The following is a 57,671-nucleotide window of genomic DNA, read 5'->3' on the forward strand; positions in this document are numbered from 1 at the left end:
GATTGTTGAAGTATTGGAAAATGACGCCACCATTGGCCGCTGGGGTTCCCGTTGCGGCAAGTGGGAGATTGCAGATTTATAACAAAAAGCAAAGATGGCTACGCAGAAATGCATAGCCGTTTTTCTTTGATTCATTTATTTCGGTATGGTAAACCTGAAGGTTGTTCCCTGGCCGGGCTTGCTGGACAGGGTCACAGTGCCGCCGTGCAGTTCCACCAGTTGTTTGACAATGGCCAGTCCAAGCCCGGTACCGCTGACGGAGCGGGAACGTGATTTGTCTACCTTGTAAAATTTGTCCCAAATAAATTTCTGTTCGCTTTCCGGGATACCGGGGCCGTTATCCCGGACTTCGGCAATCATTTCGTGCTTGCCTTCCATTAATTTTACGAATACTTCTCCCCCACCGGGCGAAAAACACAGGGCATTTTCAATCAGGTTAATCAGTATCTGCCCCAAACGGTCCGGGTCTGCCTCCACTGGCACTGCCTGCTCCGGTGTCTCGAGTCTGAGTTGGATTTGCTTTTCTTCGGCCAACCCTTGCATTCTTTGTACCACACCGGTGAAAATGCCTGCTGCATCTACCCTTTCTTTATAAAAGTTTACCTCACCTGTCTCGATCTTTCGTAAATCCAACAGCTCATTGGCCAGGCGTCTCAACCGCAGGGTTTCTTCCAAAATGTTGTTGAGATACTCCCTTTGTTTTGCCGGGTCTTCTATCACCCGGTCCAGCAAAGCCTCGGCATTCCCCTGGATGATGGTGAGAGGGGTTCTTAACTCGTGTGATACGCTGGCCACAAAGTCCCTCCTGGTCTCATCAACCTGGCGCAGCAGGTTGATCTTTTCTTCCAGCTCACGGGAAAGAGTGTTTAAAGAGTCCGCCAGCAAACCAATCTCGTCATCACCGGAGATGCGGACCCTCTTGCTGTAATCTCCCCGGGCCATGGACCTGGCTACATCCTGCATTTGGAGCAGCGGTCTGGACAGGGAACGGGACAACAACCAGCTAAAGAGCGCAGCCAGCAGCAGGCCAAACAGCAGGCTGTATAAACTTACTCCCTGCAGGCGCGCAGGTTGGCATCAATGGGCTGCAGGGGTGTACTGACGGCCACCGCACCGATCACTGAACGGTCTTTTTCGATGGGGACCGCCACGGTAATGACCTCCGTTTTAAACATGGGATGAAGGCCCCGGTAAACAACCGACCGGCCGGCCAGCACCTCATCCATATCCACCTGGGAGAACTGCTCCCACATGCCATGCCCGAATCCCTGGGGTCCCATTCCCATGCCGTGCATCATGCCTCGGGACCAACCGCCGCCCCGGGTGCTGTAAATGATTTGGCCCTCGGTATTCAAAAGAAAAACCGTGGCCTGCAAACTGCCGGCCAGCCCGTCCAACTGCGAGTAAACCGCTTCCGTACTGCTGTCTTCCGCAATGGCGCCGGCGGCACCCCCGGCGCCATCCAGCAGCCTGTCCACCTGCTGCCGGTAATAGGTTTTCTGCAGCAGCCACAGCTGGGTCAGGGTCGCGATGCCCAGGGTCAAGAGCACCAGCAGCGCCGTGGCAAACCAGAGTTTTTTAACAATACTGCCCCGCATCATTTGGGTACCTCGAATTTATAGCCCACTCCCCAGACAGTGGCAATGGTTTGTTTGAGTCCTGCTGCCGATAGTTTATCCCGCAGGCGGTTGATATGCGTATCCACGGTACGTAAATCCCCGTAAAAATCATAACCCCAGACATTTTCCAACAGGTTCTCCCGGGAAAAGGCCCTGCCCGGCGATCTCGCCATATAAAGGAGCAAATCAAACTCCTTGGGTGTTAAGGAAATTTCCTTCTCACTGACTTCCACTGTCCGGGAATCGGGATTGATCCTCAGGTTGGGAAAAGCCAGCATGTCCGGTGCCTTTTGGAGAGGTTCCCTTTCCGGCGCCACACGTCTTAGCACCGCTTTCACCCGGGCCACCAGTTCCCTCGGCTGAAGGGTTTAACAATGTAATCGTCCGCCCCCACCTCCAGCCCCAGGACCCTGTCGATTTCCTCTCCCTTAGCTGTTAACATAATAATAGGGATGCGAGAAAATTTGCGAATTTCCTTGCAGACAGTAAACCCGTCGGTGCCGGGCAGCATAAGGTCCAATATAAGTAAATCGTATTGATTGTCCTTAACCTTTGTCACAACCTGACTGCCGCTGTCATGCTCGTCCACCTCAAACCCTTCTTTGACTAAATAAACCTTCACCAAGTCCCTGATTTTCTCCTCATCATCAACCAGCAATACCTTCGGCAAGTCAACCACCTACCTATTGTTGTTTATAGCAGGTCAAAAAGCAAAACCCGGCGTTTGAGAAGTGAGAAGTGAGAAGAGTAATAAAGGATTTATAAAAAATTCTCTCACCTCTAACCTCTCACCTCTCAAATACCGGGCTGCGCCTCAACTATTCTTAGGAATTCTGTTGGACACCGGCTGTGATGACGGCTTTGGCAACCCGTGCAGGTTTCGTTACCATATATACGCCGCCTAATATCAACATCGCACCGATGGGATGAAAGGTTTGTAATCGCTCACCCAGCAGCAGGATGGACAGGCATGCCCCGGACAGGGGAACGATATTTTGGAAAATGGAGGCCTTTCCTGCCCCTACCCTCTTGATTCCTTCAAACCAGAAAACAAATCCCAGGGCGGAGGCCATGACAGCCAGATATCCCAAACCCACCACAGAAGTTTGTGTCACGTTGGCAAAGGGCTCCTCCGCCAGCTGTGGGATGGCTGCCAGGGTCAGCATGGCCGCCCCGATCCCCATGGCATAGGTGGTGGAAACCACCGGGGATAACCTCTTCATAATGATTTTTCCGCCAACGGAGTAAAAACTCCAGGTCAGCGCGCTGCAGGTCAACATAATATCCCCGGGGTTAATATCCCAGGCCAGCAGCGCAGACGGCACCCCCTTGGTCACGATCACCACCACGCCGCCCAGGGATACCAGGAAACCCATAGCCTGCCTGAAATTCAAACATTCTTTCAGGACCAGAGCGGATAAAATAGCCGTTAATACAGGTCCGCAGGCTACCAGCAAGGAGCCATCCATCGCTGCCGATATCCTAAGACCATTAAAAAACAGGATATTATAAAGAAAAATACCAGAGAAACCAAGAAAGATCAAGACAGGCCAATCCTGCAGCGAAACCCTGGCTTTCCCCCTCTCCTTCCAGAGCATAAAGGGAATCAAGCATAAAAAGGCCAACCAAAAACGGGCCACCGCGGCCACCAGAGGATGCAATTCCGTAACCACCATCTTGGCTGCCACAAAGGCCCCTCCCCAGGCAACGGTAGCCAGGGTCAACATAAAATAACTGATGATATTTCCCCTACCGGTCAAGAATCATTCACCTGCCAAAATTTTGTTATCAAAAGATTATAGTACTATAATAACACAAAGATATTGAATGGAATTAAGAAAAATTAAAACATCACCTTAAGCACTGGCTCGCTGGTATGACAAATATTTTTGTCATTATTTAAACAAAACTCAAAAACAGACTTATTTAAAGGAATTTTTTAGGTTATTGTAATTAATTAGTAATTGTGGCATAGTAGGATATAATTAATAATGGTGTGATATTATACATTTATCTCGTGTAGTGATAAAAATATACAGGAGGCGATATGATGAAAACAATCATGGTACACAGTATTCACCGGGGTGAAGGAAAAACGAAAGTAGCCAAGGAATTGGCAGGTTATACGCAATTGCAGGGAAATAAAGTTCTTCTGGCCGACCTGGATTTCATTACCGACCCACACAGCCGGGCTCTGGGCCTGCCCAGTTCCCCCAACCTGGAAGACCTGCTGAAGGACATTGATGCGGAAGCGGAAAAAAATCCTTATTTCGCCATTAACTTCAGTGAAGATAAACTGAGAAGCTATTTACTGACCCACAACACCGGCCTGAAAGTACTGTCCAGTGAAAACGCCAAAGAACTGGCCGAGAATGAAGAAATTGCCCATAAGATAAGGACTGTGGTACGAAACCTCAAGCAGCTGCCCTATGATATGCTGGTGATCGATACAGACAGCAGCAACCGGGATTATAACCAGGTCATCTTAGAAGAAGCTGACCATGTGCTGATTGTTATGGATAACTTCAGATACAACGTAAAGGACCTGATCCTCTACTTGCATAAATTACAAAATATGGGTTACTCCACAGAAAACTTTAAAATTGTCTTAAACAAGGTGCCGGACCCCATTCAGGTTACCATTGATGAAATCGAGAAGGATTCCGGCCTGCCGGTCATCGGCATTGTGCCGGTTCTGGATAAAACCTACCACCCCTCCCCGGAAACTGAAAATATTTACCTGAATGTGGCGGACCCCAAAAACGTTGATTTTATCAATGCCATTAAGCAGATCGTGGCCGTTTTATAGTTTCCGAGCAAAATCAGGGTACACCTCCCGGTGCACCCTGATTTTTGCGATCGTTAAGTCCTGTCCTATTACCAGCCGAAGAGACTGCTGACTTTACTGAAAAATCGTACCAGAGGCCGGTTCAGTTTTGCTTCCAACTCGTGTTTTTCAGCCTGCACCCGGCTCAGTTCCTGCTGGGTTAAACGGAGGGATTTCTGCAGGTCTTCTCCACCCTCCAGAGCCTCCTTCAGATCGTTGCTGAGCGTATTGATGTCCCTCTGCAGCTTGCGCTCTTCAATACTGGCCAGCTCTTGATATTTTTCAATTTTTTGTTTTAGCTCTACGATTTCAGTCTGCAGTTCTGCCACCCTGGTGCTGTAGCGTTCCTTCAACTCAGCCAGCCGGGCCTTATTTTCCCGGTCCCGTTCCTTGTATTGTTGGAGCTTGGAAAACAAGCCTTCCAAACCGGTTTGATTTTTTTCGGCCAATTCTTTTAACCTTGCGCTTTCGTTTTCCATCTCCTTGCATTTGCGAACCCATAATCTGCACTGGTAGAGAATGCTGTTGGCCTTATTCTCTGTTCTCTCCAGTTCGTGCCTGTACCGTAAGATTTCCTTTTTGCGGAGGTTTAGCAGCAGGTCCTTTTCGGACAGCTGCGTTGCCAGGTGATTGTACTGTTCAACCACCGAGCCCTTTGGGCCAGTGCCGCGGCGGCTTCCCTCTGGGCTGAACCCAATTCATTTAACTGCAGCACCATTTTCTCATTCTTTTGCAGCAGTTTGGACCGGTCATTTTGCCACTGTTTCTTTTGTTTGTTTAAAATATTTAAATACCGCTTTACCAGATCATCGTACAATGCATGGCCCTGTTGATTATAAGTCCAAACATTGCCGCTTCTTTCGAAATAGGGAAATTTGTTTAACACTTGCTGCACGGTTGCCCTGGTGGTTTGCCGCCATTCATTGACACATTCGAAAACCTGCTGGGTGGACAGCCCCCCTTGATGCATCTTGAGCGCTTTGATGACCAGATGCTTTAAAGAATACTGTTCTGCATCAACATTCCATTCGGTCAACCCCCAACTACCGTTATCCAATTGGACAAACCGCCCGTCCGGCATTAAAGCAGCCTCTTCGGCCAATTTCCGCACTCTCTTCTTTCTGGCCACAGGATTGGTTACCACCTGGCGCAGCCCGATAGGCTGCTGGCGTTTGATTAACATTTGATAAAAGTGATCGTTTTCGGGATAACCCTGTAATTTTAAACGCCACTTGCCGTTTTCATCGCTATAAAAGCAGGCGTGTTGTTTTAAGCACAGTTTGATTTTTTCAATCACCTTAGCAGTTGAATAATCCTGCAGCATCTTCTTCTGTACATAGGGGGCGATTTCTTCAACGGATAATCCATCAAAGAAGAAAAGTGTCTTTTTTAAAACATCTGTTAGGGAATTAAGTTTTGTGGTCACTGAACCCCATCACCTTCCTGTACTATAATTAAACGGCAAAAATAGAATTATATGCCTTTTCATACTTACTTATTCCCTTTCTCGTCGCAGTTCCCTGCCGCTTAATTGTAAAATTTTTCCTACAAGTTTCGGTGACTCTTTACAAAGGAGACTCAAAATCAGCACCATTCCTGAGATTTCTGTCGTTACACTTGGGAAAACAAAAAGTCCTGTCAGAAAAACGTAAATTGTTTAGTATAAGAACCTCCCTAAAAAAAGGTTGCTAAATGCTTGTAAATTTAGGTACAAGTAACATATAATAAATTAAAAGGTCGTTTTTTAAACCTTAACGGTCGGTAATCCTGTCTAAGTTGTAAGTAAGGGGGGATCACGATGAGTATTGCCTTCAGCCCTGATACCAAAAGACCAAACAACAATAAGGTGATTAAAATGGAAAACGGTGTGCTCAGAACATCCAGAGGCATTATTCATATGGAGGTCCCTGTAGCAGCGATTACATCTCTCGCTTAACCATGGACCCCGGTCTGAAAAATTTCCGCCCCCCCGCCAGGCAGCAGGAAGCATTAATGCTCATTTCCGACCTGCCGGAAGGCAAAGTCTTCATTGCCAGGTTTCAGGACAAAATCATCGGTTATGTAACTTTTCATGCCCCTGATGAGTACAGCCGGTGGAGCAAGCACCCTTACGTCCTTGAGTTAGGCGCCGTGGAAGTAAGCCCGGAATGGAGAAACGATAAAATTGCCCATTATTTACTTATGGCGGCCTTTTCCCACAACTTTGTGGAAGACCATATCGTTGTTACCATTGTATTTTGCTGGCATTGGGATTTGAAAAACAGCGGCCTCACCATGATGAACTACCAAAAGATGATGACCCGACTGTTTTCTGCTGTAGGGTTGATGAAAATGGCTACCGACGATCCGGACATCACGGAACATCCCGCCAATGTGTTGATGGTTAGGTTTGGCAAAAATGTGCCAAAGGAAGCCATCCAGCGATTTGAAAAACTGACCTTCCTAAACCGGGGCCGATGATTTGAGAAGTGAGATGTGAGAGGATAGAGGTGAGAAATCTTACGTCTATAGGCTATTTCTTTGATAAAGTAGTTGGGTGTATCATTTATTAATTTCAAAAAATTTAAGTCCACGGAGGTATGCCCCGTGGACTTTTTGCTTATAAACTGTAGTTGGGTGATTCCTTGGTAATATGCACGCCGTGCGGGTGGCTTTCCTTTAGGCCTGCCGGGGTAATGCGGATAAACCTGGCATTGGTTTTAAGCTCCTCAATGCTCCGGCTGCCGGTATAACCCATACCGGCCTTTAAACCGCCCACCAGTTGGAAGATGGAATCAGATAGGGCACCCTTAAAAGGAACACGGCCTTCCACACCCTCGGGCACCATTTTCTTGGCCTGCTCCTGGAAGTAGCGGTCGCCGCTTCCCTCTTTCATGGCGCCCAGAGAACCCATGCCGCGATAGACCTTGTAGCTGCGGCCCTGGTAAATTTCTTTTTCCCCGGGGCTTTCTTCGGTGCCCGCCAGGATGCTGCCCAGCATAACTACGCTGGCGCCGGCGGCGATGGCTTTCACAATGTCTCCGGAATACTTAATGCCGCCGTCCGCAATCACCGGGACGCCATATTTGGCCGCTTCCTGGGCGCAATCATAAACCGCGGTAATTTGCGGTACCCCGACACCTGCCACCACCCTGGTGGTACAGATAGAACCGGGACCGATTCCCACCTTAACGGCATCCGCCCCGGCAGCAATCAAATCTCTGGTGGCTTCGGCAGTGGCTACATTGCCGGCGATAATGTTTAAATCCGGGTAGGCAGACCGGATGTTTTTAACGGTTTGCACGACCATGTGGGAATGACCGTGGGCGGTATCCACCACGATGATATCCACCTTGGCATTGACCAGTGCCTGCACCCTTTCCATGGTATCGGAAGCCACGCCCACCGCTGCGGCAACCCTCAGGCGTCCCCGCTCATCCTTGGCGGCGTTGGGGTATTCCTTGGCCTTTTTAATGTCTTTGATTGTGATTAAACCTCGCAGGTTATAGTGCTCGTCCACGATGGGGAGCTTTTCCACCTTGTGCCTCATAAGAATTTGTTTGGCTTCTTCCAGGGTGGTGCCCACCGGCGCGGTGATCAGGTTGTCTTTGGTCATGACATCGCTGCAAGGACGGTCATCGCTGGTCTCAAAGCGGAGGTCCCGGTTAGTCAGAATGCCTACCAGTTTGCCGTCCACCGTAATAGGCACCCCTGAAATGTGATATCTCTCCATCAATTCGTGGGCCTCCCGAACAGGACTTTCGGGGGAAAGAAAAATGGGATCGGTAATAATCCCGTGTTCCGACCGTTTTACCCGGTCAACCTCCATGGCCTGGCGTGCAATGGACATGTTTTTGTGAATGACCCCGATGCCGCCCTCCCGGGCGATGGCAATGGCCATGCGTGATTCAGTCACGGTGTCCATCCCGGCACTCATGATGGGGACATTTAGTTTAACTCGTTTGGTAAGGTAGGTAGAGGTGTCAACTTCCCTCGGCAATACTTCGGAAGCTGCAGGAATCAGCAATACATCATCAAATGTCAGTCCGGATTTGGCAAATTTCTCTGGATACAACTCTAACTCTCCCTTCTTTATGATAAAAGCTGGTCAAAAATTATATTCGTTTATTATATCACAGGTAGTTTAACGATACTAGGAAATTGTCATTATAAAGACCTTAAACCCTACCATTTTATCCTGAGCAGTCTGCCCGGTAGAAAAGACCTGAGGATAAAGCTCTTTAATTTGAGCCTTAAAACGCGGCGGACAGGTTCAAATAAGATGGCCAATCCAACAAAGTCTGTCAATAACCCGGGCGTCAAAAGCAGCAGACCGCTGGCCAGTACCAGCAGACCGTCCAATAAAGAAGTGGTGGGTACCTGCCCCAGGGATATTTCCTGCTTGATCTTGCCCACCACCGCAAACCCCTGGGTCCTGACCAGGAAAATGCCCAGTAATCCCAGAACAATCAAGATTCCCAGGGTGGTCCAAAAACCAAACCGCCTTCCCGTTTCAACCAGGATCAGCATTTCGATGATGGGAACAGCCAGGAGTAAGATCAAAAATCTTCGCAACAAAGATAAAAACCTCCCGTACTTAAACAACTGATTAAGCAGTACCCTCGGAAAAAGAGACCCCTTTCCGCGAGGGCAACGGGAAGTGAGTCTGAGTTTTATGCAAATAAGAAATTAGTCTTGTCCCATAATGGAGCCAATGCCACGGGTCCAAAAATGTTCTTTTAAATAGCCGATACATTTGGGCTTTACACCGAATTCCTCTGCCATTTCTTCGTCAGACCTGTTATTCTTTATACCGTCAATCAGAGCATTAAAGTTTACACCCACTTCATTGGCCTTGGTTTCCAAACTGGGCTCCGTACTCCAGGGAACTCTGGATCTGAGATACTCTTCCATAAAATCTTTCCCTCCCCGCTGACTTGTTAAACCTAGTTTTTCTCGGCGGGGAGTCGATTATCCATGAAAAACAAAAACCACCCTGGGGGGGGCTATAAATGATATCCTATTTTTTCCTCTATTTGATCTGATCAATTACAGTCCGGTAAAAATGCTGCCAGGGGGGCGAGAGGTGACCGAGGTTCTCTGGTTCTCGGGACAAAAGTTCTGTTTCAACCGCCTGGTTGCCGGGATTGTCACCTTTGACCCGCGCTCTTTTTTGATGTAGCCTCTTCTTTTTCTTTTTATCCTCTTTTTTCTTCGACATCTGCCGTTACCTCTTTATACTCCTTTATGCCCCTATCCATTCCTTACGCAGGGCAAAAATTTCTCTTATTTCCTTCGTGGAAAGTTCCGTAATCCATGTTTCTCCGCCACAGACAATCTGCTGGTTCAAATCCTGCTTTTGCTCAATCATTTCGTCAATCCTTTCTTCCAGGGTACCCGGGCTAATAAATTTATGAACCTGTACCATCCGTCGCTGTCCAATCCGGTGGGAACGGTCGGTGGCCTGGTTTTCTACCGCCGGGTTCCACCAGCGGTCAAAGTGAAAGACATGATTGGCAGCGGTCAGGTTTAGCCCCAGCCCTCCCGCCTTCAAGGACAGAATAAAAATGTTGCAGGCTTCTTTGCCAACCAGAGACCGGTCCTGAAAACGAGCGATCATTTCGTCTCGTTGTACCCTGGGTGTCCCGCCATGGAGAAAGAAAACCCTCTCACGCAATTCTTTCTCAATAATTTGCTGAAGCATTTGCCCCATTCCCAAAAACTGAGTAAATATCAGACAGCGGTCTCCTTCCTTCCGGAGTTCCTCCACCATTTCCAAAAGGCGTTGAACCTTGTTAGAACGTTCCCTCGGTTTTACAGGAAGAGTTTGAATTCAGGAATTCCCAGGTTTCGTCCTCGGTTAATGCAGTACGCAGTCTGTCCGGTATGCCTGTACTTCTTCCCTTTTGATCCGCCAACCAGGGGATGAGTTTGATCCATTTTTTCGTGTCCTGGTGTATCCTCCCCAAATGAGGTATCCATTCAGGGGGCATTTTTTCGCCAGCCTGAAAATCAGTCCCTTCTTCAAGTTGCGCCGGCCCCCAAACGACCAGGCGGCTCGGGTCCTGCTGATCCTGAAGCAGTATGTTCAGCTGCCAGGGCGTATTTTCAGACGGCTCTATAATTTGCAGGCAGGTCCGGAAAGGGGTCAGATCCCTTTTCCAGCCAATGGCCTCCAGCCACTCCTCTTCATCGGAGATAACAGGGGGCAGGTTTGCTCCGGATTGCAGCAGGGGATATTGGCCTGCAAGTTCGTCCCAGCACTTGCGGACCTGTTGATTTTGTTCTATCAGCTCATTTATAATCCCGTCTGTCCAGTCCGACAGATAGGGCAGGTTTGCTCCGGTCTCTAAATCCGACGGCCAATCCAGTCTCCACCCCCGCCGGTCCGCCTGCCACCCGGCAAAGTCCGGTCGCCACCGGCCCTCTGCCAGAATCTCCTTAATAACCGGCGCATATTCCCGGAGTCGGATGATTTCTTCGCTCCACTGCCAGTCCACAGCCCTTATATGAGGGGGCTCAGCAAAAAAGTCCAATGCCTGACGGGGTGACAGATAAATGCCTGTCCAATTCTTATGCTGTATGGTTTCGATAAAGGAACCGTAAAAGGAAGGCCGGTGCCAGGCAAAGAGACAAAATTTTAAATCCGTTACGCCAAACTGGTAGACTTGTCCCTTTATTTGCTGCTCTCCCCAAACGAAGAATCCTCCCCGGGGCGGCCAGGTAGTTAATAAACTCGTCCCATTCCCGGCCCAGTTTTAATTTCTTATAAAGGGATCGTAATTTCTTAAGCAGTTTTACCGCTTCTTGGTAGGACTTGCGGTTTTTGCTTTCAATGAGCCTGGCGGCCCACTGGTGATACAGGGGCAGTAAGGCCGCGGGGTCCTTGTTTTCCAGCAGACGGGAATCAGCCGGCGATATATCGGCAGAATCACTGGCATATAAAATATTCAATTCCACCCAGTCTCTGTACAGCTTTAATTGTAGGAGCAGGTCGGCATAAAACCGGCGGCTTCTGGGTAGCCAGGTCTTGAGAACCCGTAAGGCCTCTTCCTGAACGCCGCTTTCTCCGGCTGCATCGTTCCAGTACTCACAGAGGATTTCAAATTCATGTCTGTCCGTGTGCTCAGCCCGAGGTAATAACCATCTCAACCATTCCAAAAGCCGCTGCCAATCTCCGACTCGCCGGAAGGAAGACAGATATTCAAACAAATCTCTTACCCTCAAGTTATCTAATTCTTGCAGAATAGACCGGGCTGCCGCGTCCTCGTTCTCCAACACCTTAAAGAAAACAAGGCCAAGTCCCGCCTTGTACCGATCCGGTGAAGGCGTAAGCAGCTTCCTTTTTAAGAAGGCCGTTTCCCTTTCCACCAGGGCAGGATGATACAGGATCGTCCCCCACAATACCCCGTGGATAAACCTCCAATCAAAAAGAGTCTGAGATGGTTGAAAATAGTGTTCTTGGACGGTCTCCAGGATCTTTTGTAAAAAAGGCCGCAAAACCTCTTTTTGTTCAATGGTAATTTTCGGTATATGATTTAATAACTCTTGCTCACAACGTTCGCAATAGGCCGGTTGGGAAGCAGTAAGAGAAAACCACTGGTGAGTCCGGTTGATCTTTTCCAAACGGTCCATGAGAAACAAAACGCTATGCAACCGGAATATTTCCCGTAGAGTAACAGGCCATCCGGAACTATGGGAAAACATCTTTTCCTGAAATTTTTCATATATGCCGGAAAAAACCAGATAATACTGTAACCCGTCCAGAAACTTATAACGAGAATGCTCATGTAGATTGATCATCTGCCCGTATACCAGTTCAAAATAGTGATGCCAGGCTTCCACCGAATCTTTCGGAAGCGGTTTTTTGACAGTGGTTTTGTCAAGTAATTCGACCGTCTTCTTTGCTGCTTGCTGCTTACGGTGTTCCTTGGCCTCTGCTAAAAAGGTGTCCGGCCATCGGTGACTGGAGTACAGGTAAAAAAAGACAGCAGCCAGGTGACTGCAGAAATCCTTTGCTCCGCAGGTGCAATAACTTTCCAGAAAATCATTCACGTCAATGGTGGCGGTATAGTATTGGTAGTCCCGAACCTGCGCTTGCACACTGTCACCATTGATCTGAACTGCTTTTAGCCTGCATTTCTTAAACTGCTCCAATCCCTCTTCAAGGGTAAATAAATCCACATATTCTTTAATGTTCTCAACCAGGTTTAAGAATTTTTCTTTTGAAAGTTTAGCAAACATTTCCTGTACCTCAATTGATTAATTCTATTTGGTTATGACACCTTACCCGGCAGAAAACAATGTTGTTTCTGTATCTCCTTCGGGACCGGTCAACTTTCATCAGGCAAATGGCAGGTGTCATTAAACAGTTCCAAAATGGCTTTGTCCGAACCGTGGTATTTCAGAATGGTTAATGAGACGTTATCCAAACGTAATTTCCAAAAAAAATTCAAATCCAACCCCAGGGCAATGCCCACGATAATTCGGATGACCCCGCCGTGGGCCGCCACCACAACCGTTTCCCCGGCATGGCGGTTGAGGATATCGGTGATGGCCCTGGTGCAGCGGTCCACCACCTGCTGCAGCCGTTCTCCGGCGGGAATCTGGGTGGTTAACGGGGTGGTCCACCACTGGGTGCTGAGTTCGCCGTAGGCTTCGGCAATTTCCTTAAAGGTAAGACCTTCCCACTGGCCGAAATTGATTTCCCGCAATTCCGGCAGGTAGTAGACGGTTCCCTGGTGGGGTTCCGCCAGAATTTCGGCGGTTTCCCTGGCCCGGGACAAATCGCTGCTGTAGAAGGCATCTATTTTCAGGCTGCTGAGGCGTGCCGCCAGGGTTCTGGCCTGTTCTCTGCCGCGCTCAGTCAGCGGAATGTCCGAGTGGCCCTGAAATTTTCCACCGGCGTTCCAGGCTGTTTCGCCATGACGCACCAGGTAGATCCCGGTCTTCACCGTCATCAATCCTTTCTCTGTTAAATGGTAGATGCTCGGGATTTTAATTCAATGGGCAGCCCCGCTGCCACAAAGTAAACCTCATCGGCATATTGAGCCATCAGCTGATTGGCTGCACCGGCCACATCCCGGAAGGCACGGCCCAACGGGTTATCCGGCACCAATCCCAGGCCCACTTCATTGCTTACCACAATGACACTGGACGGTCTGCCTTGACAGGTAATAGCCAGTTGACCAACAAGATTTAACATATATTTCTCCTTGTCCGGCCAGGGGGTGCCGGAACCGGGTACAGCATCGTTCAATAATAAATTGGTTAACCAAAGAGTAAGGCAATCCAGCAGCAGGACATCGTACCGGTTTGCTGACTCCTCCACTGCTTCAATGACATGCAGTGTTTCCTCTCTGGTATCCCAGATGGCCGGACGCCTTTCCCGGTGAACCTGCACCCGCCGGGCCATTTCCTCATCATAAACTGCCGCAGTGGCCAGGTAAAGGATTTTATTCCCCCGCTGATGGGCCAAGCTCTCTGCAAACTGACTTTTGCCGCTGCGGCTGCCGCCTAAAACCAGGACCAGTTTTCCATGATTCATTTGAGCTGTCCTTCCTTGTCGTTGCATATCGCATCAAATTCCATTATGATGGGTTTGGTAGGTATAATAATTCCTTTACTTGATTTCTTCCAGTACCGGGAAAACTCCTGCCATTCATGATGTATTTTGTTGCAATATACCGGAGGATAAAAAGGTGGTTCTAAACAGAGTCCTGCAGTTTTGGCACGCTCTCTTCAGCAAAGTGGGGCCAGGTGAAATAAGCTTTGTCAAAACGCATTTAAATCCTGAAGAACAGTCCCTGTTTTTTAGCATGGACCGGCCAACCCAAACCCACTGTGTAAGGGTGGCCCGGACCTGCTTAAAGTTATTGCCTGAGTATCCCCAGGTAAACAGAAGACTGCTCATGAAAGCCGCCCTATTGCATGACGTGGGCAAACCCGCCAATCTTATTAAAACCATGGACAAGGTTTTCATCGTAGTCATGACAACGCTGGCACCAAGGCTGTATGACAGGATGCTGCGGCAAAAACTTTTCTACGGACATTTTTTTCAGGCCGCCGCCGCACACGCCAATCACCCGCAGGCCGGGGCCGCCATTGCCAGGCGGGTCAACCTGTCCCCGGATGTGGTCTGTCTCATCGAGAACCATCACCGGCCGCAACAGGCCGGGGATCCTCCGGAACTGCAGATTCTCAGGCAAGCGGATGCTTTGCATTAATTGAAGTGAAATAAAAACACCGCCTGAGGCGGTTTTACATTACATTTCCGTCAGAATGTCCTCCAGCCGGTTCTGTAACTCGACAATTCTGCGGTTTTGTTTCAATAAGCTCTGGGCATATCGGTAATTGTCTTTGTGAAGCTTGCGGTTTTCCTTCTCCAATCGGGTGACAAAGGTGGATTTATCCTTTTCGATTTTCTCTATCAAGTTCATTAACACCCGACGGCTAAGCCGAAGCTGCTCTATTTTTTCTTCCAGTTCCTGAATCCGCTTCTGCAGATACTGAAGATCCGCATTGCCGTTCAAAACAACACCACCCCTTAAATCCCGCTTACAGTAGTATATGCTAGGGGGTGATGTTGTAGACATTCAACTAGCTGAACTGGAACAAAGAAGCAACCCTTTCGATGGCCTCCCGCAAATCTTCCTCTTTCTGCACCATGGCGATGCGCACGTAACCTTCTCCCTGGGCCCCAAAGGCTACCCCGGGCACCATCAGGATGCCGGTTTTATCTAAGAACTCCAGGCAGAAATCCATGGAGGAACGGTACCCTCCGGGCAGCGGCGCCCAGATAAACATGGAGGCCTGCGGTTTCGGCATTTGCCAGCCAGTTTGCCCAGGCCCTCCACCAGAATGTCCCGCCGTCTCTGGTAGGTGGCAGCGGTTTGCCGGACGCATTCCTGGTCACCGGTTAAGGCGGCGATGCCTGCCTCCTGTACGGCGGAAAAAACACCATAATCAATGTTGGACTTAATACGCCCCAGGGCATGCAAAATATTTGCATTGCCCACCGCAAAACCGATGCGGCAGCCGGCCATGTTATAGGTCTTTGATAAGGAATAAAACTCAATGCCCACCTCTTTGGCTCCGGGTACTTCCAGGAAACTCATGGGTTTAAAACCATCGTAGGCCAGTTCGGCGTAGGCCACATCATGGCAGACCACAATATCATAGGTTTTGGCAAAATCCACAACCTCTTTATAGAAATCCGCATTGGCAGAAGCGGCCACCGGGTTGTTGGGATAGTTGATGGTCATCATCCTGGCCCGTTTGGCCACTGCCGGCGGGATAACGGTGAAATCCGGCAGAAAACGGTTCTTCTCCAGCAGCGGCATGGGATATAGCTCACCCTCGGCCAGCAAAATAGAGGCTGCGTAAATGGGATAACCCGGGTCCGGCACCAGAGCGATATCACCGGGGTTGATGTAAGCCAGGGCAACATGCGCCAGACCGTCCTGAGACCCCATGAGGGTTAAAACTTCCGTGGCCGGGTCCAAGACCACGTTAAACCTCTGTTTGTACCAGTGGGTCAGCGCCCGGTGCAGTTCCAGTTTCCCACTGAGGGGATAGGTGTAGTTGCAGGGGTTTTCCACACCCTTGCGCAGCGCTTCAATGATATGAGGGGCCGGGGGCAGGTCGGGACTTCCCACACTCAAATCAATGACCTTTACGCCTTTGACTTCCTTTTTGGCCTTAGCCTTTGCCATTTCCGTAAATATACCGGTGCCAACGCTTCCATCCGGCGTGCCAGTTTCATCTTTCTTTAACTCCGCTCCTGTATTTTGCATTATGCACAGACGGAAACTAATTTTTTCCGGCTGCAGTCTTTAACAATTGGACTGATTTATAGGGTGCCACAGCACCTCCAAGGATATTGCAGATGTCGTGGCCGGCTCCATGATAATCTGAACCCCCGGTGGGGATTAAATTATATTTTTTAGCCAGGTGATAATAGTGGTCCACCATCAGCGGGGTGTGATTGCGATGCCATACTTCAATTCCCTTTAGCCCGGCCTGGATGAGATCCGGCAGGAAGGGGTCCAGTTTAACCAACCGGGATGTGCCAGGACAGGAACTCCGTCGGCCTTCAGGATTAACTGAACGGCTTCCACCGGTGTAAGTTTTTCCCTGGGCACAAAAGCCGCTTTGCCAGCCCCGATGTAATTGGCAAAGGCCTCCTGCAGGGTTGAAACATATCCCTTTTCCAACAGGGCCCGTGCTACGTGGGGCCGCCCCACTGAACCCCCGGCTGCCAGTTCCAACACCCTGTCTAAGTCAATATTGATATCAAGGTTTCTTAATTTTGCAACCATTTTTTGGGTTCTTTCCAACCGTTCGCCCTGAAATTCCTCCAGTTTGGTCACAAATTCGTCGTTGTGGGGGTCGATCAAGTAACCCAGCACATGGACTTCATAGCCCTGAAAGTAAGTATTGACTTCCACGCCCGATAAAACTTCCAGCCTGAACCCGTTAGCCGCCTGCTGTGCTTCCGTGACCCCGGACAGGGTATCATGGTCGGAAATCGCAATAGCTCTAAGCCCCAACTTCAAGGCCTTCTTGACCACTTCCCGGGGAGTGTCCGAACCGTCCGAAGCAGTGGTGTGGATATGCAAATCTGTGTACAAAAGAAATCACCGCTTTTTTCTTTCCAGTATTCCCAGATCGGAATGGCGACCATTCTATATTGTTTCTCGTTAACAAGCAAATTTCCTCCCCGGCAGCGCAAAGACTAACCGCAAACTTCCTTAAACAGGCGCAGCCAGTTGTCCCCTAAAATCTTCTCAATCTCTCCGGTTTTGTAGCCCCGTTTGGACAAAGCGCAGGCAATATTGGGGACTGCCACGCTGGCGTCATGCAGGTCTTCGGTGGTGAGATCAATGCCGTCAAAATCCGAACCAAGGCCGATGCAGGAAATCCCGGCAATTTTATAGATATGGTCAATATGGTCCAGCAGCCTGTGGATGGACGGTTGATTGACATCGATAAACTGGGGCACATAAGTGACGCCGATCACCCCGCCGCTTTCCGCAACGGCCTTAATTTGTTTGTCGGTTAAATTGCGGGGATGGTCACAAATCTGCCTGCAATTGGAGTGGGTTGCCGTGACGGGAGTCTTAACCTCGGTTATCACATCCCAAAAACCGGGTTCGGCCAGGTGGGACACGTCAATCATCATGCCAAGGGCAGCCATCCGCTGCACCACCTGCCGCCCCAGGTGCGTCAAACCGTTGGCCGCAGGCCCATTCCTACCCCATCGGCCAGTTCGTTTCTGCCGTTCCAGGTCAGGGTTAACCCCCTTACCCCTAGGTTATAAAAAAGATCCAGCTGTTCAATCCTGCCGTTAAGCGCTTCCCCGCCTTCTATGGTAAGGACCGCAGAGGTCTTTTTCTTCTGCAGTGTATTTTCTATATCTCTATAACAACGGACATGTTCGATTTCAGGTTGATTAATTTTTATCTCCTCGTTAAACAAATCGATGATTTCGTTGACATAGCCGGCCGGGTCACTACTGCATTCAGGTCCTACAAAGACCGCAAAAAATTGAACATCGATGCCACCCTTGCGCAAACGGGGCAGATCCAAATGTCCATGGGGTGATTGCATACCCAGTGTTCTTTTTTGCTGGGACAACACGGTTAACGTATCACAGTGTCCGTCTACCACGGGCAACCGACATCCCTCCTTTCCACAAGCTAAAAATCCACAGGAAGCAAGAAACCTGTTTGCAACGTTAGCAAACAGGTTGTACCGAACTGACTAATTAATTTATCTGGGTTCTACAATCAGCTTAATCGCTGTTCTTTCATCACCGTCTATGATTACGTCAGTAAAGGCAGGGATGCAAATCAAATCAACTCCACTGGGGGCCACAAAACCTCTGGCAATTGCTATAGCTTTTACTGCCTGGTTTAATGCACCTGCACCAATGGCCTGCATTTCGGCACAACCGCGCTCCCTTAGCACACCAGCCAGTGCCCCGGCTACAGAATTTGGATTGGACTTTGCTGAAACTTTTAAGACTTCCATGCTGAAACCCTCCTTAGTTAGTTTGGATGATTGCTCTAATCCCTGTATTGATTTTATTCTGCAGAATCCTAAAAATTCCTGCTATTGTAAGAAATTTATAAATTTTGTGCGAGGGCGTTCTAAAATCTATTCTAAATCAAATATACGTTCAATTTTAATGGCTGTTCCACTGGCGGGGTCCACATCAATGACCACCGCGTTTAATTGATAAGGACTTTCCGCAGCCTCGAACCGCCGGGGCATCTGCGTCATAAATTTCTCAATCACCAGGTGGGTGGTGACACCAATCACCGAATCCCTTGGCCCGGTCATCCCGATATCGGTGATATAGGCACTGCCATTGGGTAAAATGCGCTCATCCGCTGTCTGGACATGGGTATGTGTGCCACAAATGGCCGTTACCCGCCCGTCCAGGTACCAGCCCATAGCAACCTTCTCGGAAGTGGCTTCGGCATGAAAATCCACAAAAATGATCCGGGTTTTGTCTTTTATTTTTTCAAGAATATGATCAACGGTCCTGAAGGGGCAATCCAATTCCTGCATATAAATCCTGCCCGAGACATTGACAACCGCGACCGAGTGCCCCAGTTTGGTTTCAAAAATATGGAAACCTGCTCCCGGTGTACCAGGGGGATAATTGGCCGGTCGCAGGAGCCGCTTTTCTTTATCAATATAAGTTATAATTTCTTTTTTATTCCAAACATGATTTCCCATGGTAAAGACATCGATGCCGGCGGCATAGAGCTGCTTGGCAATTTCTTTGGTAATGCCATGCCCGCTGGCGGCGTTTTCCCCGTTGGCAATAACGAAGTCAATGTCGCGTTCGTTACGAATATAACTCAGGTTGTCCAGCACGGCCCTTCTGCCCGGTCGGCCCACAATGTCTCCGATCATTAAGACACGCAATTTTTTAGAAAGCCCCCTTACTTATTGAAAACCAGGACTCGGCCTTCTTCTCTGAAGGCGTACAACCTTTTATTTTCGGATTTTGTTTTAACACTTTCCAGCATATGTTCAATCAGTTCTTCTTGAACCACCAGATCCTCGTCCACCAGTTGGTCGCTTTCTTCTGTGATCAGACTCTTATGGATGGACTGCCGGAATAACTCAACCATAAGGGCAATTTCCTCTTGTACTAGTGTGTCCACATCCCTCTGAATTTCAATCATGGTAAGGTTGTCGGATATTTTGTAGTCAAGGTTGACAACCTGCGGGTATTTGCATTCCAGGGTATTGTAGACCTCAATACTGCTTAAAATGTTATGCTTCAGCTCATCAATCTCCGTATCCGATAAAACACCGGCGTACATAAAGGTAAATTTTAATACATGATTCTCGGGATCAAAATTAATCTTTGCCACTTCAGGATACCTGATCAAAATTGAGATCAACAAGCTAATACTGTTGGTCAGGTCTTCCTTCCCCTTGTAACAGAAATCCAAAAAATTTCACCACCCGTTTAAACTATCCAAATAAGTAATAATTCTTTGATTAACTATTCATTCCTGCCGCCGAATCCCCTGTTGGCAAAAAAACTTCGTTCCATTTCTGGATGTATTTGTAATACACAAAAACGGCCCAAACGGGCCGTTTTTTGTTAGGTCCTATTTAGCATATTCAACATGCCTGGTTTCCCGAATAATCACCACTTTAATCTGTCCGGGATAATCCAGCTCGTTTTCAATCTTTTTGGCAACGTCTCTCACCAGGCGGACAGCTGCTAAATCATCCACCTTGTCCGGTTTAACCATAATGCGGATTTCCCTGCCGGCCTGGATGGCAAAGGATTTTTCAACCCCTTCAAAGGCGCTGGCAATCTCTTCAAGTTTTTGCAGCCGCTTGATATAAGACTCCAGGGTTTCCCTTCTGGCCCCGGGACGGGCAGCGGAAATGGCATCTGCCGCTTGGACCAGCACAGCTTCGATGGTTCTTGGTTCTTCGTCCCCGTGGTGGGCGGCGATGGCGTGGATGACGTCCGGGCTTTCCTTGTACTTCTGGCACAGGCTGACGCCGATGGCCACGTGGGGACCCTCCACCTCATGGTCAACCGCTTTGCCGATATCGTGCAACAAACCGGCACGTTTGGCCAGCTTCACATCAATCCCCAGTTCGGCGGCCATGAGACCTGCCAGGTGGCAGACCTCGATGGAGTGTTTCAATACGTTCTGACCGTAGCTGGTGCGGAACTTGAGTCTTCCCAGCAGTTTTACCAGCTCGGGATGCAGGCCGTGTACACCTGTTTCAAAGGTGGCTTGCTCTCCTGCTTCGCGAATTTGAACCTCCACGTCCTTCTGAGCCTTTTCCACCATCTCTTCAATTCTGGCAGGGTGGATACGCCCATCGGAGATCAATCTCTCCAGCGCCAGGCGTGCCACTTCCCGGCGAATGGGATCAAACCCCGACAGGATGACAGCCTCAGGTGTATCATCGATGATTAAGTCGATACCGGTTAAGGTCTCAAAGGCCCTGATGTTACGACCTTCCCTACCGATAATGCGACCCTTCATTTCGTCGTTGGGCAAAGGAATAACAGCAACCGTGGCTTCCGCCACATGGTCCGCCGCACACCTTTGAATCGCTGAGGAAATAATATCCCGGGCCCGTTTTTCGGACTCCTCTTTGGCTCTGTTTTCGTAGTCTTTAATCATCACAGCCATATCATGTTGAAGATCTTTTTCAATATCATTCAACAAAATCTGGCGCGCTTCTTCTGAAGAAAGCCAGAAACTCTCTCAAGTTCTGCCAATTGACGATGTAAAGCACCGGTGAGTTCGGCTTTGGTGTTCTCAATCTCAACCTCTTTCCGGCAGAGGGATTCCTCTTTCTTTTCCATGGAATCCATTTTGCGGTCCAAGGTTTCTTCTTTTTGCAGAAGTCTTCTCTCCAAACGCTGTAGTTCATTTCTGCGGTCCCGGATTTCCTTTTCCATTTCGTTCCGCAGCTTAAGAACTTCCTCTTTGGCCATTACGATGGCCTCACGTTTTTTGCCTTCGGCATCCTTTTCAGCCTCATCCAAAATCTTCTTCGCCTGGAATTCAGCGGAGGCAATTTTCCCTTCGGCAATGTTCTTTCGAATAAAAAACCCTGCTGCCAGACCAACCAGGGCAGTAACGAGTATCACCAGAATTAATTGAATTGGTTCCACAGTTTTCACCTCCTGTCTCTGTCATCGAATTAAATTCATTTTAGACAAATAAAAAAACCGAGTAAAACTCGGTAGAAAAAGAACCGGATATCTGGTTTGTCCATATCGCAGGTAAATAAATTACCGTTAAAGATATTGGGACACAGCGAAAAAGCCAAAAATCCCTAATAGGATAAGGGGAATGCCTTAAGGATATTGGATTTTATCTATATAAAAACCTGTTGCCAGATATCAAATTCTATTTTCTCCCAAAGATAATTGTACATCTTTTTATAGTCACTGTCAAGGTTCTCACCCCCCTGGCAACCCGGAGGCAACCCCTTAAACCACCTGGCAGCAAACCCTAAACAACATCATCATCAGCGAGTTCATCCACGGTGCCGCTGCCGGACCCTAACTCAATGTTGCCCAGGGCCAGTTTTTCACGCACCTTGCGTTCGATTTCCTGGGCCAATTCCGGTCTTTCCTTGAACAATTCCTTGACATTTTCCCGGCCCTGGCCCAACCTTTCACCGCCATAGGAATACCAGGCGCCGCTTTTGTTGATGATTTTCAATTCGGTGGCCACATCCAACACACTGCCTTCCCTGGAAATACCGGTACCGTACATAATATCAAACTCTGCCTGCTTAAAGGGAGGAGCCACTTTGTTTTTGACAATTTTCACCTTGGTGCGGCTGCCGATGATATCGGTGCCCTGTTTGATATTTTCGTGTTTGCGCACCTCCATCCGGACAGAGGCGTAGAATTTCAAAGCTCGTCCACCGGTGGTAACTTCCGGTGAACCGTAAACAATGCCCACCTTCTCACGAATTTGGTTGATAAAGATCACCGTGGTTTTGGATTTGCTCACGATACCGGTCAGTTTTCTCAGGGCCTGGGACATTAATCTGGCCTGCAGGCCACATGGGCGTCACCCATTTCCCCTTCAATTTCGGCCCTGGGCACCAGAGCGGCCACCGAGTCCACCACCACCACATCAATGGCGCCGCTGCGCACCAGCGCTTCACAAATCTCCAGGGCCTGTTCACCGGTATCCGGTTGAGAAACCAGCAGGTTTTCGGTGTCTACGCCCAGACGACGGGCATACACCGGGTCCAGGGCGTGTTCCGCATCAATAAAGGCGGCCATACCGTTTTGCCTCTGGGCTTCGGCAATGACATGGAGAGCTACGGTGGTTTTACCGGAAGATTCAGGGCCATAGATCTCCACCACCCGTCCCCGGGGCAGACCGCCCACCCCCAGGGCAATGTCCAGGGACAAAGCGCCGGTGGAAATGGCTTCAACGTTCAGTTTGGTGGAGTCTCCCAGCTTCATGATGGAACCCTTGCCAAACTGCCTTTCAATGTTGGCCAGGGCCAGTTCAAGGGCTTTCAGTTTATCGGACATAAAAATCTCCTTTCACACAATCTAAACATATGTTCGGTTGTTTCCATTATAAGGTATCTTAAATTAAATAGTCAATAAAAAAGAGACTCGAAATTCGGCTTTCGAAGCTTAATTGCTCGTTCTTCAGGGGAACGGACCCCCTGTTATTGCGAACCTCGAACTCCGAACCTCGAGCCTCGAGAAACTACCGTCTGGCCCTGGCAGGTTCCACAAACAACCGCCTGCCTTTAAACTGCTGCCTGTGCAGGCAGCTCATAACGCAGTTGGCCCAGTCTTCCGGCACCTCTACAAAGCTGAAGTTTTCATAAATGTTAATGCTGCCGATTTTACCGCCCGGGATGCCGGACTCATCAGAAATCAGCTTGATGATTTCCGCCGGGGTAGTCTTGTCCTTTCGTCCCAGGGTAAGGAACAGCCTGACCATGCCCGGTCTGGCCCCGGTATTGCCAAAATTGACGGTATCAAGGTCCGCTTCATCCTCGGCGGGCTCCAGATCCAGAGAGAGTTTGAGGGCGGCGGCCGCAATATCCATCGGGTCATATTCATCAATCAGACTGTCCACCACAGAGCGATAGTAGCCCAGCTTGCCTTCCTCCATAATGCGCAGCAGCCTGTCCTTGATGCCTTCTTTCTGACGCTCCGCCACATCCGCTATACTGGGGAGCCGTTCCCTTTTGATTTTGGTTTTGGTAATATTCTCAATCAGCCGGAGCTGGCGGTATTCCCGGGGGCTGATAATGGTAATGGCCACGCCAGACCTGCCGGCCCTGCCGGTACGGCCAATCCGGTGTACATAAAATTCCGGGTCCTGGGGAATATCGTAGTTAATGACGTGGGATACACCCTCAATGTCCAGTCCCCTGGCTGCCACGTCGGTGGCCACCAGTAGTTCCACTTCCCCTGACCGGAACTGCCTCATCACGTTATTCCTCTGCTGCTGGCTGAGATCCCCGTGCAGGGCGGCAGCGGTATATCCCCTGGCCTGCAGACCGGCCACCAGTTCGTCTACGCCGCGCTTGGTGCGGCAAAAAACAATGCCCTGGGTGATGTCCGTAATATCCAGCAGCCTGCACAGGGCCTCCAACTTGTGCTTTTCCGGCGCCTCGTAATAAACCTGTTCGATTTGGGGTACGGTAAGATTGGTTTTACTGACCGTAACGTATTTGGGATCCTTCATATACTGGTGGGCCAGCCGGATAATTTCTCCCGGCATGGTGGCGGAGAAAAGCAGTGTCTGCCGTTCCGCCGGGGTGTGCCGTAGGATTTCCTCAATGTCCTCGATGAAACCCATATCCAGCATTTCGTCCGCTTCATCCAGCACCACCATACGGACCTGGTCCATTTTTAATGTCTGGCGTCTGAGATGGTCCAGCAGGCGGCCGGGAGTCCCCACCACCACCTGCACACCGTAGCGCAGCGACCTGATCTGTCGTTCGATGGATTGCCCCCCGTAAATGGGCAGCACCTTAATACGGGAAAAACGGCCGATTTTACTGATCTCTTCAGCCACCTGAATGGCCAGTTCCCTGGTTGGGGTAACGATAACCGCCTGAATTTCCTTTATTCTAAAATCCAATCTTTCAATCAACGGTATGCTGAAGGCGGCCGTTTTACCGGTGCCTGTTTGAGCTTGACCGATAATATCATGACCGGCTAATACCTGGGGCACCGCAAGTTGCTGAATGGGGGTCGGTTCTTCAAACCCCATCTCGATCAGCCCGTCGACAATCCTTTTGCTAATTTCCAGTTCCCCGAATAATTTTGTTTCTTTTCTGTGGTTCATTCATTTCCTTCTTTCTAGATTATTTCCCTTGCAAAAAGTGTTTGGCCATCTTTAAAGCGGCATTGACCGTGCCGTTACGAATGGCTTTCCTCTCCCCGGGAAAACGGTACTCCCGGAAGCAAACCCCCGTGGGCGAGGACAATGCAATATAAACCAGCCCCACCGGTTTTCCCTCGGAGGAAGTGGGACCCGCCACCCCCGTGACGGACAGACCAATGCTGCTGCCCAGTTCCCTGCGAACCCCTTCTGCCATGGCAATGGCGGTTTGACGGCTCACCGCCCCGAATTGTTCCAAAATCTCCGGGGGAACGCCCAGGATTTTTTCTTTGACCCTGCTATTGTAGGCAATAACGCCTCCCACCAGGTAACGGGAAGCACCGGGAATATCGGACAACCGCGCCTCAATTAAACCACCGGTGCAGGATTCAGCCACCCCGATGGTTAGCCCGGCATCAATCAGGAGCTGCCCCACCACCTGTTCGATTTTTTCATCGTCTTCGGCAAAAATATATTGGAATAACCTGCGCCGAACCAGATCAGACAAATTCCGGACCAGGCTGGAGGCCTCTTCCAGGGTCGACCCCTGTCCGGTAATCCGGATCTCCACCAATCCGGGCTGCACCAAAAAGGCAATTTCAGGATTGCCCATACCGCATAAATCGTAGATCAGTTCCTGAACGGAGCTTTCTCCGATACCGGTCAGTTTAAAGGTCTTGGAAGTACACAGGGTCCCCCTGTGGGGCAAACTGTTCAAATAGGACACCACGGAGTTTTCAAACATGGTTTCCAGTTCCCAGGGCGGTCCGGGTAAAATGATGATGGCTTTTTTATCGACCTCGACGATGGCACCCGGGGCGGTTCCCCTGGTGTTGGGCAAAATCCTGGCGCTCCGGGAAATAGGCCTGTTTGGTATTGTTGGCCGGCATTTCCATGCCTCTTTTGGCAAAGTAATCCTTAATGGCCTGGAGGGATGCCTCATCCAGCTTCATATCCAGTTCCAGTACTTCCGCTACCGTTTCTTTGGTCAGGTCATCAATGGTCGGCCCCAGACCCCCGGTAATAAAGATAAGGTCAGACCGCTCCAAGGCCTGGAGCAGCACCAGACCCATGCGGCCCCAGTAGTCTCCCACCGTTGTGTGTTGTATAACTTCGATTCCCATCTCCGTCAGGCGTCTGCCTAAATACTGGGCATGGGAATTTAATACTTCACCCACCAACAATTCTGTACCGGTAAAAATGATTTCTGCCTGCACACGCATCACCTTTTTCTTGCTTTATCCTTTAGTTATTCGCCGGTACTACCAATTTCCCTTCACAAATATTGAGAAAAGCATGCTATACACCAATTCCTGGCTGTCTTGCTCCTGACAGTGGAATTAAGTCTTTATGAAGCAGCAAAAGAGACCAAAGATTGGTCTCTTTTATGGTTTCCAGATATTATCAATTTATGCAGCGGCCGGGGCCAGCATCAATGCTCTGAATTCCTCGCCGGAAATCTTTTCTTTTTCCAGCAGAACAGCCATGGTAGAATTCAAAAACTCCTGATGCTGTTTCATCGACTCAAAGACCCGCTGCTCCTGTTCCTTGATAATTTCAGAAACCACGTTGTGCTTCATTTCTCCGGGAAGGCTTTCCAAACGAACCACGCCCAGCTTGGACATGCCGGACTTGATCATGGTCTCTGCCGTATGCAGGGCTTTTTCGTAGTCGTTGGAAGCGCCGGTGCTGCGGTTGCCGTAAACAATTTCCTCCGCCACCGCCCCTGCCAGCATAATGGCAATTTGATTTTCCAGGTAGTCCTTGGTGTATAAATAGGTATCGTCCTCGGGGTTTTGACGCATGTAGCCCAAGGCGCCACCCCTGGAAGTCACGGTCAGGGTTGAGACCGATCCCGGGCGCACCAGCTCGCTGATCAGGGCATGGCCGATCTCATGCACAGCCACCCGCTTCAGTTCTTCGGGGTTGGGCCGGCGGTCCAGCTTTTCGCCCATAATCACTTTGTCGACGGCCTCATGGAAATGACGGTAATGGATTTTCTTTAAGCCCTCCCGCATAGCCAGAATGGCCGCTTCGTTGGCCAGACTTTCCAGGTGGGCGCCGGAAAAACCAAAGGTCTCTTTGGCCACCTGGGAAAGGTCCACATCCTCGGCCATGGGTTTGTTGCGGGTATGCAGTTTGAGAATTTCCAAGCGGCCTGTTTTATCCGGCAGATCCACTTTCACCTGGCGGTCAAAGCGTCCCGGACGCAGCAGGGCCGGGTCCATCATATCCACCCGGTTGGTGGCGGCCATAATCAAAAGCCGCACGCTGTCATCCACCTTCAGTCCGTCCATTTCCACCAGCAGGGCATTCAGGGTCTGGTCATATTCCATATGACTGGAATTTTGACCCCGTTTGGCTGCCAAAACCTCAATCTCATCAATGAAGATAATGGCATTTCTCCTTTTTTGTTTGGTAGCGGTTTCCCGGGCCGTTTGGAACAGCTTGCGAACCCTTTGGGCCCCCACACCGGCATACATTTCCACGAAATCCGAACCGCTGGCAGAAACAAACACCGAATCGGTGTAGCTGGCAGCGGCCCTGGCCATCAGGGTTTTACCCGTTCCCGGCGGTCCGGTCATTAAGATTCCTTTAAGGGGACGGATACCCAATCTCTGAATTTCTTTATGGTTTCTGATAAAATCCAGGGCCTCTTTCAGTTCCTTGATGGCGGTAGCCTGTCCGCCGATATCATCAAAGGAAATTTCCTGCCGTTTGGGAACCGCAGGAGAATTGCCGAACCCCGATTTCACCATGCCCCTGGCACTGGTCAGGTAAAAAAGCGCCCCCCCAAAGGCCAGCAGAAAAATAAAAGGGGTTATATCATAGCCCGCCGTCGCACCAAAGACCAGCAGTGCGGCGCCCAGGCCGATACTAATTTCTTTTAGCAACATTGGCACCTCCTTGCCAGAAGACCACCTCACCGGGAATTTGTCTGGGGATAACCTGATGCAGATAATGCCCGTCCGGTTTTGTGATTTGAATGTAAATATTGTTTTGGTCCACAAAGACCTTTCCTTCCGCCCCCTGTTTCCGGGCAGCTTCCTGGACCTTCAGGGCAACCTCGGGGAAATTCCCCGCCACCTGGGATTGATAAATCACATGGTGGCTCTCATAAAAGGCCTGGTCCAGTGAGGGGTCGGTTTCACTGACAAATTCCAGTTGATAAGGTGTCTTACCCATAACCTGACCCGTCAACTGGTTGATTTCCTGATAAGCATCCATTAAGTTAACTGTATCTTTCGATAATTTAACTTTAACCACAGATTTTGTGGAATTCTCTTCAACCTTAAAGTCCTCTACCAGTTTGTTTTCGGCCAGAACCTTGTTTAACGGCTTCTGAAAATTGTATTCTTGATAAGCCCACTGCCCGCCAAAGGCCAGGGCCAGTCCGCAAACAAAGGCCAAAAAAATAACCGGAAGCTTAAGGCCGTGCCATTGCATAGCCATCATCCTTTCCAGTATTAGTACTGCTCATATGCTATACCATTATACCATGATCGTATATACGATTCTTTATGAAACCATTGGAAATAAAAAGCCTTAAGGCAACTAATCACCCTAAGGCAAGCATAGTAAAAACGCCCGGGGAAGACCCGGACGTCCTATCCTTTCTTTTCATATCTTCTAATATTCACCTTTTTTTAACAAATGCCAGCCTTTGGACACATAGTCGACGCCGGACCAAATGGTGAAGAAGACGGCCACCGCCATGGCGATCTTGCCCAGGTCAAAACCGAGGAATTGTAAGGTAACATTATGCAAAAACATGACCACAATGGCGATAATTTGGGTCACAGTCTTCCATTTCCCTAGTTTGCTGGCGGAGATCACCACACCTTCGGCAGCGGCAATGGCCCTGAGGCCGGTGACCATAAACTCCCGGCCGATAATCAGCACCGCCACCCAGGCCGATAGTTTTCCCAGTTCCACCAGCACGATCAGAGCCGCGGAAACCAGCAGTTTATCCGCCAGGGGGTCCATAAACTTGCCCAGGGTGGTAACCTGCTTATTTTTGCGGGCAATATAGCCGTCCAGCCCGTCTGTACTGGCGGCCAGCACGAAGACACCGGCGGCGATGATATCTCCGTATTTAATTTTAAGGGTGACAACAGCCAGAAAGACAGGAATTAAAAACATTCTGGCCAGCGTCAGTCGGTTGGGCAAATTCATTGGGCCAACTCTCCCATCAAATCATACTCTAAGGCCCTGTTAATTTTCACTTTGACAATCTCCCCAATGGCCAAAGGCCTGGGCTGGTGAGCTCCACCGTACCGTCAATCTCCGGGGCGTCAAAGGAAGAACGACCGGCATAAACCCCTTTGCCGGGGTCCACCGCTTCTTCCACCAGAACTTCCAGTTCCTGCCCGATGCGTTTCCTGTTTTGGGCCAGAGAGATTTCCCGCTGCAAGGTCATAGCCCGGTGATAGCGTTCCTGTTTAATCCGGCCATGGACCTGATTCTGCATCTCCGCAGCGGGGGTTCCTTCTTCCTGGGAATAGGTAAAAACACCGGCCCGGTCAAATTTCATTTCTGCCATAAAGTCCAGCAGTTCTTGAAAATGTTCTTCGGTTTCCCCGGGAAAACCAACAATAAAGGAAGTTCTGATAACGATTTCCGGTATCTCCCGCCGTAGGCTTTCAATTAACTCACGGGCCTGCTGCTTGGTAACCGGGCGCCGCATGGCCCGCAGAATGTCATCTGCAGCATGCTGCAGGGGCAAATCAATATACTTGCAGACATTGGGTGTTTCGGCGATGGCTTTAATTAAGTCCTGGGTGAACCGGTTGGGATAGCAGTACAGTAAACGAATCCATTGCAGACCGGGGGTAGGTCCCAGTTTACGAACCAATGCAGCCAGGCGGTATTCATCGTAAAGATCAAGCCCGTAGCGGGTGGTGTCCTGGGCGATTAAGATAATTTCTTTGGCCCCGTTCCCCACCAGCCTTTTTACTTCCGCCCCGATGGATTCCATGGTCCTGCTGCGAAACCGGCCTCTGATATCGGGAATGGCACAATAGGCGCAGCGATTATCGCAGCTTCGGCAATTTTTACATAGGCCGTATGGGCAGGGGTACTCAGTAATCTTGGGGCGTGCTCGTCGTAGATATACAACGGATCATTGATGTGGGAACTTCGCTGCCTGTGGCCCAGGGCGTTATCGACAACGGTAACAATCTCGCTGATATGACCCGGTCCCACCATGGCGTCAATTTCCGGGATCTCCTCCATCAGTTCCTGGTGGTAGCGCTGGGCCAGGCAGCCGGTGACGATGAGAGCACGACATTTGCCCTTTTCTTTATAGCGGGCCAATTCAAAGATATGTCGTATGGATTCCTCCTTGGCAGCTTGGATAAAACCGCAGGTGTTAACGATTAATACTTCCGCATCTGCTTCCTTGGTGGTTATGTGATAGTTGGCCTCCCGCAGCATGCCCAGCATAACCTCTGAGTCTACCAGGTTTTTGGGGCAACCCAAACTGACAAATCCTATGGTGGGCATTAACGTTTCCTTTCGCATTATAAAAAATATTCTTAAATAGTATAAATCAGCGGGATAAACCTGTCAAAGCTAAACTAAAACGTTCTATAGTTGGTAAACTCAACGGGAATATTTAATTCCATCCCCTTCACCACGGCGATGGCTGCCTGCAAATCATCCCTGTTTTTCCCGGCAACCCTCACCTGATCTCCCTGAACGGAAGCCTGTACTTTGACTTTGCTGTCCTTAATGGCCTTGACAATTTTTTTGGCGATGTCCTGTTCAATTCCCTGCACCAGGGTAACCACCTGACGTACGGTATCGCCCGCTGCCGGTTCTATTTTGCCGTAGCGCAGCGCCTTTAGATTTACTCCTCGTTTGACCAATTTGCTTTCTAATATATCTATGACGTTGCGAAGTTTAAAATCATCATCACTGATTAATGTAATTTCCGGTTTCCCCTCAAAAATAATTTTGCTTTTACTTCCTTTAAAATCAAACCGGTTTTCTATTTCTCTTAAAGTCTGGTTGACGGCGTTTAAAACTTCCTGCATATCCACACGACTGACAATATCAAAACTATTTTCCTTTGCCACTTGTGACGACCTCCCTGTGCATACTTTTAAATAATACAAATTATATCATAATGGATAATGTTGTCAAAAATTTCGATGGTTTTGTTATAATGGTTTTTGGAGGGATCATAAAATGAAATTCAACTATCTGGGAACATTCCCCCACGATCAAGATATTATTGCCATTATAGGGCCCAGGAGGCCCGCTCCCGGGTCTCCGTCCTCGGAAATACAGCAGCACCAGCGCGACTGTGCCATGGCTTACAAGCTTGCCGGGGAGGCGGCCAAGAAAGGCATCGTGGTTTTATCCGGCTTGGCCTCGGGAATTGATACAGCCGCCCATTGGGGATGTTTGGATGCAGGAGGCATCACCGTGGCAGTGGTCCCCTTCGGGCTGCAGGCGGCCGTCTTCCCCCCGGAGAATAAATCCCTGTACCAAAGCATTGTTGCCCGGGGCGGCTGCATTGTCAGCCAGTTTGACCTGGGTCAGCCTGCTGTAAAATGGACCTTTGTGGCCCGGGACAAAACACAGGCCCAGCTGTCCAAGAAAATCCTGGTGGTGGGCACCTTCCCGCCCAACGGGGTGATTGCCGGAGGCACCAAACATTGTGCCAGGTGGGCCAGAAAAATGGAAAAACCATTATACCATTACCGTGAAATAAACGGCCAATATACCATCTTCCAGGATAATGACGTACAAATAATAAATTATTGAAGTGTTATAAGCATTAAAGTAAGGAAAACCTGGCCATACTAAACCTGCTGTCGGAAACAGGTTTAGTATTTTTAGGCATTTAAAATGTGTCAATGTCTTACTATTCAAATTATTTTACTTTTGTTGCAATATTTTTCACGATCTACTACTATATTGAAAAGATTTCAAAGGGGTATGCCTATGGTTTATGTGAGAAGACTTTCTTTAGAGGAAATTGTTGATCTTGAGTGGCTGGCGATGCTGGTGGACCAGGTTTTGGAATACAACAACTATACCGTTCTATTGGAAGAAAAACATTTAAAGATGATTCAGCTTGCCGTTAACGGCTCTCTGGATATCGAAACCATTGCCAGTTATGTTGTGGATTATTTATCTCCGGAAGCGATTCATTTCAACTATCAATACAAAGAAGTCCTCGGTTTGGACCAGGACGAGGTGGTTTGATTAGTGTTTTTATGTTCTTTTTGTTGCAAATTACTTGGCCAGTTAGCATAAATGTGGTATACTTCTTGCCAAAAAGTACAAGGTGGTTGCAGTTCTTTGAACAGAAAATTAAATTGGCGATTGATCTTAAGTGCGGTTGGTTTCTTATTAATTGGCGTCAGCATGTTTTTTCCCAAGGAAACCTGGCTGATTATCTCCGGAGCGCTTTTGTTCGGGATCGGCATGATCCGAAAACCCAAAAAACGTAAATAGAAAAAATACTCGGGACTTGTACCCGGGTATTTTCTTTTTTTCCTATTGGTAAGAATTTGCAGCCTATAACCGCTGTAAATAGAGAGTAAAAATGGGGCGTTGAAGGTAGAATAGTAAAAAATGACCTGGAGGTGAACCTCATAATGAGAGATAGCACCTGGAGATACCCCAACTTTGGTTTTTGGGCCGTTCACGTTGCTTCCCTGGCTGCCATGGGCTACCTGGCTTACAAAGCAGCTGACTGCAGGTACGATGCAGATGATGCCGAAAACCGGGCCTTTGCCGAGAGAATGCCCAAGAACAGAGAACCTCAGGCAGACCAATTCTAAGATAACCCGACTTCGGTCGGGTTGTTTTTTGATGCTGATTAAAACACAAATAAGAAAGGGTTTTTTCGCGCATCGGAGAAAATTTAATATGGGGTGATAAGATGCATATAATATGGCTGGTACTAGGACTGCTTGGTGCCATATGGATCTTCTGGGACACGCGGAAACAGGGTTATCCCCTGGAATCTTCGGTGCGTTGGGCCATTGGGACTTTTTTTGTACCGGCGGCTGTAATCCCATTCTACCTTTTGCAGTCCAATTTTCGATCTAAATATCACAGGCAGCAAAAAGGGGCAAGCCCCAGGACGTCACCTCCGATATGCAGGTGAGGTGTCCCCACTGCGGGGAATTTTACCAGGGTAATCCGGAAAAATGCCCCCATTGCAAAACTGTGCTGAAAGACGAATAAGGAGCCGGCTGGCCCCTTATATCTTTAATGATTTTTACCCCTGGGTTATGTTAGGTTCTTCTCCTGCACTGAAAGTCTTTTTAGAAACCTTGCCGCTTTCACCCAGACGGCCCAGCTCTTTGCCGTTTACGTTAACTTCCACCGCTCCGGCGTTCCCGACGTGCAGGTAGATTTTTTCCTCTGCTTGAAAATCTTTTGTTTCACCTGGATTCACTGTGCCGGTAAAAACCGTTTTCCCATCGGCAACAATCTGCATCCAGCTTTGACCGTCCGTTACCTTCAGCACTACCCGGACTCCTTCAACCTGCTGGGGCGGTTGGTTTGCCTGGGGTGGATTGTCAGGGGCCGGGTTGGTATCGGGGGGATATTATTCGGATTTTCAGCGGGTGGTTGTTGTACGGTCTTGGGTAATTCCGGCTTGTTGTCTTCGGGGCGGTCGCCGATATTATACAGGGCGTTAAAGGCTAACAAGGAGATTAGGGCCACACCCGCAGCCACATACCTCCATTTTTTGCTTCCTGTGTCCGTGGGCTCCGCTTCATGTTTATCCTTTTCAACTTCCGGTGGGGCTTCATTGTTTATTTGACTGAACTCGTTCATGATCTCTTCGGTATCCAATTCCAGAAACTTGGCATAGGTCCTGAGAAAGGCCTTGGCGTATACCTGTCCAGGTAAAACAGCAAAATTCTCTTTTTCTAAAGCCTCCAGATATTTGGCCCGGATTTTGGTTGCTTCCTCCAAATACTCAAACGAATAGCCCTTCTTGATCCGCGCATTCCTCAAGACTTCCCCGATTGACATGGGATTCACCTCCGTTTTCCACCGGCACTCCATACTCCGGCAGTGTTGTCACCCATTGAGCCAGTTGGTCTGCGGCGCTGTCCAGGTCTTCACAGTCCACAGACAAATCATAATCTTCGCTGGGCCTGTCAGGATAGTTGTACAGTGGGTCATAATAATGGGTAAGCAAGTATGGAATAACCTCGGTAAACCGCTTCTCCGCTATCTTTATATTTAAATCTTCTACAATTCTGGCGCCAAGGGACTTTTTCAACAGGCCGGTACTGAACTGCAGCCGCTCAATATTATGATCCGGTCCCTGGGTATACTCATCAATAATTCTACTTACACGGGTTTGTAAAGACGCATAAAGAAGAACTCGATATCCTCCGGCCATGGAATTGAGGATGGCAGTAGGCACAATTAGTTTACCCAGTCTGCGGCTTTCACACTCCACAAAAATGACGCCCTTTTCCTCGGCGGCCACCAGCGCTTGCACGATTTGAGCCTCAAAATCCTTTTGGGAAGGAGAATCCGGCAGTCCGATTTTGCCGTAGGCGGAACCCCGGTGGCGGGCAATGGTCTCCAGGTTCAGCACAGGTAAAAAACGTTCCCGCAGTTTTTGTAAAACAATGGTTTTACCCACACCGGTAAGTCCATGCAGGACGATGCTTTTATGGGGAATGATTTCCCGGTCCAAATACCTGTGCACATACCGGCGGTAAGCCTTGTACCCGCCCTGGATGCGGCAAACAGGAAGTCCCAGGGAATTTAAGACAGAGGCTGTATATTTACTGCGCATACCGCCGCGCCAGCAGTACAGCAATACTCTTTTGTTCTTTGCTAAACCGGCTATGTCCTTAAATAATTCCGGCAATTTGGGGCTGGCAATTTCTAACCCTAACCGCTTTGCTTCCTCTGTCCCCACCTGCTTGTAGGTGGTGCCGACTGCTGTCCGCTCCTCGTTCGTAAACAAGGGAACATTAACGGCGCCCGGAATGGAGCCTTCTGCAAATTCTCCCTCGGAACGAACATCCACAAAGCAAACGTCCTTCATTTGCAGAGCATCTGTTATAGAAATATCCTTAACCATTGATCTCTTCTTCCTTGCCACCATCTATTCTCGATTATTCTAGATTATCCTGCAAAAAGAAATAGAGAAATTGCCCCATTTATTATGATTTCCACTCTAAAAAGGTCAAATTCTAATAAATTCTATGATTTTCTCCCACTATTATACAAATAGTTCAAGCAACGTCAGTATAGCATGTACCGCAGAAATGGTCAACTTTTGTAAGTTGACCATTTAATCAATAAAATATATGTTTACTTCCCTTTAAAGGTCTGTAAATACTGCTCCATGGTCATTAAAATGGCCCTGGGTTTACTTCCTTCATAGCCACCTACAATGCCCTTCTTTTCCATAATATCAATGAGACGGGCCGCCCGGGCATACCCGATATGCAGCCGCCGCTGCAGCATGGAAATGGAGGCATGGCCGGTCTCAATCAGGATTTTGACAGCTTCCGGCAGAAGCTCGTCCTCGGCTTCCTGGGTTTCCTGTTCCTTGGGTTCCTCCTTGGCCACCGAATCGTCATAGACCGGTTCGGACTGCTTCTTCAAGAAGTTGACCAGGTCTTCCACTTCCCGGTCCGAAAGATAGGCCCCCTGCACTCGAATGGGCTTGGGCGCTCCCACAGGGAAAAACAACATATCTCCCTTGCCCAGAAGTTTTTCAGCCCCGGCCATATCCAAGATGGTCCTGGAGTCCACCTGGGAAGAAACAGCAAAGGAGATTCTGGAGGGAATGTTGGCTTTGATTAAACCGGTAATGACGTCCACCGAGGGACGCTGGGTGGCCACCACCAGGTGAATGCCGGCAGCCCTGGCCATCTGGGCCAGGCGGCAGATGGCATCTTCCACATCGGCCGGCGCCACCATCATCAAGTCAGCCAACTCGTCAATAATGACCACCATTAAGGGCAACGGTTTTTGACCCTGCCCCGGTTCTTTGTCGTTGAAAAGGTTGTTGTACCTGGCAATATCCCTCACACCGGCTTTGGCAAATAATTCGTAACGCCTTTCCATTTCCCGCACGGCCCACCGCAAGGTTGTGGCGGCTTTTTTGGGGTTGGTTACCACCGGGGATACCAGGTGGGGGATGCCGTTATAGGTGGCCAGTTCCACCATTTTGGGATCGATCATTAAGAACTTTACTTCATCCGGTGTCGATTTAAAGAGAATACTGGAAATGAGCGTGTTGATACACACACTCTTACCGGCACCGGTGGCGCCGGCAATCAAAAGGTGGGGCATTTTTGTCAGGTCTGCCAATATCGGCGTACCGGCGATGTCTTTCCCTAAAGCTACCGTTAACCGGGAAGGTGCGCCGGTAAATTCCTTGGACTCCAACAGGTCCCGGAGGTGAACCATGGAAATTTCCCGATTGGGGACCTCAATGCCCAGCGCCGCTTTGCCTGGAATGGGCGCTTCAATGCGCACATCCGGCGCTGCCATGGACAGGGCAATATCGTCGGCCAGACTGACAATGCGGCTGACCTTTACCCCTGCCGGCGGTTGAATCTCGTAACGGGTAATGGCAGGTCCCCGGGAAACCTGGGTGACCTTTGCCTTAATGCCGAAATTCTCCAGGGTCTCTTCCAGTTTTGCAATATTATCGGTGATATCCCTGGCGCTGGATATGTTTTTATTGCTTTTCAGGGGCCTGGACAACAGGGTTAGGGGAGGCAGCTTAAAATGGCTGACATCCTGCAGGGACAATTGGGTATAGGAACTGTTCGGTGTTTCCTCCTGTTCGTCAAGTACGGTTTGCTTGACCGGACCGGCGGTTCTGGGTTTACCGTCACAGGTCAAATTGATGGGGCCTGTTCTTTCCGGATCATCCTTCTCCTCATATTTGTCCAGTTCTGAATCCATGTACAGTATGTGGTCCTGCGATGTGTTGATAATCACCGGCGTGACGTTTCCGTGCTGACTCTGGTTGCCTGTCGAATCCCCTTCCTCCACTTCGGTAAATAAAAAGTCATTTAATCTTTTACCGGTGCTGCTGAAACAATCCTTCGCTTTGGCGGTGGTCTTTTGCGCCAGCGCCGCCATGGAGATATTGGTCATCAGCAAAAGGGCCACCACAAAGCCCGAGGTCAACAGAATATAAGTGCCGGCTTTGCCAAAGGATTGAATCAGCAAAAAGGCGATCATCGACCCAAGGAGCCCGCCGCCTTGGCTGGCGGTGCTTTCGTCCATGATTCCCATGAGTACTTCCGAAAAGGTTGCTTTTAAAGGAACCATGAGGCTCAAGACGGTAAGGATGATTAAAAATAACAGCACAGCGCCGTACACTTTGATATTTACCGGCGTACGACTCCGATCAACAATCAATTTGATGCCAAACAACCCCAGGAAGGCCATTAAGACAATGCCGCCAAAGGTGCCAAACATCCCCTTGAGAACCCGGCCCACAAAGCCGCCAACCGCCCCCAGGGGTGTATTGGCAAAACTGATAAAGCCCAGCACAGAGATGGATATTAAAATGATGCCGAAAATCTCATATTTCAAATCGTCTTTTAATTTTCTCAGTATGTCCAAAGCCAGGCACCTCCAAATAATATATACTACAGAAATTTCCAAAATCCTTTTATTGGATACTCCTATGACGGCCACAGATGAATAAAGTCGGACATGCTAAAACATATTAACATTGATCCAACAGTATTTCCACTTAGAAAGGGGGATTTAAGATGCCGCATGCCAAAGGAAAAATAACCGCCCGTGAATTACTTGACCTGCAAAGCCATCTGATGCTGGAAAGCAACCTGGTGGGCCAATTCAATCACTTTGCACGGGAATGCACCGATCCTCAGCTTCGTCAAATGTGTGAAAGCTTTGCCCGCAGCCGTACGGACAGTTTTCAAAGACTGGCCCAGCACACCAATATCGGCCCAATTCAATAAATGAAAGGAGGTTTTCAGATGCGCAGTGATCAAGTAACCGATAAAAACTTGTGTATGGCTTTAATAAACCAGTTAAAATGGGATGCTGTTTGTTTAACCTCAAAAATCCTGGAATGCAACGACAACAAATTACGCCAGGATTATATCAACGTTTTAAACCGCACCTTTGCCGAGCAAAAACAAGCCTATGACTATGCCAATCAGCAGGGGTGGCACCAGCCCATGATGGCTGAACAAACCATGATCAGCCAGGTGCAAAGCGACGTGCAAAAAATGATTACAGAAATTCAGCAGAGTATGATGACCATACACCAACAGGCCCAAAACCAGGCCATTCAACCCCCCAGCAGCAAACCATGATGAATATGGGCCAGGGCATGGGCGCCTTTCAGAATTACAACATGCCGACCTTCGGTAACCAGCAGCAGGTTTATGGAGGTTCTCCCCAGCAGTATTACCGTTAAATACAAATATAAACGGCACCTCGCCGCACGGGGTGCCGTTTATATTTGTTTAAGTGATTAAACCGGGATATACATCTTTGTTAAGGTAATGGGCCGGGTCGGAACTGTTGATGCGAACAACTCTCTTTTTGCCGTTGTCCACTTTTTCCAACAGGACAGGGATTCCCGCCACTTCGCCGGACTCATAATCCGGGTATACCTGATCATCAAAGCCTGCCAGGACCTGTTCCGCCGGCAGCGGTGTCCACAGGATCATTGGATCTTGCACCTCTCTTTGTTTCTACGGCTTTCTATGATTTCCTTAAGTTTACAAAGGGCTTGCCCAATGCCGCCGACCTCGTCGATTAGCCCAAAGTCCACGGCATCCTTGCCGATCACCACGGTACCGATGTCCCGGGCCAGTTCGCCGGTTTTAAACATTAACTGTCTGAATTTTTCATCAGTAACCTTGGAGTGATCGGTGACAAACCGAATTACCCGGTCCTGCATTTTGTCTAAATAATCATAGGTTTGCGGCACGCCAATCACCAGACCGTTGAGCCGGATGGGGTGAATGGTCATGGAGGCAGTGGGGGCAATAAAACTATAAGCACCTGAAACGGCAATGGGAACACCGATGCTGTGTCCCCCGCCCAGTACCAGGGTAACCGTTGGTTTGGTCATGGTGGCCACCACCTCTGCAATGGCCAGACCGGCCTCTACATCCCCGCCTACTGTATTTAATATCAACAGAACGCCTTCTATGTTGTCGTCCTGCTCAATTGCCACCAGTTGCGGGATGACATGTTCGTATTTGGTAGTTTTGTTCTGGTTGGGCAGCACGATATGACCTTCGATCTGTCCAACAATAGTAACACAGTGGATATTGCTTTTGATATTTTCCGGCACGGTGGGAGTCCCCAATTCTTTTATATTTTCCAAAGTTCCTTTAGCCTGTCCCATCACCCTCTTGGGGGCGCCGGGGACACCGGGATTGGGCTGCCGAATGGTTTGCGGGTTGGTCTCTGGATTTGTTTGGGGCATGTTTGGAACACCCGGTGGCTGCATGGGATTGGTAGTTATAGGAGTAAAAGGTACCGGCCCGGGCTGATCATTGGTATAACGTTGTCTCAAGGAAAGAGTCACTCCTCGTATTGTTCTATACATTACTACTAGTATGCATTTATTCCATCCTCATAATGTATGGATAAACATAAAACCTTTTGAATTTTCCTGAAGTGGTAAATTAATATAATAAATCAAGACATCTAAAGCAAAAGGAACTGCCCCGAAGGACAGTCCCTTAGTATTTGGACTTAGCGAAGTTGTTAGATTTTTTGATCATACTCTCAGGGCAGCCATTTTAGCAGGGCGCTTCAACCAGCCTGGCCAGCTTAATCACCCGCCCGGCGGCTTCCCCTTCCGCCAGCGGCGGGCGGCTCAAAGCATGATATTTGGGTTCGATTTTCCCGCTGCCTGAAACTCCTTAACCAGGTAATCGATCATATGATGATTTTCCGCATGGACACAAACCAGACCGCCATGGGTCCGGGCCTGGACCAGGGCCTTCAGGAGAACGTCATCGGTGACTCGCAGCGTCTCATAGGTGGTAAACATCTTAAAACTGGTATAACCCCGGTCTATCATGACCGGCATTTCCCTGAGCGTGCTCTCATTCAGGTCGGAAAGAGTTACGTGGAAACTGTAATCAACGACCGCCTTCCCCTCTGCCTTCCGGTGCATGCCTCCACCGTTTCTGCCAGTGACCGGCCCTTTGTCTGGTTGGCAAAATCAATCACGGTGGTGGTTCCGCCGCAGGCGGCGGCAATGGTGCCGCTGGTAAAATCATCGCTGGTAACCAGATCACCGCAGGGCATCGCCAGGTGGGTGTGGACGTCAATCCCACCCGTTTCCGCCGGCCTCTATGGTTTTTGTGCCGTACCGGGCCAGGTCCGTACCAATGGCGGCAATCCTGCCGTTTTTAATCACCAAATCAAAAACTTGCATAGCAAGTCTCCTCTTAAAAAAAATAAAAGGGTGCCTGGTACTTAAGTTATTAAGTTATTTTGCATGGGTAGAAAAACAGATTTCTCCCTAAAAGTTATCCACAGTTTATAAAAAGCATAATTTTCTAAAACAAAAATAAAAACTCCCGCCCAGGGGCGGGAGCAGGTTATACTTCCATGATGATCGGTAAGATCATTGGCCTTCTCCTAGTTTTTTCATATAAAAATTTTCCTAAATCATCTCTGATTTGCGATTTAATGCCTGCCCATTCGGAAATCCCACGGTTGCAGCACTTGTCCAGGGCGATTTTAACCTTTGTTTTGGCCTCTTCCATGAGCATTTCCGATTCACGGACATAAACGAACCCTCTGGAAACAATATCGGGACCGGCCAGCACCTGGTTGTTCTCTTTGTCCATGGTCACAACCACAATTAAAATGCCGTCCTGGGACAACTGTTTTCTGTCCCGTAAAACGATATTGCCCACATCCCCGACGCCCAATCCGTCCACCAGCACTCTGCCTGAGGTGACTCTGCCGGTCATTCGTCCGTACTTACGGGTAAATTCAAAGACCTGGCCGTTCTCTCCCACAAAAATATTTTCAGCGGGTATTCCCAACTCCCTGGCCAGCTCAGCATGCTTTTTCAGCATTCTGTATTCCCCGTGCACCGGGATAAAAAACTTGGGCCGGATTAAATTGATCATTAGTTTTAATTCTTCCTGACTGGGGTGGCCGGAAACGTGAATACCGGATACGGCTTCATAGATAACCTTGGCCCCCAGCTTGAAAAGCTGATCAATGATCCGGGCAACCAGTTTTTCATTGCCGGGAATGGGGGTGGCAGAAATGATCACGGTGTCCCCGGGCATAACATCCACCTGACGGTGATCGTTCATGGCAATGCGGGTCAGGGCGGACATGGGTTCACCCTGGCTGCCGGTGGTCAGCAGGACAACCTTGTTTTTGGGCAGCCGGGCGGCTTCATCCAGTTCCACCAGTGTCCCTGCCGGGATCTTGAGGTAGCCCAGCTCACCGGCCACTTGCATAACATTAACCATACTCCGCCCAACCACGGCTACATGGCGGTCATATTTATGGGCCACGGTAATGGCTTGCTGCAGCCGGTGAACATTGGAGGCAAAGGTGGCGATAATGATCCTTTCCGGAGCATTCCGGAATGTCTCATCGAAGGTATTCCCCACGACCCTTTCGGACATGGTATAACCAGCGCGCTCAACGTTCGTACTGTCTGACAGCATAACCAAAACGCCCTTTTCTCCCAGGGCAGCAAATCTGGCAGATCGATGACCTCGCCGTCCACAGGCGTCTGGTCGATTTTGAAATCCCCCGTATGCAGTAGGGTTCCTACGGGTGTATGGATGGCAATGGCCATAGCATCCGGTATACTGTGGGATACCCGGATAAATTCGCACTTAAAGGGGCCAATTTGAATGGTATCCCTGGGTTTAACGGTATTCAGCTTGACCTGTTCCAACATGTTGTGTTCTTTTAATTTGCCCTGCACCAGCCCCAGGGCAAGTTTTGAACCGAACACCGGGACATTGATTTGCCGCAGGACGTAAGGCAACGCTCCAATGTGATCCTCATGGCCATGGGTAAGCAAAATACCCAGTACCTGTTCCTTGTGTTCCAATAGGTAAGTTATATCGGGGATAACAATATCGATCCCCAGCATTTCCTCTTCCGGAAACATTAAACCACAGTCAATGAGCACAATGTTTTCCCCGAATCTCACCGCGGTCATGTTTTTACCGATCTCGCCTAATCCCCCCAGGGGAATTACAGCTAACTTTGGTTCTTTCGCCAAAACCGCACCTCCTACGATCCAAATAGTTGCTAAATGATTTGATACAAGCGCTTCGATTCAATATACGGTGAGAAACTAGGAGAAGGCGGGGAAAAATATGAAATTGTACACTGCTGTGGTAAACCGTCCCTGTAACCTACGCAATAAATTATACTCAAATTATGCTCTAACGGCAATATGATTACCCGGAAGTGCCAAAAAAWTACAAACAGGACACACCGGGATGTGTCCTGTGGCTAATAAAATTTATAGCAGCTCAAGGCTTTTCATGACGCCTTTTACCGATTCAATTTCACTGGCCGTTGCTTCCACCAGCGGCAGTCGAACACCGCCCACCGCAAATCCCTTCAGGTTTAAAGCGGCCTTCACAGGAACGGGGTTGGTGGTAATAAACAGTCCTTTAAACAGCGGGAACAAATGTTTATGGAGGTTGGCTGCCAGCGTTGTATTGCCGGAGGTAAAGGCGTCAATCATTTCCTGGATTTGCTTGCCGGCCACATGACCGGCCACACTGATGATGCCCTTGGCCCCCAGGGATAACATTGGGAGGGTCATGGAATCATCGCCGCTGTAAATGGCAAAGTCCTCGGGTAACAGCCGGCGCAGTTCCGAGACCTGGTCGGTATTGCCGGCGGCCTCTTTAATGGCCACGATGTTGGCAACATCTGCCGCCAGCCTGGCCACCGTAGCCGGCAGGACATTAATGCCGGTACGCCCCGGTATGTTATAAAGGATCACCGGCAGGCTGGTGCTTTCAGCCACCGCCCGGAAATGACGGTAAAGTCCTTCCTGGGAAGCTTGTTATAATAGGGCGCCACCAGCATGACACCGTCACAGCCGACCTTCTCTGCTTCTTTGGTCAGGGCAATGCTGCCGGCGGTGTCATAGCTGCCGGTACCGGCCACCACCGCCGCCTGGCCCCCAACCTCATCGACAATGGCTTTAAACAATTCAATTTTTTCGTCTTTGGACAGGGTCGGGGACTCCCCGGTGGTACCGCAGACCACCAATCCGTCCGATCCGTTTTCCACTAAATACCTTCCTAATTTTTTAGCCTGGGCGAAGTTAACTGATAAATCAGGATTAAAGGGAGTCACCATTGCTGTAAGAACCCGCCCAAAATCAACAGCTGCCATTAATTATCACCATCCTTACTTATTTATTACCCTCTGCTTACGATTGGGTTTTGCAGCTATGTCCCAGTTCAAACTTCCGGTGCAGGGCACGGATGGCTTTATTCATATTTACTTTCTCCACCAAAACCCAGATGGTGGTATGGGAATCGGAAGACTGCAATATTTCAACCCCTTCTTCGGTAAGGGCCTGCACAATACGAGCCATTACACCCGGTACACCTGTCATTCCTGCCCCCACTGTGGAAACTTTAGCGCAGTTGGATCTTACCATGGGGTAGATGCCGAGGTTTTCCAGCACAGCCACAGCCTTTTGGGCTACCTCATCTTTCACCGTTAACATAATTAATTCCGGGCTGACATTAATAAAGTCAATACTGATATCCGCCAGGGCCAAAGCCCTGAAGATACGTAAGGCAGGATCTTCCACCGTCAGATCCTTTACATGGATTTTTAACTGGGTCACTCCTGCAATATGGGTAACACCGCTGGCAACCCGGTCTCTGGTAATATCAATGGTGCCATAAACTTCATGATGACTGGTTACCAAAGTTCCCGGGGCATCGGTAAAGGTAGAGCGAACCCGGATGGGAATATTCTTCTGCATGGCAATTTCTACCGCCCTGGGATGGATGACCTTGGCCCCTTCATGGGCCAGCTGGCAAATTTCATTGTAGGTGACGGTATCCAGAATGCGGGCATCTTCTACAATTCTCGGGTCTGCTGTCATGATTCCTTCCACATCGGTATAGATGTCAATGCATTCCGCATTAAGGGCCACTCCCAAAGCGGAAGCGGTGGTGTCACTACCGCCGCGGCCCAGGGTGGTAATTTCTCCTGTTTCGCTGGTCCCCTGAAAACCCGCCACAACCACGATTTTTCCCTGTTCGGCATGTTTAATAATGTTTTTCGGGTCTACCCGGATAATACGGGCATCATTATGGTTGCCATCGGTGATGATTCCCGCCTGTGCCCCGGTGAGGAGAACCGCCTGCCTGCCCATCCGCTGCAGGGTATTCACCATGGCTACACCGGATATAATTTCCCCGCAGGACATCAACATATCCATTTCCCTGGCCGGGAGATCACGGTTAATGGATAAGGCAAAATTAATCAATGTGTCGGTAGCATAGGGTTCCCCGGCCCGGCCGATGGCAGAAACCACAACCACCGGTGCAAAACCTTCGTCAGCAGCGGCAAAAATCCTGCCGACAACAAGATCCCTCAATTCCTGAGTCACCAGTGAGGTTCCGCCAAACTTCTGCACAAGAAAACGCATGTTACTTCTTCTCCATTAAACAGTCATATTTTAATAGGAGTTCCGCAATCTGCACGGCATTGGTTGCCGCACCCTTGCGAATTTGATCGCCTGCCACCCAAAGGTTCAAGCCGTTGTCAACGGTATGGTCTTCACGAATGCGCCCCACAAAGACCTCATCCTTATCGGAGGTGAACAGGGGCATGGGATACACTTTGTTGGCCACGTCGTCTTGAACAATGACACCCGGCGCCTGAGCCAGAATTTCTTTAGCCTGGGCGGCGGTCAGTTTTCGCTCGGTTTCAATGTTGACAGACTCGGAGTGACTGCGATAGACCGGCACCCGGACGGTGGTGGCGGTGATTCGAATGCTGCTGTCATGCATAATTTTCTGGGTTTCTTTCACCATTTTCCATTCTTCTTTGGTGTAGTCCATGTCCTGGAATACATCAATGTGGGGTATCAGGTTAAAGGCAATCTGGTGGGCAAATTTACTGGGGGGATATTCCCTGCCTTCTAGAACCGCTTTTACCTGTTCGGTCAGTTCTTCAATACCTTCTTTGCCGGCGCCGGATACCGCCTGGTACGTGGAAACCACCACCCGTTTGATGCCTGCGGCATCATAAATGGGTTTTAACGCAACCACCATGATGATGGTGGAGCAGTTGGGATTGGCAATAATTCCCTTGTGCCAGGTGACATCCTCCGGATTCACTTCCGGCACCACTAGGGGAACCTCCTGGTCCATCCGGTAATTGCTGCTGTTATCAATGACCACACAGCCGCGTTCCACAGCCGCCGGCCCATACTCCAAACTGGCTTTACCGCCGGCAAACAATGCGATGTCCATGCCGGTAAAGGACTCGGGGGTGGTCTCCTCAACAACATATTTTTGGCCCTGGAACTCAATTTCTGTTCCGGCGGAACGGGAAGTTGCGCAGAGTTTTAGATTGTTAATGGGAAAATTGCGTTCATTTAATATATTTAAAATCTCCTGACCCACTGCTCCGGTAGCACCGACCACAACGACATTCACCTTTTTCAAGCTCAATTTCCCTCCTTGATATGTTAGATACCCCCGGTTCGGACAAAATTAGGGCTGCACCAAAATAGGTTGGATTTGTTTTCCCTGCAAAGCCTGTTCGATGGTATCGATAATCAGATCCATGCGGCTTTTCAGAGAGTTTGGTTTTCCGGTGGGACTATCCTGACCAAATGGTACCATATAAACATTCTTGGTGTTAAGAAGTAATCCAAGATTTTTTGCATTCATCCCCAAACCGTCGTTGGTGGAGATCCCGAGGATAACCGGTTTTTGGTTTCTTAGATGGGCTTTGGCCGCCATTAAGACCGGCGTATCGGTAATTCCGTTGGCCAATTTGGCCATGGTATTGCCGGTGCAGGGGGCAATAACGACCACATCCACCAATTGTTTGGGTCCCACTGGTTCAGCGCCGCTGACGGTATTGATGGGCTCTTTGCCGGTGATTTGTTTTAGCAGATCACGCCATTTTCGGGCTGTGCCAAAACGGGTGTCGATTTTGTCAACAGCATAACTTACAATGGGAAATACCTCTGCCCCTTCGTTCACTAACTCCTGAATTTTCGGCATGATTTCATCTAATGTACAGTGGGATCCCGTCAGGCAAAGCCAATACGTATTCCTTTTAAACGCATATGCCGCACCTCCGCAAGCCATTCCTTTATTGTCCGTTTTTCCGTACCAACTCCTGCGCTAAAAGGGAAGGTATCACCTTCGACAAGATTTGACCGGCGGTTTTCGGCGCCACCTTGCCTGGCAGGCCGGGCGCCAGCAGCGCTTTAATGCCAAACCTTGCCGCGGCTTCAAAGTCTGTGCCGCCCGGCGGGGAAGCCACATCGATGATTACTGCGTCCTCCCTTGCCTTGCTTAAAACGCTGTTGCTTAATACAACCGCAGGTACCGTGTTAAAAATGATCTCCGCCCTGGAAATTGCATCCGGCAGCTCTTCAAAGGATAAAGGCTCCATCCCCATCTCATAGACCCTGGCCCGGTCAGCAGGCGACCTGGTTACCACAGTCACCCTGGCCCCCATGCCATGGAGCAGCCTGGCAATGCTGGCTCCGGTGCGGCCAAATCCCAACACAAAGGACTTGCTGTTGTGAATGGTAATGGCCGTATTCTCCATGGCCATCTGAATGGCCCCTTCCGCCGAAGGAATGGAATTCAGGATGGCCACTTCATCCAGGTCCAGCACAGTGATCAGCTTTACATTGCTTCGCTGGACGATTTCCTTCAGCTTTGGCCGGGCGAACCCCACAAAAATGGGGGCCTGGGGAGGCAGCTTAACCAGTAACGCTTCAGAAAGTGCCAGAGGCTTCTCTTCATATACAGAATAAAGATTACCGTCTTCCAGGATGCCTGGTACCGGCAATATGACTGCCTGAACATCTGCCAATGCTTCTTCCAATCTCTGGTAATGGATTACATGCGGGGGATCTTGTTTAACCGGCAGGCCAACGACCCTTACATGTGCACCCAGGCGAGATAAGGTAGAGACCAGCACAATTTCCCTGGCGTCACCACCCAGGACAGCCACCTTCACCCCATTTAAATCGGGCTGCATGATGTCCCCTCCTCTCAACCATCTATTACACACTACATGATATGAGTTACCGGAGGGGGTGGTGCTTGTACGTACGGTCTTAACGGAGGTGCGGGAAATACCATATTTAGTTATTCAAACAGTATATTTTCCAATCCATAAACTAGACGGTCCAGCGCCATCACCTTGCGTACAGCCAGGATAAGGCCCGGCATAAAGGACTCTCTGGAAATGGAATCATGCCGGATGCTTAATGTCTGGCCAATGCCGCCAAAAATTACCTCCTGGTGGGCTACGAATCCGGGCAGCCGCACACTGTGGATGCGCATGCCTTCAAAATTGCCGCCCCGCACCCCTTCAATCTTCTCAAATTCACTGGGCATGCCTGGGACATCCGGCCTCTCACAGCGGCAATGGATTCCGCCGTTTTCACGGCAGTCCCCGACGGCGCATCCATCTTCTGGTCATGGTGCAGCTCGATAATTTCCACATGGGGAAAATATTTGGCGGCTTCCGTGGCAAATTTTATCATTAATAAGGCACCAATGGCAAAATTGGGGACAATCAACCCCCCAATTTTTTATCGGAGGCCATCTGTACAAAGCGTTCAATTTCACCGGCGTTCATGCCGGTGGTCCCTACTACCGGTCTTACACCGGCCTGCAGGGCCAGTTCAATGTGCCCCTGCACCACACCGGGGCGCGTAAAGTCAACCAGCACATCGGGTTGAACTTCCCGAAACACCTGCTCCAGGTCATTGGAAATCGCGACGTTTATATCCGGCTTGCCGATGTATGTACCAATGGCACTGCCGCTATCCCTGCTGTCCACTGCCCCTACCAATTGCATTCCTTCTGCCTGCGCCACCGCTTTGCAGGATTCCTGTCCCATTTTACCCACTGCGCCTGCAACAACAACCTTTATCATTAGACCACCGCCTTTGTGATTTGTACCTGTGTTTTTATGCAGAATTGTTGCATTTTATTATCCATTACCTGATTTGCACTTGTCAAGTTCCATATAACCGGAGGGTCATCCGTGCCTGACGTTTATGAGCAGGCAGAGGATTGTTTACTGAATAGTATGAAATGTTAAAAGTTTATTACTCATCATGATTGCTTCAGGAAAGCATATAAAAAGAACCCCGGAGACGGGGTTCCTAATAATTGTATTTTTGAAAAACCGGATTGCACTGGTCCATTTCAACAATAATGACTTCTTCACCGATCTTGCGGATACTTTCCCAGGGGATGATCATTTGCTGCTTATCCATCCACATGTTGATAAAATTGCTCCGCCTGGGTAAGATAATGGAGCAAATGGCCCCGGACTCAACATCGATGGTGACATCGGATTCCCCGATCACGCCAAGGCGGGCGCCATTGTTAATATTCACTATTTCTTTGCCCACTAATTCACACAACCGCATGGCCAACCCTCCCTTACCTGAATGTAAATCTCTTCAAACCTCTCATGAAACGATTGAAAAAGGGACTGATGATCGCCAGGAGAAAGGATATGGCAGCCATCGGCTCCAGGCTGACCACAGAAACGTTTACCCTGGAAGGTACATCAATTTCTAAAAAGGTTGTCAGCATCACCAGGGACAAATAAATACCGCCGGCAGTGCCAACCAGCCCCGCCAGAGACTCAGAAATGGGCGAGGCCTTACTTTCCCCGATGGCATCCCATTCTTTACGGTAGCGTTTTATCCGTATGCGTTCCCTGATGGAAAACACCACCAGCAAAGCTGCCAGCAATCCCACAAAAATACTCCCTACCAATATTCTCCACCTCCCTGCTAAATAATATGAAGGCGGTGGACAAATATTCCGGGTAAACAAAAAATCCACTATTGAAAGGGACTTCCTGATATGAACATGTGATTCGAATTGGCAAGGTACTATTGTTATCCTTAGAGAGCGACTTTGCGGAGCCTGGAGCGACCGGGGATAACAATAGTACCTCCCCCATGTTTGTCACAACCAAAAATCCCCTGTTGCCAGGGGAAGTTTGCTAGTCTCTTAAGGTATCCAGAACGGCTTTTAACTCTCCGCAATCCTGCCAGGGGCCAATGGCGGCCATGGAGAATTTGTCCGGTTGGAATAACTCCGAAGCCACCCGCACGGTGTCCTCAACGGTGACCCGGTTGAGCTTTTCCACAATTTCTTCCGGGCTGTACACCTTGCCCAGGTACAGTTCAGACTTACCAAGCCGGCTCATGTGGGTGTTGACACTTTCCAGGGACAGTAAAAGGTTGCCTTTCAACTGGTCTTTGGCCCGTTGCAGTTCTTCCCTGGACACCCCGTTCTTTTTGATTTCCCGGATCTCTTTAAAGATCAGCTCCATAGCCTGGTTTACATTTTGCTTGCTTAAGCCGGCATAAACCCCAAAGATACCGGTATCGTAGTAAGAGCTGTGGTACGAATAGACCGTATAGACCAGACCCCGTTGTTCTCTGATTTCCTGGAACAGCCTGGAGGACAACCCCCCACCAAGGATGGTATTGATTACCTGGGCAATGTAGACCAGATCATTGTCCAAACTTAATCCGGGGCCCCAATCACCATATGTACCTGTTCTGTTTCTTTGCTGCGGCAGTTTACCTGCACGGTGGGACTGGGCTTTTGCAGCTGCCTGCTAATGCCCTCACCGGTCAAGCTGCCAAACAGCGGGGACAGTTTCTCAACCACCTGCCGGTGTCTTATATTCCCGGCCACAGAAATAACCATCCGCTTTGGCGTATAGTGATCCTTCATATAAGAACGGAGATCCTGGTAGTTAAAACTGCATACCGTGTCCGAAGTCCCGATGATGGGTCTGCCCAGAGGGTGACCGGACCAGATGGTTTTGGCGAACATGTCATGGACAAGTTCATCCGGGGCATCCTCGTACATCTTGATCTCTTCCAGGATCACATTTTTTCCCGCTCCACATCCTGCTCGGAAACTTTGGAATGGAACAGCATATCGGTCAGAATGTCCACCGCCAGGTCAAAATGTTCATCCAGCACCTTGGCATAATAGCAAGTATACTCCTTGGTGGTAAATGCGTTTAACTGGCCGCCCACAGCATCCAGTTCTTCGGCGATTTGTTTGGCGGTCCGGTGTTTGGTGCCCTTAAACAACATGTGCTCGATATAATGGGAAATACCTGAGGTTGTATCACTCTCATCCCGGGACCCGACATCTACCCATATTCCCAAAGCCACGGAACGGACATGGGATACCTGTTGTGTAAGGATTCTTACTCCATTTGGTAGTACTTCTTTTTGGTAAAACATTACAACACCCCCTGGAAGCGCAATTAACCAGTCTTTTCGCCAATAACTCAGAAAATCCTTTAAAAATTTAAGAATCTCTAAAAGTATGGCTGCAGAAAATTTAGATCATTGTAAGTATACCCCGAACCGGTAAGTCTATTAATTTTTCACATTCTCTTTCCTTTGTTCCGCAGGGAGGTTCTCAATCATTTCTCCCACCGTCACAAATTCATAACCCTCTTTCTTCAACTGCTTGATGATTACCGGCAGCGCCTTTACAGTGGGAGCCGTCGGGTGCATCAGGACAATGGAGCCGTTATGCGCTTTATCCACCACCCGTCTGACAATGACGTCCGGCGAGGGGCGCTGCCAGTCAATGGTGTCAATACTCCAGAGAATAAAGGTATATCCCTGTTCCTCGGCGGCCTTAAGGACCGTCGGTCCCCTTTCCCCGTAGGGTGGTGCGTACAGCTTGGGCCGCTTGTTAATGGTATCATAAATCAGCTTTTCCGCCCTTTGCATATCCCTCAGGTTGCCGCTTTTGGAAAGCCGGTCGGGATGGGGGTGTGAATAGCCGTGTGAGCCGATTTCATGGCCTGCGGCGTCCATTTTTTGAGCAGTTCCGGAAAATCCCTCACCCAGGTGCCGCCGGCAAAAAAGGTAATCTTCACCTGCTGGTCTTCCAGCACTTCCAGCATCTTGGGGATATACTCTTCTCCCCAGAAAACATTGCAGGTCAGGGCAATCTTTTTTTCTTGATCGCTGCCCTGGTAAATGGGGGCAAGCACTCTTTCGTATTTTTCACGGGTGGCCAGGATCCCCAGACTAATGAAGAACAGGATGATGAAAAGCCACAGAATCACTTTATAAACCGGGCCCCTGCGAATGTACAGTATCCTCATGATTATTCTCCCCCTAAAAAAATTACTCTTTCCAATCTCTATGCCAGCAGGGAGAGGAATATTTCTACAAACCGAAATGGCAGGCCCCGGTCCGGAAAAGGCAAACCCCCTCTTTTAATCGAGGGGGTTGCTCTAAATAGTCAGGTTTTAGTAGGCAAACACATGTCTACCAATTTGGTTAATAATTGGGCGAGTCCAAACCCATTTACTGGTGGCGGTCTGCGGGTTCCAGTAGTAGAGAGCTCCGCCCGTAGGGTCCCAGCCCTTTACAGCCGCATTGACAGCCCGGAAAGCAGATTGGTCGGGCGGCAAATAAAACTGCCTGTCATGTACGGCTGTAAAGGCCCAGGGCTGAAAAATGACGTCCTGAACAGTATTGCCGAACTGTCCGGACTGTAACCTGTTTAAAACCACTGATGCAACGGCAACTTGTCCCGTAAAGGATTCTCCCCGGGCTTCGCCGTGCACCACCCTGGCCAGATCATAGAGGTCCTGCCGGGAAAGGGGCAGATTGCCTCGGGAAGCGGCGTTTGCCGCCTTAGGACGCTGTGCCTTGTTGCCGCTCACCTGGCAATAATGGCGTTGGCGGTGTTTTTACCAACAATACCGTCTACCTTTAAACCATTACGCCACTGAAAATTCTTGACCGCACTAAAGGTTTGCCAGCCGAACTTGCCGTCCAGCTTGCCGACGTTATATCCCAAATAACCCAGATTCTTTTGCAGTTGTAAAACATCGTAGCCCACTATACCGTACTTCAAGGTTCTGTCCCCCAGGTAGGCCTCGGCATGACTGAAGGGAACCGCCGTCAGGAAAGAAACCAGCAAAAACAATACAATGACCGACATTAATTTACCTTTACGAATTGCCATCACCTCTTTTAAGAAAAGCTTGTATATAAAGGCACAATCTTATTTTACCTATTCCTTAGGAGTTTTGGCAAAGAGTGTATCCGCTTCTATATCCAGATAACCTGGAACCAATCTCATTAACAAAAACATAGCCGGTAAACGGAAGTTAAATCAATGGTTAACTCCGGTTTACCGGCCAATGTGATTTTATTCCTTGGTAACCTTTGGACGGCTAAAGGGTCTGCGTTCCCTTCGTTCCCCCCGTTCCCCTTTATCATCGGGGGCTTCTTCATGCGCCAGGCCCAAATCCCTCATGGCTTCCTTTTTGGACAGCTTCAGGCGGCCTTGATGATCGTAGCCAATGGCTTTGACGGTGATGACGTCTCCTTCCTTCACCACGTCTTCGGTTTTTTCAACCCGCTGGAAGGCCAGCTGTGAAATGTGGACCAGGCCTTCCTTGCCCTGCAGTCCCATGACGCCGGGAATGACCTCTACAAAGCAGCCAAAATCGGTGCAGCGGGTAACCTTGCCGTTGTATAACTTGCCCACTTCGACCTCGGCGGTAATGGCTTCGATAATTTCCAAAGCCCGTTTGCCCTTTTCCCGGTCAACGGCGGCGATAAAGACCCTGCCGTCATCTTCAATATCAATATTCGCACCGGTTTCTTCAACCAGCTTCTTGATGATCTTGCCGCCTGGTCCGATCACGTCCCTGATTTTATCGGGATGAATGCTGGTACGAATGATGCTCGGAGCATACTGGGAGATTTCCGGTCTTGGTTCCGGCAGAACATCCAGCATTTTGCCCAGGATAAACATACGCCCCCGGTTTGCCTGTTCCAGCGCCTGTTCAAAGACATCCCTGGTGATGCCGGGAATCTTGATATCCATTTGCAGGGCGGTAACGCCCCTGGCGGTGCCGGCTACTTTAAAGTCCATATCCCCCAGGTGGTCTTCCAGACCCTGGATATCGGTCAGGACGGTAAATTTGTCTTCCTCCATAATCAGCCCCATGGCCACGCCGGCCACCGGAGCCTTCAAGGGTACCCCTGCATCCATCAGGCCAGCGTGCTGCCGCAGACACTGCCCATGGAGGTGGAACCGTTTGATTCAATGGCTTCGGAAACCACCCGGATGGTATACGGGAACACCTCTTCGGACGGGATCATGGGTTCCAGTGCCCGCTCCGCCAGCGCGCCGTGTCCGATTTCCCGGCGCCCCGGAGACCGCATGGGCTTGGTTTCCCCGGTGCTGAAGGGCGGGAAATTATAGTGGTGCATATATCGTTTAGTTTCTTCCAGGCCAAGGCCGTCCAGAATTTGTTCTTCACTGATGGAACCAAGGGTTGCCACCGACAAAATTTGTGTCTGGCCCCTGGTAAACAACCCTGTACCGTGGGTCCGGGGAAGCACACCCACTTGGACGGAAATGGGACGGATTTCATCGATGGCCCTGCCGTCAATGCGCAGTTTATCGTGGGTGATAATCCTGCGGACGACTTTCTTTTCGGCCTTTTCAATCAGCATGTTGACTTCTTTGGGGTTGTCCGGGTATTGTTCCAGGAAAAATTCCTGCAAGCCGTTGAGAACCTCATCCATGTAGCTTCTCTTTCCTTCTTGCTCAAGTTTTCTCTGGAACAATGGAGTACCGCCTCGCGAATGGCTTCTTCCGCCTTGGGCAGAATGGCATCTACCAGGGTGGCATCCAGTTCCGGTTCCGGAATTTCCATTTTTTCCTGGGCCAGGCCCATGGCCAGGGCTTCGGTCCGGAAGTCCTCAATGAATTTTACAATTTCCTTGACAACTTCGTGACCAAACATAATGCCTTCGAGAATTTGATCTTCCGGCACTTCCTTGGCGCCGGCTTCCACCATCATGACGGCATCGTCGGTGCCCGCCACCACCAGGTGCATATCACTGTTTTCCGCCTGGCGCACCACCGGGTTCACGACAAACTGGCCGTCTACCCGCCCTACAATCACGCCGCCAATGGGCTTTTTAAGGGGAATCTTCGAGATATGTAAAGCAGCAGACGCGCCGATCATGGCGGCAATTTCCGGTGCATTATCCTGGTCAACGGATAATACGGTGGCCACCACCTGGACCTCATTCCGCATGTGTTTAGGGAACAGCGGTCGGATGGGGCGGTCAATCAGGCGACCGGACAGGATGGCCTTTTCACTGGGCCGCCCTTCACGTTTAATAAAACCGCCGGGAATTTTTCCCACAGCATAAAGTCTTTCCTCATAGTCCACTGTAAGCGGGAAAAAGTCAATGTCCCTGGTATTCTTCGCCACCGTTGCGGTGACCAGGACCACGGTCTCCCCGTATGTTACCAATACGGCGCCGCTGGCCTGCTTGGCCAATCTGCCTGTTTCCAGGGTGAGGGCTCTGCCCCCCAGGGAAATCTCCCTGATTAATACTGGATTCTCTGACACTCTTTCTACCTCCACAACTCCAAGTTCTTGACAAATCTTAGCACTTCGACATTTTTATTAGTATTTCCTTCTTACTACATGAAAAATACAGATTGCCGTCTCACTGACCCCTATATAAAACAAAAGTGGGCGAACAGCCCACTTTTACTACTTGCGCAATCCCAGTTTTTCCAAAATGGCACGGTAGCGGTCGAAGTTACGGTCCCGCAGGTAATTGAGAAGAGCACGACGCTGGCCAACCATTTTTAACAGGCCACGGCGGGAATGGTGATCCTTTTTAAAGGACTTCAGGTGCTCGGTTAATTGATTGATACGTTCGGTCAGAAGAGCAATTTGCACTTCGGGAGAACCGGTATCGCTCTCATGGGTTTTAAAGGTTTGAATAATTTCATTCTTTCTTTCTGCAGACAATGCCACGATGTTCACCTCCTTATTCTGATAATCCCTGTTATCCAAGACAACCGTCGGAGTGAACGAATTCCCTAGATAACAGTTCCTGAGAATATTATTTCCCAATTATGGTAATCACCAAGCGACCGTTTTCAATATCTTTGGCAACAATATCAAACATACGGCCTGATTTGGCGAAAAACCCCCTGAATCGGGTGGCTGTCGGTATGCGACCCGGAATCCCTCTGGCTGCGGTGAGAATATCAGCACTGGTAATTTTATCCTGACGCAAATCCTTTAGCCTCTTGCGAGCGTGCTCGGTGATGATAATCCGCATACATCACTCCGCTCAGCAGCTGCGAGATTGATAGGTCCGGTTTTCATCCTCTTCCTGGGCCAAAAAGGCATAAAGGGCATCCTGGAAGGCTGTAATTCTTACATTGTCCATATTGGATTTAACATAGAGAGATTCCAATTCACGTTTGAGGGATTGAAACTCTTCGCTTACACAAATCAGTGCGATGTGATTAAGCCAGCGTTTAACCTCCTCTTCAGGAGTATCATATCTTGGATACCCCACGGACAACGTCTCCTTTCGTTATGATCTCGGGACGTATGCCGCATTTATTGTAGCATAAGTGCTGCCATAAGTAAATGTTAGGTAATATTAAATATATTAGGGAGACCCGTCCATTATTCGATTTACTCCGGATGGTCAAATCTGGCACTTTGCACATCGGCCTGGATTTGATTAACCAGGTCGGTAATGGAGGAAAACTTTCTCTCGTCCCTCAACCTGCGAACATATTTCACTTTTATTTTCTTCCCGTAAATGTCGCCACAGAAATCCAGCAAATGAACCTCAATGTTGATTCGTTGATTGATGCCGTTAAAGGTAGGCTTGGTGCCCACATTGCTACGCCCAGATAGGTCTCACCGTCCATATCCACATGGACACTGTAAACCCCTCTGGCCGGCACCATCATACCCGCCGGGCAGTCAATATTGGCCGTGGGAAAGCCCAGGGTATTCCCCCGCCGGTCCCCCAGGACAACCGTCCCCTCGGTAAAAGGATAGTAGCCCAGCAGTTTTTGGGCGGCGGCCACATCTCCCTCCGCCAGTTTGTTTCGAATTAAGGTGCTGCTGACCACCTGGCTGACCACCTTCACCGGTGGAATAACGCTCAACGTATAGCCGCACTCCTCCGCATATTTCCAGATGGTTTCCGGGTTGCCACGGCCCCTGTGGCCGAAGGAATAATTGTAGCCTACCACGATGGCTTTGACATTTAATTGCTTTACAAGCACGTCTTTAATAAATTCCTCCGGACTCAGTTGAGCAAAGTTCAGGGTAAAGGGCAGCAAAATCAAGATATCGACACCCAGTTCCGCCATCATTCGCCGCTTTGCTTCCTGGTCCAGCAGCATGGGCGGCGCCAGTTCGGGTTTCAGTACCGCCATCGGATGCGGGTGAAAGGTTAATACCGCTGCCGTTCCATTGTTCCGGCGGGCAATTGCCACTGCCTCCCCGATCAGCCTTTGGTGACCAAGGTGGATACCGTCAAAATTCCCCAAGGCGACGGTGATATTCGGATACCTGTCTTTAAGCCCGGTAAGGCTTTCGTAAACGCGCAATTTCAATGACCCCCTGCCAGTCGAACAATCCGCCCTTTATAATATAATACCTCTCGACATTTTGGTAAACCAAAAAATTATTTACGAAATATATGTAAAGGTAAGGAATAAGCTTTTAGGAAGCAAATACAACCTCCGGTTTATAAACCAGCCGGCTGGTTTCCTGCTGCCCATCTAGAACCGCCTGGAAAATCCCTAACAGTTGCTGGTCAACCTGTACCCGCACCAAATCACCCGGGGAAACTTCCCCGGACCTGGACCGAATTCCCGAGGGATATAGGGTGGCGCCGGAAGTTACGGATTTTTGAGCGGTGGGAAGGATCTCCACCACCGGCAAATGCTGTACTGCCTGTACCATGGGTATGGTAACTTCCGCACATTGTTTTTCCTCGCTAATTTCGCCAGCGTTTCCAGGGTAACGGTGCTCTCCAGGCCAAAGGCGCCCACCCGGGAGCGCAGCAAAAAGGACATATAGGCGCCACACCCCAGTGCCTGGCCAATATCCGAGCACAGGGTACGCACATATGTCCCCTTTGAACAAGTGCAATCAAACAAAATACGGGGGTGAGGTGTTTGCCAGTCCCAGCTGTCAATGATTTTCAGGTCGTAGATTGTGACCACCCGGGTGGGAACCTCTACGGTCTTGCCTTGACGCTCCAATTCATAAAGACGCTGCCCCTGCACTTTAATGGCGGAAGCCATCGGGGGGACTTGTTCAATACTGCCTAGAAAGGAAGGAATCACCTCTTTAAACTGCTCAAGGGTTACCCGGGATGCGTCCTGATATGCCAGAATATCTCCAAAGGCATCCTGGGTTGACGTGGCGATACCCAGGGTGATCTCGCCCCGGTAAGTCTTGTCCCCCTCCGTGACAAATCTGGCCAATTTTGTGGCTTTGCCCAGGCAGACCGGCAGCACTCCTGCGGCGCCGGGGTCAAGGGTACCGGTATGACCGCATTTTTTGTTACCGGTAACCCTGCGAACAAAGGCAACCACATCATGGGACGTCATGCCAGGGGGTTTTAAGACGTTAAGGATGCCGTCCATCGGAACCCTCCCGGAAAAATTCTTTTACTTCCTTGAGAACCAGTTCTCTTGCCTGTTCCAGCGGGCCCTCTACGGTACATCCGGAGGCCCGTACATGACCTCCACCACCAAATTTTTTTGC

Annotated in this window: 59 protein-coding genes and 15 pseudogenes (2 of these 74 cut by a window edge); 11 read left to right on the plus strand and 63 right to left on the minus strand. The window is 49.5% G+C overall.

Translation table 11 applies throughout. From position 1 onward, the window contains the following. Positions 1-82: the 3' portion of an acyl-CoA dehydratase activase gene (locus P378_RS08635; protein WP_099082961.1), read on the plus strand. Its footprint begins 878 nt before the window's first position; the window shows 82 of its 960 coding nt (coding positions 879-960); its start codon lies off the left edge, out of view; the stop codon is at positions 80-82. A 53-nt stretch (positions 83-135) separates the two neighbouring features. Here P378_RS08635 and P378_RS21440 read toward each other — a convergent pair whose 3' ends face one another. The 4 genes and pseudogenes from P378_RS21440 to P378_RS08650 form a co-directional block, all read right to left on the minus strand. Further along, a complete protein-coding gene (locus P378_RS21440; RefSeq protein ID WP_238473051.1) occupies positions 136-996 on the minus strand; it encodes a sensor histidine kinase in 861 nt (286 codons plus the stop codon). Positions 997-1,049: 53 nt separating this feature from the next. Continuing rightward, positions 1,050-1,601, minus strand: a complete 552-nt coding sequence (locus P378_RS21445) for a hypothetical protein (RefSeq protein ID WP_238473052.1) — start codon at positions 1,599-1,601, stop codon at positions 1,050-1,052. After that, positions 1,598-2,289: pseudogene (locus P378_RS08645) on the minus strand (response regulator). Before P378_RS08645 ends, P378_RS21445 begins: the two are co-directional and overlap by 4 nt. A gap of 154 nt (positions 2,290-2,443) precedes the next feature. Continuing rightward, positions 2,444-3,379, minus strand: coding sequence for a DMT family transporter (locus P378_RS08650; protein ID WP_099082962.1), 936 nt, complete (start codon positions 3,377-3,379; stop codon positions 2,444-2,446). 287 nt (positions 3,380-3,666) lie between these two features. Here P378_RS08650 and P378_RS08655 point away from each other — a divergent pair, with 287 nt between their 5' ends. Then, complete coding sequence (locus tag P378_RS08655; protein WP_238473053.1) at positions 3,667-4,428, plus strand: CpaE/TadZ family protein; 762 nt, start codon at positions 3,667-3,669, stop codon at positions 4,426-4,428. Between the two features lie 68 nt (positions 4,429-4,496). On the opposite strand, the pseudogene P378_RS08660 reads toward P378_RS08655, so the two are convergent. Then, positions 4,497-5,872, minus strand: a pseudogene (locus P378_RS08660) (phage-shock protein). 372 nt (positions 5,873-6,244) lie between these two features. Here P378_RS08660 and P378_RS21450 point away from each other — a divergent pair. Next, the gene (locus tag P378_RS21450) at positions 6,245-6,382 is read left to right on the plus strand and encodes a hypothetical protein (protein WP_238473054.1); all 138 of its coding nucleotides are present in this window, start codon (positions 6,245-6,247) and stop codon (positions 6,380-6,382) included. A gap of 56 nt (positions 6,383-6,438) precedes the next feature. Beyond that, positions 6,439-6,906 (plus strand): GNAT family N-acetyltransferase, encoded by a 468-nt coding sequence (locus P378_RS08665; RefSeq protein ID WP_238473055.1) that lies wholly within the window; start codon positions 6,439-6,441, stop codon positions 6,904-6,906. Positions 6,907-7,045: 139 nt separating this feature from the next. Here P378_RS08665 and guaB read toward each other — a convergent pair whose 3' ends face one another. The 9 genes from guaB to cobU form a co-directional block, all read right to left on the minus strand. Then, on the minus strand, positions 7,046-8,500 hold the full coding sequence (guaB, locus tag P378_RS08670) for an IMP dehydrogenase (RefSeq protein ID WP_099082964.1): 1,455 nt from the start codon (positions 8,498-8,500) through the stop codon (positions 7,046-7,048). 110 nt (positions 8,501-8,610) lie between these two features. Continuing rightward, the gene (locus P378_RS08675; protein WP_099082965.1) at positions 8,611-9,003 is read right to left on the minus strand and encodes an FxsA family protein; all 393 of its coding nucleotides are present in this window, start codon (positions 9,001-9,003) and stop codon (positions 8,611-8,613) included. Positions 9,004-9,114: 111 nt separating this feature from the next. Then, positions 9,115-9,339, minus strand: coding sequence for a hypothetical protein (locus tag P378_RS08680; protein WP_099082966.1), 225 nt, complete (start codon positions 9,337-9,339; stop codon positions 9,115-9,117). 118 nt (positions 9,340-9,457) lie between these two features. Beyond that, the gene (locus P378_RS08685; RefSeq protein ID WP_099082967.1) at positions 9,458-9,646 is read right to left on the minus strand and encodes a hypothetical protein; all 189 of its coding nucleotides are present in this window, start codon (positions 9,644-9,646) and stop codon (positions 9,458-9,460) included. Between the two features lie 24 nt (positions 9,647-9,670). Beyond that, a complete protein-coding gene (locus P378_RS19500) occupies positions 9,671-10,258 on the minus strand; it encodes a DEAD/DEAH box helicase (protein ID WP_420795988.1) in 588 nt (195 codons plus the stop codon). Further along, positions 10,221-10,925, minus strand: a complete 705-nt coding sequence (locus P378_RS19505; protein WP_180261036.1) for a hypothetical protein — start codon at positions 10,923-10,925, stop codon at positions 10,221-10,223. Before P378_RS19505 ends, P378_RS19500 begins: the two co-directional genes overlap by 38 nt. A 73-nt stretch (positions 10,926-10,998) precedes the next feature. Beyond that, positions 10,999-12,669, minus strand: a complete 1,671-nt coding sequence (locus tag P378_RS08695) for an SWIM zinc finger family protein (RefSeq protein WP_099082968.1) — start codon at positions 12,667-12,669, stop codon at positions 10,999-11,001. Between the two features lie 89 nt (positions 12,670-12,758). Beyond that, positions 12,759-13,379: an alpha-ribazole phosphatase gene (gene cobC, locus P378_RS08700; protein ID WP_099082969.1), complete on the minus strand. Its 621-nt coding sequence runs from the start codon at positions 13,377-13,379 to the stop codon at positions 12,759-12,761. A 20-nt stretch (positions 13,380-13,399) separates the two neighbouring features. Further along, entirely contained in the window at positions 13,400-13,972 is a 573-nt protein-coding gene (gene cobU / locus P378_RS08705) for a bifunctional adenosylcobinamide kinase/adenosylcobinamide-phosphate guanylyltransferase (protein ID WP_099082970.1), read from the minus strand. Positions 13,973-14,126: 154 nt separating this feature from the next. Here cobU and P378_RS08710 point away from each other — a divergent pair, with 154 nt between their 5' ends. Beyond that, positions 14,127-14,651, plus strand: a complete 525-nt coding sequence (locus tag P378_RS08710; RefSeq protein ID WP_099082971.1) for an HD domain-containing protein — start codon at positions 14,127-14,129, stop codon at positions 14,649-14,651. A gap of 39 nt (positions 14,652-14,690) precedes the next feature. Here P378_RS08710 and P378_RS08715 read toward each other — a convergent pair whose 3' ends face one another. The 18 genes and pseudogenes from P378_RS08715 to P378_RS08790 form a co-directional block, all read right to left on the minus strand. Beyond that, the gene (locus P378_RS08715) at positions 14,691-14,957 is read right to left on the minus strand and encodes a translation initiation factor 2 (RefSeq protein ID WP_099082972.1); all 267 of its coding nucleotides are present in this window, start codon (positions 14,955-14,957) and stop codon (positions 14,691-14,693) included. 67 nt (positions 14,958-15,024) lie between these two features. Further along, positions 15,025-16,189 (minus strand): annotated as a pseudogene (locus tag P378_RS08720) (LL-diaminopimelate aminotransferase). Positions 16,190-16,236: 47 nt separating this feature from the next. Beyond that, entirely contained in the window at positions 16,237-16,485 is a 249-nt protein-coding gene (locus tag P378_RS21455; protein WP_238473065.1) for a PHP domain-containing protein, read from the minus strand. Then, positions 16,437-17,057, minus strand: coding sequence for a PHP domain-containing protein (locus P378_RS08725; RefSeq protein ID WP_238473056.1), 621 nt, complete (start codon positions 17,055-17,057; stop codon positions 16,437-16,439). The genes P378_RS21455 and P378_RS08725 overlap by 49 nt, the downstream gene beginning before the upstream one ends. A 104-nt stretch (positions 17,058-17,161) precedes the next feature. Beyond that, on the minus strand, positions 17,162-17,656 hold the full coding sequence (locus P378_RS22860) for a dipeptidase (RefSeq protein WP_274378668.1): 495 nt from the start codon (positions 17,654-17,656) through the stop codon (positions 17,162-17,164). Next, the gene (locus P378_RS22865; RefSeq protein WP_274378671.1) at positions 17,653-18,096 is read right to left on the minus strand and encodes a dipeptidase; all 444 of its coding nucleotides are present in this window, start codon (positions 18,094-18,096) and stop codon (positions 17,653-17,655) included. The genes P378_RS22860 and P378_RS22865 overlap by 4 nt, the downstream gene beginning before the upstream one ends. Positions 18,097-18,198: 102 nt before the next feature. Then, the gene (locus tag P378_RS08735) at positions 18,199-18,459 is read right to left on the minus strand and encodes a stage V sporulation protein S (protein ID WP_008413380.1); all 261 of its coding nucleotides are present in this window, start codon (positions 18,457-18,459) and stop codon (positions 18,199-18,201) included. Between the two features lie 126 nt (positions 18,460-18,585). After that, complete coding sequence (locus tag P378_RS08740) at positions 18,586-19,365, minus strand: TIGR00282 family metallophosphoesterase (protein WP_099082973.1); 780 nt, start codon at positions 19,363-19,365, stop codon at positions 18,586-18,588. Positions 19,366-19,382: 17 nt separating this feature from the next. Beyond that, positions 19,383-19,901, minus strand: coding sequence for a hypothetical protein (locus tag P378_RS08745; protein ID WP_099082974.1), 519 nt, complete (start codon positions 19,899-19,901; stop codon positions 19,383-19,385). Between the two features lie 162 nt (positions 19,902-20,063). After that, positions 20,064-21,604: pseudogene (gene rny, locus P378_RS08750) on the minus strand (ribonuclease Y). Between the two features lie 343 nt (positions 21,605-21,947). Continuing rightward, positions 21,948-22,993, minus strand: a pseudogene (recA, locus tag P378_RS08755) (recombinase RecA). A gap of 184 nt (positions 22,994-23,177) precedes the next feature. Then, positions 23,178-24,776, minus strand: coding sequence for a DEAD/DEAH box helicase (locus P378_RS08760; protein WP_099082975.1), 1,599 nt, complete (start codon positions 24,774-24,776; stop codon positions 23,178-23,180). A gap of 19 nt (positions 24,777-24,795) precedes the next feature. Then, positions 24,796-26,035: pseudogene (locus P378_RS08765) on the minus strand (competence/damage-inducible protein A). 186 nt (positions 26,036-26,221) lie between these two features. Beyond that, the gene (locus P378_RS08770; protein WP_099082976.1) at positions 26,222-27,706 is read right to left on the minus strand and encodes an AAA family ATPase; all 1,485 of its coding nucleotides are present in this window, start codon (positions 27,704-27,706) and stop codon (positions 26,222-26,224) included. Next, positions 27,690-28,259, minus strand: a complete 570-nt coding sequence (locus P378_RS08775) for a hypothetical protein (protein ID WP_099082977.1) — start codon at positions 28,257-28,259, stop codon at positions 27,690-27,692. Before P378_RS08775 ends, P378_RS08770 begins: the two co-directional genes overlap by 17 nt. A gap of 183 nt (positions 28,260-28,442) precedes the next feature. Continuing rightward, on the minus strand, positions 28,443-28,988 hold the full coding sequence (gene pgsA / locus P378_RS08780) for a CDP-diacylglycerol--glycerol-3-phosphate 3-phosphatidyltransferase (protein WP_099082978.1): 546 nt from the start codon (positions 28,986-28,988) through the stop codon (positions 28,443-28,445). Then, positions 28,985-30,317: pseudogene (rimO, locus tag P378_RS08785) on the minus strand (30S ribosomal protein S12 methylthiotransferase RimO). The gene pgsA and the pseudogene rimO overlap by 4 nt, the downstream one beginning before the upstream one ends. Before the next feature lie 74 nt (positions 30,318-30,391). Further along, positions 30,392-30,892 (minus strand): YajQ family cyclic di-GMP-binding protein, encoded by a 501-nt coding sequence (locus tag P378_RS08790; protein ID WP_099082979.1) that lies wholly within the window; start codon positions 30,890-30,892, stop codon positions 30,392-30,394. Between the two features lie 112 nt (positions 30,893-31,004). Here P378_RS08790 and P378_RS08795 point away from each other — a divergent pair, with 112 nt between their 5' ends. The 4 genes from P378_RS08795 to P378_RS08810 all read left to right on the plus strand — a co-directional run bounded on the left by P378_RS08795 (position 31,005) and on the right by P378_RS08810 (position 32,611). Beyond that, positions 31,005-31,586, plus strand: coding sequence for a DNA-processing protein DprA (locus tag P378_RS08795; protein WP_099082980.1), 582 nt, complete (start codon positions 31,005-31,007; stop codon positions 31,584-31,586). A 180-nt stretch (positions 31,587-31,766) separates the two neighbouring features. Next, a complete protein-coding gene (locus P378_RS08800; protein ID WP_099082981.1) occupies positions 31,767-32,030 on the plus strand; it encodes a hypothetical protein in 264 nt (87 codons plus the stop codon). 96 nt (positions 32,031-32,126) lie between these two features. Continuing rightward, the gene (locus P378_RS08805; RefSeq protein WP_238473057.1) at positions 32,127-32,282 is read left to right on the plus strand and encodes a hypothetical protein; all 156 of its coding nucleotides are present in this window, start codon (positions 32,127-32,129) and stop codon (positions 32,280-32,282) included. Between the two features lie 143 nt (positions 32,283-32,425). Beyond that, positions 32,426-32,611 carry a hypothetical protein gene (locus P378_RS08810; protein WP_099082983.1) on the plus strand — a complete coding sequence of 62 codons (186 nt, stop codon included), beginning with the start codon at positions 32,426-32,428 and terminating at the stop codon, positions 32,609-32,611. 443 nt (positions 32,612-33,054) lie between these two features. Here the strand turns inward: P378_RS08810 and P378_RS21460 are convergent, their stop codons facing one another. The 4 genes from P378_RS21460 to P378_RS08830 form a co-directional block, all read right to left on the minus strand. Then, a complete protein-coding gene (locus P378_RS21460; protein WP_238473058.1) occupies positions 33,055-33,306 on the minus strand; it encodes a DUF4115 domain-containing protein in 252 nt (83 codons plus the stop codon). Further along, positions 33,306-33,821 carry a helix-turn-helix domain-containing protein gene (locus P378_RS08820; protein ID WP_238473059.1) on the minus strand — a complete coding sequence of 172 codons (516 nt, stop codon included), beginning with the start codon at positions 33,819-33,821 and terminating at the stop codon, positions 33,306-33,308. The genes P378_RS21460 and P378_RS08820 overlap by 1 nt, the downstream gene beginning before the upstream one ends. Beyond that, positions 33,766-34,893, minus strand: coding sequence for a tRNA 2-selenouridine(34) synthase MnmH (mnmH, locus tag P378_RS08825; protein ID WP_099082984.1), 1,128 nt, complete (start codon positions 34,891-34,893; stop codon positions 33,766-33,768). Before mnmH ends, P378_RS08820 begins: the two co-directional genes overlap by 56 nt. Positions 34,894-35,126: 233 nt before the next feature. Continuing rightward, on the minus strand, positions 35,127-37,406 hold the full coding sequence (locus P378_RS08830; RefSeq protein WP_099082985.1) for an FtsK/SpoIIIE family DNA translocase: 2,280 nt from the start codon (positions 37,404-37,406) through the stop codon (positions 35,127-35,129). A gap of 152 nt (positions 37,407-37,558) precedes the next feature. On the opposite strand from P378_RS08830, the gene P378_RS08835 reads away from it, so the two are divergent. Next, complete coding sequence (locus P378_RS08835; RefSeq protein WP_099082986.1) at positions 37,559-37,771, plus strand: spore coat protein; 213 nt, start codon at positions 37,559-37,561, stop codon at positions 37,769-37,771. Between the two features lie 18 nt (positions 37,772-37,789). Then, positions 37,790-38,131: a spore coat protein gene (locus P378_RS08840; protein ID WP_238473060.1), complete on the plus strand. Its 342-nt coding sequence runs from the start codon at positions 37,790-37,792 to the stop codon at positions 38,129-38,131. On the opposite strand, the gene P378_RS22870 is transcribed toward P378_RS08840, so the two are convergent. The 27 genes and pseudogenes from P378_RS22870 to P378_RS08955 all read right to left on the minus strand — a co-directional run. Then, a complete protein-coding gene (locus P378_RS22870) occupies positions 38,107-38,241 on the minus strand; it encodes a hypothetical protein (protein ID WP_274378669.1) in 135 nt (44 codons plus the stop codon). The two genes, P378_RS08840 and P378_RS22870, sit on opposite strands and share 25 nt — an antisense overlap. A gap of 43 nt (positions 38,242-38,284) precedes the next feature. Continuing rightward, positions 38,285-38,491, minus strand: a complete 207-nt coding sequence (locus tag P378_RS08845; protein ID WP_099082987.1) for a YlzJ-like family protein — start codon at positions 38,489-38,491, stop codon at positions 38,285-38,287. Continuing rightward, positions 38,488-39,348, minus strand: a complete 861-nt coding sequence (locus tag P378_RS08850) for a ClpP family protease (RefSeq protein WP_099082988.1) — start codon at positions 39,346-39,348, stop codon at positions 38,488-38,490. The genes P378_RS08845 and P378_RS08850 overlap by 4 nt, the downstream gene beginning before the upstream one ends. A gap of 306 nt (positions 39,349-39,654) precedes the next feature. Continuing rightward, the gene (locus tag P378_RS08855; protein ID WP_180261037.1) at positions 39,655-39,957 is read right to left on the minus strand and encodes an amidohydrolase family protein; all 303 of its coding nucleotides are present in this window, start codon (positions 39,955-39,957) and stop codon (positions 39,655-39,657) included. Further along, positions 39,906-40,091, minus strand: coding sequence for a hypothetical protein (locus P378_RS08860; RefSeq protein ID WP_099082990.1), 186 nt, complete (start codon positions 40,089-40,091; stop codon positions 39,906-39,908). The genes P378_RS08855 and P378_RS08860 overlap by 52 nt, the downstream gene beginning before the upstream one ends. A 296-nt stretch (positions 40,092-40,387) precedes the next feature. Further along, positions 40,388-41,482: a ribonuclease J gene (locus tag P378_RS08865; RefSeq protein ID WP_338013879.1), complete on the minus strand. Its 1,095-nt coding sequence runs from the start codon at positions 41,480-41,482 to the stop codon at positions 40,388-40,390. 20 nt (positions 41,483-41,502) lie between these two features. Next, positions 41,503-41,988: pseudogene (locus tag P378_RS23520) on the minus strand (MBL fold metallo-hydrolase); the annotation flags it as partial. Between the two features lie 309 nt (positions 41,989-42,297). Continuing rightward, positions 42,298-43,187 (minus strand): annotated as a pseudogene (gene dapA / locus P378_RS08870) (4-hydroxy-tetrahydrodipicolinate synthase). Between the two features lie 37 nt (positions 43,188-43,224). Then, positions 43,225-44,463 (minus strand): aspartate kinase, encoded by a 1,239-nt coding sequence (dapG, locus tag P378_RS08875; RefSeq protein ID WP_099082991.1) that lies wholly within the window; start codon positions 44,461-44,463, stop codon positions 43,225-43,227. A gap of 1 nt (position 44,464) precedes the next feature. Next, positions 44,465-45,487 (minus strand): aspartate-semialdehyde dehydrogenase, encoded by a 1,023-nt coding sequence (locus P378_RS08880; protein WP_099082992.1) that lies wholly within the window; start codon positions 45,485-45,487, stop codon positions 44,465-44,467. Between the two features lie 48 nt (positions 45,488-45,535). Beyond that, positions 45,536-46,119 (minus strand): annotated as a pseudogene (locus P378_RS08885) (dipicolinate synthase subunit B). Positions 46,120-46,145: 26 nt separating this feature from the next. Further along, positions 46,146-47,048, minus strand: a complete 903-nt coding sequence (gene dpsA / locus P378_RS08890; protein ID WP_099082993.1) for a dipicolinate synthase subunit DpsA — start codon at positions 47,046-47,048, stop codon at positions 46,146-46,148. Positions 47,049-47,158: 110 nt separating this feature from the next. Further along, positions 47,159-47,954 (minus strand): annotated as a pseudogene (dapB, locus tag P378_RS08895) (4-hydroxy-tetrahydrodipicolinate reductase). 232 nt (positions 47,955-48,186) lie between these two features. After that, on the minus strand, positions 48,187-48,456 hold the full coding sequence (locus tag P378_RS08900; RefSeq protein WP_099082994.1) for a YlmC/YmxH family sporulation protein: 270 nt from the start codon (positions 48,454-48,456) through the stop codon (positions 48,187-48,189). 13 nt (positions 48,457-48,469) lie between these two features. Next, positions 48,470-48,811, minus strand: coding sequence for a hypothetical protein (locus tag P378_RS08905; protein ID WP_099082995.1), 342 nt, complete (start codon positions 48,809-48,811; stop codon positions 48,470-48,472). Positions 48,812-49,043: 232 nt separating this feature from the next. After that, a pseudogene (locus P378_RS08910) lies at positions 49,044-50,310 on the minus strand (M16 family metallopeptidase). 138 nt (positions 50,311-50,448) lie between these two features. Then, positions 50,449-51,191, minus strand: a pseudogene (locus P378_RS08915) (polysaccharide deacetylase family protein). 147 nt (positions 51,192-51,338) lie between these two features. Beyond that, positions 51,339-51,758 (minus strand): cell wall hydrolase, encoded by a 420-nt coding sequence (locus P378_RS21465; protein WP_238473061.1) that lies wholly within the window; start codon positions 51,756-51,758, stop codon positions 51,339-51,341. Then, positions 51,755-52,063 (minus strand): peptidoglycan-binding domain-containing protein, encoded by a 309-nt coding sequence (locus P378_RS21470; RefSeq protein WP_238473062.1) that lies wholly within the window; start codon positions 52,061-52,063, stop codon positions 51,755-51,757. The genes P378_RS21465 and P378_RS21470 overlap by 4 nt, the downstream gene beginning before the upstream one ends. Positions 52,064-52,249: 186 nt before the next feature. Further along, positions 52,250-54,479 (minus strand): annotated as a pseudogene (locus tag P378_RS08925) (polyribonucleotide nucleotidyltransferase). Positions 54,480-54,626: 147 nt separating this feature from the next. Beyond that, positions 54,627-54,896, minus strand: coding sequence for a 30S ribosomal protein S15 (gene rpsO / locus P378_RS08930; RefSeq protein WP_099082996.1), 270 nt, complete (start codon positions 54,894-54,896; stop codon positions 54,627-54,629). 88 nt (positions 54,897-54,984) lie between these two features. Continuing rightward, positions 54,985-55,206, minus strand: a complete 222-nt coding sequence (locus P378_RS08935; protein WP_099082997.1) for a hypothetical protein — start codon at positions 55,204-55,206, stop codon at positions 54,985-54,987. 12 nt (positions 55,207-55,218) lie between these two features. Further along, positions 55,219-55,449 (minus strand): hypothetical protein, encoded by a 231-nt coding sequence (locus P378_RS08940; protein ID WP_099082998.1) that lies wholly within the window; start codon positions 55,447-55,449, stop codon positions 55,219-55,221. 122 nt (positions 55,450-55,571) lie between these two features. Further along, a pseudogene (locus P378_RS08945) lies at positions 55,572-56,509 on the minus strand (bifunctional riboflavin kinase/FAD synthetase). Between the two features lie 109 nt (positions 56,510-56,618). Next, positions 56,619-56,834, minus strand: coding sequence for a PUA domain-containing protein (locus P378_RS21475; RefSeq protein WP_238473063.1), 216 nt, complete (start codon positions 56,832-56,834; stop codon positions 56,619-56,621). Next, positions 56,798-57,550, minus strand: a complete 753-nt coding sequence (truB, locus tag P378_RS08950) for a tRNA pseudouridine(55) synthase TruB (RefSeq protein WP_238473064.1) — start codon at positions 57,548-57,550, stop codon at positions 56,798-56,800. The genes P378_RS21475 and truB overlap by 37 nt, the downstream gene beginning before the upstream one ends. Beyond that, positions 57,534-57,671 carry the end of a DHH family phosphoesterase gene (locus tag P378_RS08955; RefSeq protein ID WP_099082999.1) on the minus strand. 852 nt of this gene lie beyond the right edge of the window, so 138 of the gene's 990 nt are visible here — the last part of the coding sequence; its start codon lies off the right edge, out of view; it ends in the stop codon at positions 57,534-57,536. The genes truB and P378_RS08955 overlap by 17 nt, the downstream gene beginning before the upstream one ends.

Source organism: Desulforamulus profundi (assembly GCF_002607855.1).

Excerpts from the sequence above, each read along its gene's own strand:
- dpsA (WP_099082993.1), bottom strand. The coding sequence starts at position 47,048 with ATGCAGCCCGATTTAAATGGGGTGAAGGTGGCTGTCCTGGGTGGTGAC.
- P378_RS08820 (WP_238473059.1), bottom strand. The coding sequence starts at position 33,821 with ATGTCAATCGGGGAAGTCTTGAGGAATGCGCGGATCAAGAAGGGCTAT.
- P378_RS08800 (WP_099082981.1), top strand. The coding sequence starts at position 31,767 with ATGGTTTATGTGAGAAGACTTTCTTTAGAGGAAATTGTTGATCTTGAG.
- P378_RS08685 (WP_099082967.1), bottom strand. The coding sequence starts at position 9,646 with ATGTCGAAGAAAAAAGAGGATAAAAAGAAAAAGAAGAGGCTACATCAA.
- pgsA (WP_099082978.1), bottom strand. The coding sequence starts at position 28,988 with ATGAATTTGCCCAACCGACTGACGCTGGCCAGAATGTTTTTAATTCCT.
- P378_RS08855 (WP_180261037.1), bottom strand. The coding sequence starts at position 39,957 with ATGCACCGGAAGGCAGAGGGGAAGGCGGTCGTTGATTACAGTTTCCAC.
- P378_RS08865 (WP_338013879.1), bottom strand. The coding sequence starts at position 41,482 with ATGCTGTCAGACAGTACGAACGTTGAGCGCGCTGGTTATACCATGTCC.
- P378_RS21470 (WP_238473062.1), bottom strand. The coding sequence starts at position 52,063 with ATGGCAATTCGTAAAGGTAAATTAATGTCGGTCATTGTATTGTTTTTG.
- P378_RS08935 (WP_099082997.1), bottom strand. The coding sequence starts at position 55,206 with ATGCGGATTATCATCACCGAGCACGCTCGCAAGAGGCTAAAGGATTTG.
- P378_RS08835 (WP_099082986.1), top strand. The coding sequence starts at position 37,559 with ATGCCGCATGCCAAAGGAAAAATAACCGCCCGTGAATTACTTGACCTG.
- truB (WP_238473064.1), bottom strand. The coding sequence starts at position 57,550 with ATGGACGGCATCCTTAACGTCTTAAAACCCCCTGGCATGACGTCCCAT.
- cobU (WP_099082970.1), bottom strand. The coding sequence starts at position 13,972 with ATGAATCATGGAAAACTGGTCCTGGTTTTAGGCGGCAGCCGCAGCGGC.
- P378_RS08665 (WP_238473055.1), top strand. The coding sequence starts at position 6,439 with ATGCTCATTTCCGACCTGCCGGAAGGCAAAGTCTTCATTGCCAGGTTT.
- mnmH (WP_099082984.1), bottom strand. The coding sequence starts at position 34,893 with ATGGTTAAGGATATTTCTATAACAGATGCTCTGCAAATGAAGGACGTT.
- P378_RS21450 (WP_238473054.1), top strand. The coding sequence starts at position 6,245 with ATGAGTATTGCCTTCAGCCCTGATACCAAAAGACCAAACAACAATAAG.
- P378_RS08845 (WP_099082987.1), bottom strand. The coding sequence starts at position 38,491 with ATGATCCTGTGGACACCGCTGCCGGCGGAACAGGTCCTGGCAGGCTTT.
- P378_RS08810 (WP_099082983.1), top strand. The coding sequence starts at position 32,426 with ATGAGAGATAGCACCTGGAGATACCCCAACTTTGGTTTTTGGGCCGTT.
- P378_RS08695 (WP_099082968.1), bottom strand. The coding sequence starts at position 12,669 with ATGTTTGCTAAACTTTCAAAAGAAAAATTCTTAAACCTGGTTGAGAAC.
- P378_RS08760 (WP_099082975.1), bottom strand. The coding sequence starts at position 24,776 with ATGAACCACAGAAAAGAAACAAAATTATTCGGGGAACTGGAAATTAGC.
- P378_RS08735 (WP_008413380.1), bottom strand. The coding sequence starts at position 18,459 with ATGGAAGTCTTAAAAGTTTCAGCAAAGTCCAATCCAAATTCTGTAGCC.
- P378_RS08860 (WP_099082990.1), bottom strand. The coding sequence starts at position 40,091 with ATGCCCTGCGGTGATCTGGTTACCAGCGATGATTTTACCAGCGGCACC.
- P378_RS08775 (WP_099082977.1), bottom strand. The coding sequence starts at position 28,259 with ATGCAATGGCACGGCCTTAAGCTTCCGGTTATTTTTTTGGCCTTTGTT.
- P378_RS08900 (WP_099082994.1), bottom strand. The coding sequence starts at position 48,456 with ATGCGGTTGTGTGAATTAGTGGGCAAAGAAATAGTGAATATTAACAAT.
- P378_RS08680 (WP_099082966.1), bottom strand. The coding sequence starts at position 9,339 with ATGGAAGAGTATCTCAGATCCAGAGTTCCCTGGAGTACGGAGCCCAGT.
- P378_RS08795 (WP_099082980.1), top strand. The coding sequence starts at position 31,005 with ATGAAATTCAACTATCTGGGAACATTCCCCCACGATCAAGATATTATT.
- P378_RS21445 (WP_238473052.1), bottom strand. The coding sequence starts at position 1,601 with ATGATGCGGGGCAGTATTGTTAAAAAACTCTGGTTTGCCACGGCGCTG.
- P378_RS08840 (WP_238473060.1), top strand. The coding sequence starts at position 37,790 with ATGCGCAGTGATCAAGTAACCGATAAAAACTTGTGTATGGCTTTAATA.
- dapG (WP_099082991.1), bottom strand. The coding sequence starts at position 44,463 with ATGCGTTTTCTTGTGCAGAAGTTTGGCGGAACCTCACTGGTGACTCAG.
- P378_RS08655 (WP_238473053.1), top strand. The coding sequence starts at position 3,667 with ATGATGAAAACAATCATGGTACACAGTATTCACCGGGGTGAAGGAAAA.